Source organism: Leuconostoc holzapfelii, from assembly GCF_012396485.1.
GTDB lineage: Bacteria > Bacillota > Bacilli > Lactobacillales > Lactobacillaceae > Leuconostoc > Leuconostoc holzapfelii.
Map to the genome: position 1 here is coordinate 1 of NZ_JAAXPO010000002.1, position 57,457 is coordinate 57,457.

Annotated in this window: 60 protein-coding genes, 1 tRNA gene, 1 pseudogene and 1 riboswitch; of the genes and pseudogenes, 22 read left to right on the top strand and 40 right to left on the bottom strand. The window is 44.7% G+C overall.

The features are described from left to right. The 5 genes and pseudogenes from HF966_RS01425 to HF966_RS08935 all read left to right on the top strand — a co-directional run. A pseudogene (locus HF966_RS01425) lies at window positions 1–112 on the top strand (IS30 family transposase); the annotation flags it as partial. 453 nt (window positions 113–565) lie between these two features. Continuing rightward, window positions 566–1,303 (top strand): hypothetical protein, encoded by a 738-nt coding sequence (locus HF966_RS01430; RefSeq protein WP_168675894.1) that lies wholly within the window; start codon window positions 566–568, stop codon window positions 1,301–1,303. A 181-nt stretch (window positions 1,304–1,484) separates the two neighbouring features. Beyond that, window positions 1,485–1,670, top strand: coding sequence for an Arm DNA-binding domain-containing protein (locus HF966_RS08845; protein WP_246586630.1), 186 nt, complete (start codon window positions 1,485–1,487; stop codon window positions 1,668–1,670). A gap of 177 nt (window positions 1,671–1,847) precedes the next feature. Continuing rightward, window positions 1,848–2,222, top strand: a complete 375-nt coding sequence (locus HF966_RS08850; protein ID WP_246586625.1) for a tyrosine-type recombinase/integrase — start codon at window positions 1,848–1,850, stop codon at window positions 2,220–2,222. A gap of 16 nt (window positions 2,223–2,238) precedes the next feature. Further along, window positions 2,239–2,436: a tyrosine-type recombinase/integrase gene (locus tag HF966_RS08935; RefSeq protein WP_281418505.1), complete on the top strand. Its 198-nt coding sequence runs from the start codon at window positions 2,239–2,241 to the stop codon at window positions 2,434–2,436. A gap of 145 nt (window positions 2,437–2,581) precedes the next feature. On the opposite strand, the gene HF966_RS01440 is transcribed toward HF966_RS08935, so the two are convergent. After that, window positions 2,582–2,653 (bottom strand) — tRNA-Glu (locus tag HF966_RS01440). An 86-nt stretch (window positions 2,654–2,739) separates the two neighbouring features. Beyond that, complete coding sequence (locus HF966_RS01445) at window positions 2,740–2,949, bottom strand: P8 family protein (RefSeq protein WP_168675895.1); 210 nt, start codon at window positions 2,947–2,949, stop codon at window positions 2,740–2,742. Between the two features lie 408 nt (window positions 2,950–3,357). Here HF966_RS01445 and HF966_RS01450 point away from each other — a divergent pair, with 408 nt between their 5' ends. Genes HF966_RS01450 through HF966_RS01460 form a run of 3 tightly spaced genes read left to right on the top strand, consistent with a single transcriptional unit; the run spans window position 3,358 to window position 5,935 of the window. Next, complete coding sequence (locus HF966_RS01450) at window positions 3,358–4,251, top strand: ABC transporter ATP-binding protein (RefSeq protein WP_168675896.1); 894 nt, start codon at window positions 3,358–3,360, stop codon at window positions 4,249–4,251. Beyond that, window positions 4,244–5,458, top strand: a complete 1,215-nt coding sequence (locus HF966_RS01455) for an ABC transporter permease (RefSeq protein ID WP_168675897.1) — start codon at window positions 4,244–4,246, stop codon at window positions 5,456–5,458. Before HF966_RS01450 ends, HF966_RS01455 begins: the two co-directional genes overlap by 8 nt. Window positions 5,459–5,470: 12 nt before the next feature. Then, entirely contained in the window at window positions 5,471–5,935 is a 465-nt protein-coding gene (locus HF966_RS01460) for a substrate-binding protein (protein ID WP_168675898.1), read from the top strand. 32 nt (window positions 5,936–5,967) lie between these two features. Here the strand turns inward: HF966_RS01460 and HF966_RS01465 are convergent, their stop codons facing one another. Next, complete coding sequence (locus HF966_RS01465) at window positions 5,968–7,674, bottom strand: ABC transporter permease/substrate binding protein (protein ID WP_168675899.1); 1,707 nt, start codon at window positions 7,672–7,674, stop codon at window positions 5,968–5,970. Continuing rightward, window positions 7,667–8,863 (bottom strand): quaternary amine ABC transporter ATP-binding protein, encoded by a 1,197-nt coding sequence (locus HF966_RS01470; RefSeq protein WP_168675900.1) that lies wholly within the window; start codon window positions 8,861–8,863, stop codon window positions 7,667–7,669. The genes HF966_RS01465 and HF966_RS01470 overlap by 8 nt, the downstream gene beginning before the upstream one ends. Before the next feature lie 181 nt (window positions 8,864–9,044). Here HF966_RS01470 and HF966_RS01475 point away from each other — a divergent pair, with 181 nt between their 5' ends. The 4 genes from HF966_RS01475 to HF966_RS01490 all read left to right on the top strand — a co-directional run bounded on the left by HF966_RS01475 (window position 9,045) and on the right by HF966_RS01490 (window position 11,559). Continuing rightward, window positions 9,045–9,671 (top strand): GntR family transcriptional regulator, encoded by a 627-nt coding sequence (locus tag HF966_RS01475; RefSeq protein WP_168675901.1) that lies wholly within the window; start codon window positions 9,045–9,047, stop codon window positions 9,669–9,671. Window positions 9,672–9,770: 99 nt separating this feature from the next. Beyond that, window positions 9,771–10,316, top strand: a complete 546-nt coding sequence (locus HF966_RS01480; RefSeq protein ID WP_168675902.1) for a biotin transporter BioY — start codon at window positions 9,771–9,773, stop codon at window positions 10,314–10,316. A gap of 64 nt (window positions 10,317–10,380) precedes the next feature. Continuing rightward, window positions 10,381–10,611 carry a CHY zinc finger protein gene (locus tag HF966_RS01485; protein ID WP_345719089.1) on the top strand — a complete coding sequence of 77 codons (231 nt, stop codon included), beginning with the start codon at window positions 10,381–10,383 and terminating at the stop codon, window positions 10,609–10,611. A gap of 9 nt (window positions 10,612–10,620) precedes the next feature. Further along, window positions 10,621–11,559, top strand: coding sequence for a biotin--[acetyl-CoA-carboxylase] ligase (locus HF966_RS01490; protein ID WP_168675904.1), 939 nt, complete (start codon window positions 10,621–10,623; stop codon window positions 11,557–11,559). A 34-nt stretch (window positions 11,560–11,593) separates the two neighbouring features. Here the strand turns inward: HF966_RS01490 and HF966_RS01495 are convergent, their stop codons facing one another. After that, a complete protein-coding gene (locus tag HF966_RS01495) occupies window positions 11,594–12,445 on the bottom strand; it encodes a bifunctional 5,10-methylenetetrahydrofolate dehydrogenase/5,10-methenyltetrahydrofolate cyclohydrolase (protein WP_168675905.1) in 852 nt (283 codons plus the stop codon). Between the two features lie 72 nt (window positions 12,446–12,517). On the opposite strand from HF966_RS01495, the gene HF966_RS01500 reads away from it, so the two are divergent. Both HF966_RS01500 and HF966_RS01505 read left to right on the top strand, forming a co-directional pair. Further along, window positions 12,518–13,000: a deoxycytidylate deaminase gene (locus HF966_RS01500; protein ID WP_168675906.1), complete on the top strand. Its 483-nt coding sequence runs from the start codon at window positions 12,518–12,520 to the stop codon at window positions 12,998–13,000. 297 nt (window positions 13,001–13,297) lie between these two features. Next, entirely contained in the window at window positions 13,298–14,266 is a 969-nt protein-coding gene (locus HF966_RS01505; RefSeq protein WP_168675907.1) for a thymidylate synthase, read from the top strand. Window positions 14,267–14,314: 48 nt separating this feature from the next. Here HF966_RS01505 and nrdG read toward each other — a convergent pair whose 3' ends face one another. The 11 genes from nrdG to gatC form a co-directional block, all read right to left on the bottom strand. Further along, the gene (gene nrdG, locus HF966_RS01510) at window positions 14,315–14,902 is read right to left on the bottom strand and encodes an anaerobic ribonucleoside-triphosphate reductase activating protein (protein ID WP_168675908.1); all 588 of its coding nucleotides are present in this window, start codon (window positions 14,900–14,902) and stop codon (window positions 14,315–14,317) included. Then, window positions 14,883–17,030 carry an anaerobic ribonucleoside-triphosphate reductase gene (gene nrdD, locus HF966_RS01515; protein WP_168675909.1) on the bottom strand — a complete coding sequence of 716 codons (2,148 nt, stop codon included), beginning with the start codon at window positions 17,028–17,030 and terminating at the stop codon, window positions 14,883–14,885. Before nrdD ends, nrdG begins: the two co-directional genes overlap by 20 nt. Before the next feature lie 465 nt (window positions 17,031–17,495). Further along, entirely contained in the window at window positions 17,496–19,181 is a 1,686-nt protein-coding gene (gene alsS / locus HF966_RS01520) for an acetolactate synthase AlsS (RefSeq protein ID WP_168675910.1), read from the bottom strand. A gap of 227 nt (window positions 19,182–19,408) precedes the next feature. Beyond that, entirely contained in the window at window positions 19,409–20,728 is a 1,320-nt protein-coding gene (gene obgE / locus HF966_RS01525; RefSeq protein WP_168675911.1) for a GTPase ObgE, read from the bottom strand. Window positions 20,729–20,900: 172 nt separating this feature from the next. Beyond that, window positions 20,901–22,694, bottom strand: coding sequence for an excinuclease ABC subunit UvrC (gene uvrC / locus HF966_RS01530; protein WP_168675912.1), 1,794 nt, complete (start codon window positions 22,692–22,694; stop codon window positions 20,901–20,903). 73 nt (window positions 22,695–22,767) lie between these two features. Beyond that, complete coding sequence (gene pyrG, locus HF966_RS01535; protein WP_168675913.1) at window positions 22,768–24,384, bottom strand: CTP synthase; 1,617 nt, start codon at window positions 24,382–24,384, stop codon at window positions 22,768–22,770. Window positions 24,385–24,570: 186 nt separating this feature from the next. After that, window positions 24,571–25,965, bottom strand: coding sequence for a 23S rRNA (uracil(1939)-C(5))-methyltransferase RlmD (gene rlmD / locus HF966_RS01540; protein WP_168675914.1), 1,395 nt, complete (start codon window positions 25,963–25,965; stop codon window positions 24,571–24,573). Window positions 25,966–26,018: 53 nt separating this feature from the next. After that, the gene (locus tag HF966_RS01545) at window positions 26,019–27,008 is read right to left on the bottom strand and encodes a diacylglycerol kinase family lipid kinase (protein ID WP_168675915.1); all 990 of its coding nucleotides are present in this window, start codon (window positions 27,006–27,008) and stop codon (window positions 26,019–26,021) included. Between the two features lie 132 nt (window positions 27,009–27,140). Continuing rightward, a complete protein-coding gene (gene gatB / locus HF966_RS01550; RefSeq protein ID WP_168675916.1) occupies window positions 27,141–28,580 on the bottom strand; it encodes an Asp-tRNA(Asn)/Glu-tRNA(Gln) amidotransferase subunit GatB in 1,440 nt (479 codons plus the stop codon). Window positions 28,581–28,625: 45 nt separating this feature from the next. Then, window positions 28,626–30,098, bottom strand: coding sequence for an Asp-tRNA(Asn)/Glu-tRNA(Gln) amidotransferase subunit GatA (gene gatA, locus HF966_RS01555; protein ID WP_168675917.1), 1,473 nt, complete (start codon window positions 30,096–30,098; stop codon window positions 28,626–28,628). A 2-nt stretch (window positions 30,099–30,100) separates the two neighbouring features. Next, window positions 30,101–30,409 carry an Asp-tRNA(Asn)/Glu-tRNA(Gln) amidotransferase subunit GatC gene (gene gatC / locus HF966_RS01560; RefSeq protein WP_168675918.1) on the bottom strand — a complete coding sequence of 103 codons (309 nt, stop codon included), beginning with the start codon at window positions 30,407–30,409 and terminating at the stop codon, window positions 30,101–30,103. Window positions 30,410–30,638: 229 nt separating this feature from the next. Between gatC and rpsO the strand changes: the two genes are divergently transcribed. Together rpsO and rpsT are read left to right on the top strand one after the other, a co-directional pair. Then, window positions 30,639–30,908: a 30S ribosomal protein S15 gene (rpsO, locus tag HF966_RS01565; RefSeq protein WP_004902545.1), complete on the top strand. Its 270-nt coding sequence runs from the start codon at window positions 30,639–30,641 to the stop codon at window positions 30,906–30,908. Window positions 30,909–30,960: 52 nt separating this feature from the next. After that, window positions 30,961–31,212, top strand: coding sequence for a 30S ribosomal protein S20 (gene rpsT, locus HF966_RS01570; protein WP_168675919.1), 252 nt, complete (start codon window positions 30,961–30,963; stop codon window positions 31,210–31,212). 37 nt (window positions 31,213–31,249) lie between these two features. Here rpsT and holA read toward each other — a convergent pair whose 3' ends face one another. The 3 genes from holA to HF966_RS01585 form a co-directional block, all read right to left on the bottom strand. Then, entirely contained in the window at window positions 31,250–32,248 is a 999-nt protein-coding gene (gene holA / locus HF966_RS01575) for a DNA polymerase III subunit delta (RefSeq protein WP_168675920.1), read from the bottom strand. Then, the gene (locus HF966_RS01580; protein ID WP_247594538.1) at window positions 32,211–34,430 is read right to left on the bottom strand and encodes a DNA internalization-related competence protein ComEC/Rec2; all 2,220 of its coding nucleotides are present in this window, start codon (window positions 34,428–34,430) and stop codon (window positions 32,211–32,213) included. Before HF966_RS01580 ends, holA begins: the two co-directional genes overlap by 38 nt. Window positions 34,431–34,504: 74 nt before the next feature. Continuing rightward, window positions 34,505–35,131 (bottom strand): helix-hairpin-helix domain-containing protein, encoded by a 627-nt coding sequence (locus HF966_RS01585; RefSeq protein ID WP_168675922.1) that lies wholly within the window; start codon window positions 35,129–35,131, stop codon window positions 34,505–34,507. A gap of 373 nt (window positions 35,132–35,504) precedes the next feature. Here HF966_RS01585 and HF966_RS01590 point away from each other — a divergent pair, with 373 nt between their 5' ends. Beyond that, window positions 35,505–35,762, top strand: coding sequence for a hypothetical protein (locus tag HF966_RS01590; RefSeq protein ID WP_168675923.1), 258 nt, complete (start codon window positions 35,505–35,507; stop codon window positions 35,760–35,762). On the opposite strand, the gene HF966_RS01595 is transcribed toward HF966_RS01590, so the two are convergent. The 15 genes from HF966_RS01595 to HF966_RS01665 form a co-directional block, all read right to left on the bottom strand. Beyond that, window positions 35,759–36,232: a hypothetical protein gene (locus HF966_RS01595; RefSeq protein ID WP_168676138.1), complete on the bottom strand. Its 474-nt coding sequence runs from the start codon at window positions 36,230–36,232 to the stop codon at window positions 35,759–35,761. The two genes, HF966_RS01590 and HF966_RS01595, sit on opposite strands and share 4 nt — an antisense overlap. 97 nt (window positions 36,233–36,329) lie before the next feature. Continuing rightward, entirely contained in the window at window positions 36,330–37,703 is a 1,374-nt protein-coding gene (gene glmU, locus HF966_RS01600; protein WP_168675924.1) for a bifunctional UDP-N-acetylglucosamine diphosphorylase/glucosamine-1-phosphate N-acetyltransferase GlmU, read from the bottom strand. Window positions 37,704–37,710: 7 nt separating this feature from the next. Then, a complete protein-coding gene (gene purR / locus HF966_RS01605) occupies window positions 37,711–38,544 on the bottom strand; it encodes a pur operon repressor (RefSeq protein ID WP_168675925.1) in 834 nt (277 codons plus the stop codon). A gap of 95 nt (window positions 38,545–38,639) precedes the next feature. Then, entirely contained in the window at window positions 38,640–39,431 is a 792-nt protein-coding gene (locus tag HF966_RS01610) for a metal ABC transporter permease (protein WP_168676139.1), read from the bottom strand. Continuing rightward, complete coding sequence (locus HF966_RS01615; protein ID WP_168675926.1) at window positions 39,424–40,125, bottom strand: ATP-binding cassette domain-containing protein; 702 nt, start codon at window positions 40,123–40,125, stop codon at window positions 39,424–39,426. The genes HF966_RS01610 and HF966_RS01615 overlap by 8 nt, the downstream gene beginning before the upstream one ends. Next, complete coding sequence (locus HF966_RS01620; protein WP_168675927.1) at window positions 40,125–40,982, bottom strand: metal ABC transporter solute-binding protein, Zn/Mn family; 858 nt, start codon at window positions 40,980–40,982, stop codon at window positions 40,125–40,127. The genes HF966_RS01615 and HF966_RS01620 overlap by 1 nt, the downstream gene beginning before the upstream one ends. Window positions 40,983–41,029: 47 nt before the next feature. After that, on the bottom strand, window positions 41,030–41,263 hold the full coding sequence (locus HF966_RS01625; protein WP_168675928.1) for a Veg family protein: 234 nt from the start codon (window positions 41,261–41,263) through the stop codon (window positions 41,030–41,032). 104 nt (window positions 41,264–41,367) lie between these two features. Further along, complete coding sequence (rsmA, locus tag HF966_RS01630) at window positions 41,368–42,255, bottom strand: 16S rRNA (adenine(1518)-N(6)/adenine(1519)-N(6))-dimethyltransferase RsmA (protein WP_168675929.1); 888 nt, start codon at window positions 42,253–42,255, stop codon at window positions 41,368–41,370. After that, the gene (rnmV, locus tag HF966_RS01635) at window positions 42,239–42,820 is read right to left on the bottom strand and encodes a ribonuclease M5 (protein WP_168675930.1); all 582 of its coding nucleotides are present in this window, start codon (window positions 42,818–42,820) and stop codon (window positions 42,239–42,241) included. The genes rsmA and rnmV overlap by 17 nt, the downstream gene beginning before the upstream one ends. Beyond that, entirely contained in the window at window positions 42,813–43,610 is a 798-nt protein-coding gene (locus HF966_RS01640) for a TatD family hydrolase (RefSeq protein ID WP_168675931.1), read from the bottom strand. The genes rnmV and HF966_RS01640 overlap by 8 nt, the downstream gene beginning before the upstream one ends. Window positions 43,611–43,723: 113 nt before the next feature. Then, on the bottom strand, window positions 43,724–44,140 hold the full coding sequence (nusB, locus tag HF966_RS01645; RefSeq protein WP_168675932.1) for a transcription antitermination factor NusB: 417 nt from the start codon (window positions 44,138–44,140) through the stop codon (window positions 43,724–43,726). Next, complete coding sequence (locus HF966_RS01650; RefSeq protein WP_168675933.1) at window positions 44,140–44,601, bottom strand: Asp23/Gls24 family envelope stress response protein; 462 nt, start codon at window positions 44,599–44,601, stop codon at window positions 44,140–44,142. The genes nusB and HF966_RS01650 overlap by 1 nt, the downstream gene beginning before the upstream one ends. 148 nt (window positions 44,602–44,749) lie before the next feature. Continuing rightward, a complete protein-coding gene (gene efp / locus HF966_RS01655; protein WP_168675934.1) occupies window positions 44,750–45,310 on the bottom strand; it encodes an elongation factor P in 561 nt (186 codons plus the stop codon). 94 nt (window positions 45,311–45,404) lie between these two features. Further along, window positions 45,405–45,872 carry a MarR family winged helix-turn-helix transcriptional regulator gene (locus HF966_RS01660; protein WP_168675935.1) on the bottom strand — a complete coding sequence of 156 codons (468 nt, stop codon included), beginning with the start codon at window positions 45,870–45,872 and terminating at the stop codon, window positions 45,405–45,407. 28 nt (window positions 45,873–45,900) lie between these two features. After that, window positions 45,901–46,446, bottom strand: a complete 546-nt coding sequence (locus tag HF966_RS01665) for an LOG family protein (protein ID WP_168675936.1) — start codon at window positions 46,444–46,446, stop codon at window positions 45,901–45,903. A gap of 153 nt (window positions 46,447–46,599) precedes the next feature. Here HF966_RS01665 and HF966_RS01670 point away from each other — a divergent pair, with 153 nt between their 5' ends. The 4 genes from HF966_RS01670 to HF966_RS01685 all read left to right on the top strand — a co-directional run bounded on the left by HF966_RS01670 (window position 46,600) and on the right by HF966_RS01685 (window position 51,174). Continuing rightward, window positions 46,600–46,812 carry a DNA-dependent RNA polymerase subunit epsilon gene (locus tag HF966_RS01670; protein ID WP_168675937.1) on the top strand — a complete coding sequence of 71 codons (213 nt, stop codon included), beginning with the start codon at window positions 46,600–46,602 and terminating at the stop codon, window positions 46,810–46,812. Window positions 46,813–46,814: 2 nt separating this feature from the next. Next, window positions 46,815–48,497, top strand: coding sequence for a ribonuclease J1 (rnjA, locus tag HF966_RS01675; RefSeq protein ID WP_168675938.1), 1,683 nt, complete (start codon window positions 46,815–46,817; stop codon window positions 48,495–48,497). Between the two features lie 164 nt (window positions 48,498–48,661). Then, window positions 48,662–50,179 (top strand): phosphoenolpyruvate carboxylase, encoded by a 1,518-nt coding sequence (gene ppcA / locus HF966_RS01680; RefSeq protein WP_168675939.1) that lies wholly within the window; start codon window positions 48,662–48,664, stop codon window positions 50,177–50,179. Window positions 50,180–50,244: 65 nt separating this feature from the next. Next, window positions 50,245–51,174, top strand: a complete 930-nt coding sequence (locus tag HF966_RS01685; RefSeq protein ID WP_168675940.1) for a diacylglycerol/lipid kinase family protein — start codon at window positions 50,245–50,247, stop codon at window positions 51,172–51,174. Window positions 51,175–51,213: 39 nt separating this feature from the next. On the opposite strand, the gene HF966_RS01690 is transcribed toward HF966_RS01685, so the two are convergent. Continuing rightward, window positions 51,214–52,152 carry an ADP-ribosylglycohydrolase family protein gene (locus HF966_RS01690; protein ID WP_168675941.1) on the bottom strand — a complete coding sequence of 313 codons (939 nt, stop codon included), beginning with the start codon at window positions 52,150–52,152 and terminating at the stop codon, window positions 51,214–51,216. 33 nt (window positions 52,153–52,185) lie between these two features. Next, window positions 52,186–53,343 carry a methionine adenosyltransferase gene (metK, locus tag HF966_RS01695; protein ID WP_168675942.1) on the bottom strand — a complete coding sequence of 386 codons (1,158 nt, stop codon included), beginning with the start codon at window positions 53,341–53,343 and terminating at the stop codon, window positions 52,186–52,188. 96 nt (window positions 53,344–53,439) lie between these two features. Continuing rightward, window positions 53,440–53,542, bottom strand: a riboswitch (SAM riboswitch). Between the two features lie 99 nt (window positions 53,543–53,641). Between metK and HF966_RS01700 the strand changes: the two genes are divergently transcribed. Then, window positions 53,642–54,463, top strand: coding sequence for a hypothetical protein (locus HF966_RS01700; RefSeq protein ID WP_168675943.1), 822 nt, complete (start codon window positions 53,642–53,644; stop codon window positions 54,461–54,463). A gap of 32 nt (window positions 54,464–54,495) precedes the next feature. Here HF966_RS01700 and HF966_RS01705 read toward each other — a convergent pair whose 3' ends face one another. From HF966_RS01705 to HF966_RS01720, 4 genes are read right to left on the bottom strand one after another with little or no spacing between them, the layout of a single operon-like run. Beyond that, window positions 54,496–55,092, bottom strand: coding sequence for a DUF1054 family protein (locus tag HF966_RS01705; RefSeq protein ID WP_168675944.1), 597 nt, complete (start codon window positions 55,090–55,092; stop codon window positions 54,496–54,498). Beyond that, a complete protein-coding gene (locus HF966_RS01710; RefSeq protein WP_168675945.1) occupies window positions 55,085–55,954 on the bottom strand; it encodes a YihY/virulence factor BrkB family protein in 870 nt (289 codons plus the stop codon). Before HF966_RS01710 ends, HF966_RS01705 begins: the two co-directional genes overlap by 8 nt. A 46-nt stretch (window positions 55,955–56,000) precedes the next feature. Further along, the gene (locus HF966_RS01715) at window positions 56,001–56,705 is read right to left on the bottom strand and encodes a VIT1/CCC1 transporter family protein (protein ID WP_168676140.1); all 705 of its coding nucleotides are present in this window, start codon (window positions 56,703–56,705) and stop codon (window positions 56,001–56,003) included. A gap of 26 nt (window positions 56,706–56,731) precedes the next feature. Next, a complete protein-coding gene (locus HF966_RS01720; RefSeq protein WP_168675946.1) occupies window positions 56,732–57,406 on the bottom strand; it encodes a VIT1/CCC1 transporter family protein in 675 nt (224 codons plus the stop codon). Window positions 57,407–57,457 lie beyond the last annotated feature (51 nt).

Here is a 57,457-nt window from a genome sequence, read left to right on the forward strand (position 1 = left end):
CAGTCAGAAAGAATTAGATCAAATTAATCATTGGATTAATGCCAGGCCAATGAAAACGCTCAACTGGCAATCACCACGAAAAGTCTTTCAGAAACATGCGGTGTTCGGATGATTCTTGCAATCTGCCGTATTTAATCCTTGATGTAAAAGAACAATCAGCCTATTTTCGAAAGTTCAGAACGAATTCTGATGTAAAATTAAAGGGTACTGCATTCTATAAAAGTAGTGTTGGATCAAGACTTTATTTGTACGTTAACGAAGATAAAAAAATTTAGTCGCACTTGATCGCGAACAAAGTTATGGCGGTTTGAGAGCAGTTGGTCAGCTACACAATGTTTTCATTTTGACAGCTGATAGAGGCACATTCTCAAATGTACCTCTTATGACAACCGTTGTTGCCACCGACTCTCTTGGTGTCGGCAATATATCAAAAAAACAAGATTCATGACCCGTTTGACATAAAAAACGCAAAGGTAATTCAATAGACATTGGATAAATACTAAACCCATCTGGGCGTACATATACGTGCTGAATAACCACGTTAAAAGATTAGGAGAGTTTTACAGTGTTTAATTACAATAATTTCATGGATAGATTTAAAACTTGGCGAAAAAAGCCAATATTTTGGGTAGCAATGCTGTTTTTATGGCCCTTACTTTTACTTGGGTTACTCGTGATATTAGGTTTATGGTCAATTCAAGATATTAAAAAAAATCGAGGCCAGCGCTCTTGGTACCAAATACGCGGTACATATGGGCTACTTTTTATCGGAATACTTTTATTATCAGGATTTACGCAAAAAAACGGATCTAACAATACTGAAATTAATAGTCAGGCATCATCAACAATGGTTTCTAGTCAATCTGATAAAAGCGACGACCAATCTAGTTCAGAAGCTAAAGCCAGCTCGAAAGCACAACAAGAAAGCATTGCAGCATCTGAAAAAGCTGCATCTGAAGCCTCTGAAAAGGCTGCTTATGATGCGTCTGTAAAAGCAAGCTCAGAAGCAGCAGTCTCCTCACAAAATGCTGCTTCTGAAAGTGCCGCACGTGCCTCAGCCGCTATAGCAGCTGAGGAGGCTTCTAAAGCGTATGAAGCTAAAAGCGTTGTTCAACAAACAACAGAACAACCAACGCCACAGAACGATACTGGCGGCACTGTATTTGTTACAGGAGGTGGCAGATCGGATGTTTATTGGTATAGTACATCTTCTATGCCTGCCAGAACAAATAAAAATAATATCATCACAATGACGGAAGCAGATGCCTTAGCTCAAGGTAAACGTCATTCAATGACAGAGTGACCCATGCCCTTTTTGGCATACATACTAGAAAATGAAGTCTCTAAAATAAGACAAAATAAAAAACACACCACGTCCGCCAACACAAAGAGATGTGCATAGAGCTAAAACAAACGCCCCCTCCTTTTTTAAGGAGGTTTTTTTATGGCATCAATTTACAAACGTGGTAAAACTTGGACGGCAAGTGTGTCTGTCCATATTAACGGCGTATACAAGAAAAAAAACCAAGTCAGGATTTATAACAAAAACAGAAGCGAATAGATGGGCTGTCGAAATCGAAAGCCAACGGAATAATAGTACTCTACCAACAAAAGATGGCATCATCTCTGAAATGTTTAAAGAATGGTATTTAGTGTTTAAAGAGCCTTGATTACAGACTCACAGTAAGGCTGGGTACAAAGCCATCATTAGGTTGTTAGACAAGAAATGGCCCAACCAATTGCTATCACGCATAACGACAGCTGACTTTCAGAAATTGATAAATGAATATGGAAAAACTCACGTTAAGTCTTCAGTTTTCCACATTAAAAACATAATCAGTGCGTTCGTGAAATACGCCGTTGATGAAGACTTTATTTATAAAAACTTTGCTAGAAACGTCAAAACATATTCCAATAAACCAAGCAAAGATAATGATGCCGTGTCTAGCTGTATTATTATAGTAGCGATCTACACAGGAGCTAGATTTTCTGAGATTGCTGGACTAACGAAAGATAATATTGACTTAGAAACAGGAATAATAGACGTCAATAAATCATGGGAAGCCAGTGAACTTGAATTCAAATCAACCAAAACAGTTGCATCAAATAAAGTTGTTGATCTCCCCCAATCTCTCATTGAAATCGCTAAAAACTGGACGTTTGGTAACCGTTTTGCATTTGAAGGTACAACAGCTACCACCATCAAACGACGCCGTAAATAAGCATTTAAGGCGCTTCTTGGAAAACAATTTATGCAAGCTCAATACATTCCACGGTCTACGCCATACTCATGCCAGTTACCTTCTCTCAAAAGACATAACTATTCAATATGTAAGCGAGAGACTGGGTCACGCTGATGTTAATATTACATCAAGCACCTACGCTCACCTACTAGAAAAGAAACGTAATATCGAATCAAAAAAAGACATTAAATGAGCTAGATAGGTTGTAGCAAATTATTCAGAAATGGGGCATTTTTGAGAACAAACAAGCACATGAGAGAACAGCTTAAAAATCGCGTCACATCGATGTTTTAACACAAAAAAACGCCCTACCAGTAAACCTGATAGAACGGCAAGCATAGCGCTAGAGGGAGTCGAACCCTCGATTTCGGCCTGAGAAGCCGACGTCTTGACCACTTGACCATAGCGCCATAACAAGATATAAGTATACAGAAAAAAAGGGACAACGTCAATAACCAATACAAAAGCCCGACGGCATTCGGCGGGCTTTTTTGATTTAACGCAAGATCTTTTCGGCTTCAACCTTCACATCTTTTGGTTGCATTGCTTCAAAAGTCTTAAGATGTGCTAGTGTAGCTACCGTGTCTTTATTATTTTCGACCATATAATGATGCCACAACGCATCGCGTAATGGGGTTTTGTCCTCACTCCAATCAAACACCTCATTCATCGGAAGATCTAACATTTGATACTGTTCATCAGCCATTTCATGGCCCCCTTTCTTACACCTCTGTTATAGTGCTTTTGCTACAAAAATGCAAATCATTCAGCTTTTTCTTTACAATCCATATACGGCTTGCTATACTTCACGTGTCACGCAAACTTTACGATTAAAGCTGTCGATTAAGCTGAGGTAGCCCTATGAAAATCTTACCCATTTTTTTGACCTGATCATCAGTCACCAACTTATCAGTCAATCGCCCACAACATCGTATAATATCATGTAGTGACTGACACGCAGCCCGCCGCTTGCAATCGGTTATTTGCCCGTGCCCCTGTCCTCGCACCACCTTTTGATACTTGATGATTTACTTCATCAGCCCTTTTTCCTGAAAAATGACCAACTAATCATTTTTCAGATCGTGTTTTAATCAACTGTTATAAGGAGCACAATATGATTCAATTGACAGAACTTACCAAAAAATTTGGCGATAAAATTGCCGTTGACCACATGAATATGAGCCTCAATCCCGGCCAAGTAATGGGACTTATTGGCCAAAATGGCGCTGGGAAAACAACTACTTTTCGAATGATTCTCAATTTCATTGCGCCAACTTCCGGCACAATTACTTGGAATAACCAACCCATTACGCAGCAAGACAAACAAAAGATTGGCTTTCTGCCAGAAGAGCGTGGCTTGTATCAAAAATTAACGATTGAAGAACAAGTCTTATATTTTGCTGAACTTCACGGCATGCGGCGCAGTGATGCGCGCACTGCGCTAGCAGATTGGCTCAAACGTCTTGATGTCGTTGGTAAAGCAACCGACAAAGTCCAATCGCTCTCAAAAGGGAATGCCCAAAAAGTGCAAATGATTGCGGCATTGATTTTCAACCCTGAATTGATTATCTTAGATGAACCATTCTCAGGTCTGGATCCGGTTAACACCAGCATTATGATGCATGAAATTATTCGTATGCGCGATCAAGGCGCCATGATCATTTTTTCCAGTCATGACATGGATAATGTCACTAAAATTTCTGATAATCTCACCATGCTCAAAAAAGGCCAAGTGATTTTGCAAGGTGGCGTGCAAGAAATCCGTGAACAGTTTGGTCGGACAAGAATCTATGTCGAAGGCCCATTCACACAAACGGAGTTGGCGCAGTTACCTGGTGTCGATCATATCACCCCACAAGGGGCTGGATTTGACCTTGTTGTGACTGACGAAGCGGTCGGCCATGATATTTTCAACTATGTGACCCGCAATGGCTATATTCCAGCCTTCTCACAACAACCCCCAACCTTAGATGATATTTTCCGACAGGAGGTCGCTCACAATGCCTAAAGGACTCATGATTGTCATCAAACAAACGTACCGGAATCATTTCAAATCTCGTGGCTATTGGCTGTTAGTGCTCTCACCACTTATTTTTACCGGCATCACCTTTGGTGTCACCAAGATGCAAGGCAACACCACGCCAAATGTGGCGGTTATCGGCAACCCTGCTGTACGCCAAGTCATGATGAAAAGCGAAAAAGGGCTTGATCTCAAGGTCTCAGCAATCACATCAGCTGCGGCTGCAACAAAAGCACTGGACAAACAAACACTTGACGGCATGTTGACTTTTGATACCCACGGTGCAACCCTCACAACACAGCCAAAAAGTAACAAAATTAATCAAGAAGCGATTAGTAGTATTTTAGGCAACCTGGCGCGCACGCAAAAAGCGGCGCAATACGGGCTCACACCAGAACAAACCCAAGCATTGGTTCAACCATACCAGTTAAAGGCCGTGGTCAAGCAAGCGGATAACCGCACCACTAATGGCGATAACTCATCAATGACCAATTATGGCATGGCTGTCGCCATAGGCGTGATCACGCTGGCCGTCGTGATGTGGTATACCTCAATGATTGCCACTGAAATTGCCAACGAAAAGTCGTCTCGGATTATGGAAACTTTATTGGCAGCGACCTCATCAAACATTCAATATTTTGGTAAAATCATTGGTATTTTTGCCTTAGCGCTGACGCATATGATTCTGTATTTAGCCGCTGGTACCCTTGCCTATATCATCTTTAAAAATAATGCCGTGGTCACTGGTATTGCCCATAATTTCTCGGGTATTACAGTCGGATTTACCGTTTACGCGGTTTGCTTCATTCTCGTGGCGGTAGCCTTGTATCTCGTTCTGACAGCAATTATTGCTTCCCTTGTGAATGATAATTCACAAGTCCAACAAGCTGTCGGCCCCGTTACCCTCCTGGCCATGATTGGTTACTTCTTTAGCTATTTCATGACCAATATGCCAAACAATATTGCGATTAAAATTTTAAGTTACGTCCCTTTTATTTCACAAAGCATGATGCCTGTCCGTCTGGTGACCAAAGTTGAAACTTGGCCTGCAGGCATTATCGCTTTGCTCATAGCCATTATCACGCTATTGATCTTAGCTTGGTTTGGCCGTCGAATCTATGCCAAGAACGTCCTATCCTATAGCGATGACAAAATCATGTCACAACTCATCAAAAATATTAAACGTCGCGATTAACTTGAGGTACTTATGACCACCCCTTTCTTTCTCAACAATAAAAAATGGTATACCCTGGAAAACCGCACCACAACGGATGGTGTCCCATTTCAGCGCTTTGAGCTCACGAATAAAGCCACCCCAGAAGCCATTGCTAGCTTCAAAGCAACTATGATTGCAATCGGATCAGAAGGTCAGATCGCACCAGATAACTTAAATCGCTTTCAACAAGCCTTGGGTTATGCTGCTCGTCGCCATTATCTGTCAGAATCACATGGTCTTTCTGATAACGATTTAGCTCAAACCCTTAACTTTATCAGTTACGCCATTCGTTCTTATCAATTACTAGATGATGCGCTCACGCCGCCAAACATGCTTATTTTTAGCAAGCGAATCGCCACACTTTATCGACAATTCTTGAAGCAGCACCCTACTCGCATTATTGACCCAGACCTCAATGCCTGGATTGTTGCACAAGACCAGCGATTACCGCAATGAAAAAGCTACGACATCTGTCGTAGCTTTTTTCATTACTTATACCAGCTATCAGCTAGTTTTTTATGAGATTTGAGCCATGCATCTGCGGCATCCTTTGGTGATTTACCGTTTTGGATGGCTAACATCACACCTTCCATATCATCTTTAGTCCAGTGGAAGTTATCCAAGACTTTTTCAAGTTTTGGGTTGTCCTTTTTCAGCCCTTTACGGGTAAAGGTTTGAATATTTTCACCCTTTCCCATCGTTTGCTTCGGATCTGCCAAATACTTCAAATGATACTTACTAAACATCCAATGTGGCGACCAACCAGTCACAACAATGTCTTTTTTAGCTTTATATGCTTTATCTAGCGCAATCGCCATGGCACCAGATGATGAACCCTGTAATTGCCATCCCTTCAAATTATCGTAACTTTTAAGGGTCTTTTGCGCACTCGCCATTTCACCGGCCCCTGGTTCAATTCCAGTAATGGTTTTGTCCGCTTGATTCGTTAAATCAGCAATAGAATTCGCTGCCATATAATCAGGGACAACAAGTCCTGTTTTAGCGCCACGTAAGTTTGGTCCGAGCATATCGACATCATTTTTAAATTTGTTATATAACACCTTATTCGTGTATGGCAACCAGGCACTGACAGAGGCGTCAACTTGCCCTTTCGCCACAGATTGCCATAAAACGGCACTATCTAACGGCGTCATCGTCACATTATAACCATGCTGGCGCAATGACTCAGCCAACACGTTAGTAGAAGCTACTTCTGAATCCCATTCCACGTAACCAAGGTTAACGCGTTGTCCTGTTTGCTTTTGCGCAGTCATCATATTAATGGCCCCACCACCAATCATGACAAGTACTGTTGCCAAAATTGTCCAACGCTTCCATGGTTGTGTGTCAACTTTTTGGCCAGGTTGAGTATTTAACTTCTGTGTAAATCGATCAATAATAATCGCCAAAATAACTAGACCAAGACCGTTAACGAAACCAGACCCAATATTAGCGTGTTGCACGGCTGACAAAACACCACGACCAAGGCCAGGTGCGCCAATCATAGAAGCCGTCACGACCATCGACAAGGCCAACATAATCGTTTGGTTGGCACCAGCCAAGATCGTATTGCGCGCGCTTGGTAATTCCAACTTAATGAGCTTTTGCCAGGTCGTTGACCCAAATGAATCGGCTGCTTCAACCAATGACTCTGGGACTTGTCGAATACCAAGATCAGTCATACGCACCATAGGTGGTAAAGCAAAGATAATCGATGCAAACACACCAGGGACCACACCAATACCAAAGAAGGCAACCGCTGGAATCAAATAGACAAATCCTGGCATGGTCTGCATAAAGTCCAAAATCGGCTTCACAATGGCTGCCGTCTTTGGTGACTTGGCTGTAAGAATCCCTAATGGAATCCCAATGATCAGAGAAATGACCGAGGCCATGATGACCAGCGTCAACGTACTCATCAGGTCATCCCACAAGTTTTGGTTAGCAACAATGGCTAATCCAAAAAAAGTGAAGGCGGGGAAACCATATTTTTTCGGTGTGGTTAAAATGGCAATGAGTGTGATCCCAGCAATCATTAACGGCATTGGAATCGCCGTCAACCCATTGGTCAACCCATCCATCACAGTCTGTCCAACATGTTGCATGAAACTAAACAAACCAGCTAAATGATTCGTTAACCAGTTAACGCCCGCCGTCACCCAATCTTCTAAGGGTAATTTAGGTATATTAAGCATCTTCATCCTCTCCTTGTGTATCAGCTAGTGCTTCCAAAATCGCACCACGAATCACGACGCCTTTCACCCGTTGATTCTCATCAACCACCGCAACAGGTGTCTGCGCATCGTAAATAATTGGCAAAATATCCGCAATTAACGTGTCTAACGTGACCGTTGGCATTTCTGCGACAACATCTGCCAATGGGGTCTTCTCTCGGCGAGCCTGTACGGCCGCATCAGATGACAGATACCCGAGTAGCTCGCGACTACGGTTGACCGCCACAAGCCCTGACACTTCTTCATCAGCCATTTTACGCAAAGCAACGGTTGGCCCATCGACATTCAAATTCGTCGTCAAGGCTGGAATCATAATACTTTCAGCCGTCAGCACCTTCGTACGATCCACGCCACCAATAAATGTCCGAACATAATCGTTGGCTGGTTCCGTTAAGATTTCTTCACCAGTCCCGACTTGTTGCAACTGACCATCTTTCATAATGGCAATATGGTCACCAATATGCAGCGCTTCATTCAAATCGTGCGTGATAAAAATAATTGTTTTGCGCACGTTGGCCTGCAAGTCCAACAATTCTTCTTGCATTTCCCCACGAACCAAAGGATCTAAGGCTGAAAAAGCTTCATCCATTAGTAAAATATCAGGATCGTTCGTCAGCGCCCGTGCCAAACCGACACGTTGCTGCATACCACCAGAAAGTTGGTTGGGATACTGATCTTTAAAACTGAGTAACTTGGCATTGTCCAGGGCTTTTTCGGCGCGGCGACGGCGCTCTGCTTTATCAACACCCTGTACTTCCAAACCATACTCCGTGTTCTCTAACAAGGTGCGGTGTGGAAATAACGCGAAGTTCTGGAAAACCATGCTCATCTTTTTCCGTCGAATTTCAAGCATTTGTTTCTTATTAAACTTAGTAATCTCTTGTCCATCAATAAATAGTTGGCCGTCAGTCGGCTCAATTAACCGATTCAGTAGTCGAATCAAGGTTGATTTTCCAGAGCCAGAAAGCCCCATAATGACGAAAATTTCGCCTGCTTCAATGCTCATATTAATGTCGTAAACCCCGACTGTGCTGCCGGTCTTTTCGACAATTTCATTCTTGCTCTTATTTTCCTTCACCATTCTCAGTGCTGCCTTGGGCCGCTTACCAAAAATCTTTGTGAGATGTTTAATCTCAACTTTATTCGTCATGAAATCCTCCACTTCGTTTTAAACAGATAATTTTACCTGTCTCCCATTGACTCTGTTTGCGATTTAACTTATACTGCAAAGTGACAACTTATTATTTGAAACAAATTGCCTCTAAGTGATGTCTTATATTTTGTCACAAGTTGTCACTTTTGTCAAATGGGGTAATTTTTTGGAGAGCCTTATGCAAACAATTCGAGAACCGCGCTATCGCAAAATTGCGTATCAAATCGCACAAAAAATTGCGGACAATGAGTACCCTGTCGGTAGTAAATTACACGCTCGTTCCACCCTATCCGTCGCTTTTGGGGTCTCCTCTGAAACCGCTCGCAAGGCCGTCAGTGTGCTAGCTGACTTAGAGATTGTGAAGCCGATTCATGGCAGCGGCGTGGAAGTTTTATCTCGGGAAAAAGCCCGGGTGTTTTTAAATCAATCGCAAGCGACTTTTGATATTCATACCACCCATGGTCAAATTAATGCTTTAATTGACCAACAGAAGCAAGACATCAAGTCTTTGGAACATCAATTGTCTTTGCTTTTTGATCAAACACAACGCGTGCAACGCCATCGCCATAGTCCACTAACCCCTTATGAACTTGAGTTACTTGAAGCCAGTCCCAAGTTAGGGCTGTCAGTGGGGAGTTTGAATCTTTGGCAAATTACTGGTGCAACCGTGGTCGCCATCTTACACGAGGATGATTTGGTCATTTCGCCCGGCCCTTATGCCGTGATTGAACAAGGGGATACACTCTATTTTGTCGGTAATGAAACCGCTGTGCAAACGGTGTACAACTTCTTTTATCAACAATAAGCAAAAAAGCCAGCAATGCTGGCTTTTTTCTTGTGCTTGACAAGTTTTTATCTTAATTGTAAACTTAATTATCCAAATAAGTTTACAAAAGGAAGCATTATGAAAACTCAAAAACTCACACTCACAGTGATGATGATCGCCATTTTGATTGTCATGGCTTACATCCCAGCGATTCCAGTCGGCATCGTCCCCATTGTTGTCCAAAACATGGGCATCATGCTGGCAGGCGCCCTCCTTGGTTGGCGCAATGGCGTCCTAGCAATTATCGTTTGGTTATTAATGGCCGCTGTTGGCCTGCCCGTACTTGTCGGTGGTGTTGGTGGGTTGGCGCCTTTCTTTGGCGCTACCGCCGGTTACATTTGGGCCTATCCTTTTGCAGCTGCACTGATTGGTTTCAGTGTGCAAACGCTAGATCGCTTCCATAAGACGAATTTCGTGACGTTACTCGCAGTCATCATCCTCTTTGGTGTGATATTAGTTGATGTCAGTGGTGCCGTTGGCCTTACCGTAGTGACACACATGCCATTGGCTAAAGCGCTCATCATGCAACTGACTTTTGTGCCTGGTGATCTAGCCAAAACCGTGTTGGCCACCATCGTTACACTAGCCTTACGTCGCCGGTTTAAGCTTTTGACGCATGCCTAATATTATTGGCCTAGCCGTCGACGAGGCTGGTCGTTGCACCCACTGGCACACTGACGTTGACATTGTGGCCAATAAATGTGCCCAGTGTCAAGCATATTATGCGTGCTATTTGTGTCATAACGCCTTAACTACGCACCCTTTTGCACCCGTTGCAATGGCTGATTTAGGCGTGCTTTGCGGGGCTTGTGGTTTTGAAATGACCGGTACCGTCTATGCGACATGCACGGCTTGTCCCAACTGCCAACATCCCTTTAATCCAAAATGCCATTTACATCATGAGATTTATTTCTGCTAAAATTAACTTATGAAAACAGCAGAAAAACTTCTTAATATCTTTGTTACCCATGCCGAAGAATGGGTTTCGGGCGAATCAATTGCCAACGATCTTGACATCTCGCGCGCAGCGGTATGGAAAGGTATTAATAAACTGACTTTGTCCGGTTTTACCATTGAGAGTCAGCGTGGCTTAGGTTACCGCTATATTCCCAGCGAAAAAATGACTGGCACAGAGATTCAACATCTTTTGCCTTTCCCAGTTGCAGTCCGCGTATTTGATTCACTAGACTCAACCAATCGCTATGCAAAATTAGCGCTGATTGCCGAAGATTTGACGGCCCCATTGGTGGTCATTTCAAATATTCAAACGCACGGTGTTGGCCACCTAGGCCAATCGTTTTTCTCGCCCAGTCAAACTGGGCTGTATTTGAGTATTGCCTTACCGCTCACCATCAAAGATACCGTACAACCGAATTTATTAGCGCTAAGCACGGCAGTGAGTGTCGCAAAGAGTGTCCAAACGCTTTTTGGCGAAACGCTTCAATTCCAATGGATCAACAATCTGTATCTCAATCAAAAAAAAGTGGGTGGTATCTTAACTGAAGCAATTTCAACTTTTGAAACCCAGACTTATTCCGGCTTAGTCGTGGGGATTGGACTCAACCTCACCCCATCACATGCTGAGCATCCCCAACATATGGGGGCGATCACACAGACTTTATCGCTTTCGCGCAATAAAATCGCTGCCCAAATCATTGCTGATTTTTTTGACATGTATCGTCATTATGCAACGGGCCAATATCTCCCAGATTATCGTCGCAAGTTGATCGGGGTGGGACAACCCATCACAATCAATACAAACAACGCCGCGTTGACGGGGACACTCGTTTCCGTTACGGATCAAGGCTATCTGCAATTACAGACCGATGACACGTGCGTTACGCTCACGCATGGCGACATGCGCTAAAAAAGCACCGGCAGCAGCCGGTGCTTTTCGTTTATTATGCCTTGGCTTGTTGTTCAGCCAACGTCACTGTGTTTTCCAATAATGTCGCAATTGTCATTGGGCCAACACCACCAGGTACTGGTGTAATGTAGCTCGCAATCCCTTGCACTGAGTCAAAGTTGACATCCCCAACTGCTTTGCCATCAACGTAGTTCATGCCAACATCAACCACAACAGCCCCTTCTTTCAAGTCAGCGCCTTGAATAAAGTCTGGGATACCAACACCAACAACCACAATATCAGCAGCCTTTAAGTGCGCTTTTAACATGGCTTCAGGTGTATAACGGTGCGCTAGGGTCACAGTCGCATCCGCATTGTTTAGCAACGCAAACATTGGGCGACCGAAGAGTTGTGAACGCCCAACGACGACCGCCTGCTTGCCAAAAGTTTCAATTTTATAGTGGTTTAATAAGGTCATCACCCCTTGTGGCGTGGCCGCAACCGTATAATCAGCCAACGCGTCGCCAAAGAGCATGCCCTGCACAGTTGCACCGAGCCCATCGGCGTCTTTATGTGGGGCAACGGCCGAGAAGATATCACGTTCCTTGACACCCTTGGCCAAAGGACTTTGCACTAAAATACCTGTAATTGAATCATCTGCATTCAACTCTGCGACCAACTTCAAGACACTTTCGGTGGTTGCATCGGCATCGGTTGGGATGTCTCTTGTTTGAATGCCTAGTGCTGCTGCTTTTTTAGATTTCATCCCCACATACAAACGGCTACCGTCGTTTTGGGGATCATAAATCACAGCCAAAGTGACTGGCTTGCCAAGTTTTGCCACACGTTCAGCAGTCTTTGCATTAGTGAGCTTCGCCACTGCCGCGCCATCAAGTATTTCAGTCATCAAATGCTCCTTCGTTTGTCCGCACTTTTGTGTTATATTTTTCTTAACAAATCTAATCCATTGGAGTTTCTTATGTCAGATCATCGGATCAGTTGGGATCAATACTTTATTGCCCAAGCCGCTATTTTATCAACACGTTCAACTTGTACTCGTCTCCACGTCGGCGCCGTGCTGGTTCAAAATAACCGCATCATTGCAAGTGGTTATAATGGCGCCGTTGCCGGCACACCACATTGTACCGATGTTGGTGACTTGATCGTTGATGGCCACTGCATTCGTGCAGTTCATGCGGAACAAAATGCCCTCATGCAAGCCGCCCAAATGGGCATTAGCGTGGCTGGTGCTACGGTCTATGTCACCGACGTGCCCTGTGTGCATTGTACAAAGCTCTTGTTGCAAGCTGGCGTATCAAAAATTAATTTCATGCGCAACTACCGCAACGATCCCTTTGCAGAGGAATTGTTAGCACAAAAACATGTGCCTTTGCAACAAGTCCCCTTTTCACAAGAAACGGCCAATCAAATTGACTTATCTCGCTTCGTGGCACATGAATAATCTAGCATAAAACTCTTAAATTGTTTGTTAATAACGAACTATTTTTATTTTATCATAATTTATCTGTTTAGAAAACGAATACTCGAAATCCTTATCATAATCTCACTTAATTCAGGGCATGCCTGTTATTGCAAGAAAACACGCTGTCGACCCGTTGCCAAAAGCCCATGATAGCAAGCAATTCGCCGGTTTTCAAAACACGGACAAACTTGCCAACCTGGTCAAAATTCGTTAATATTTAAGATAGATGATCACAAGAAAGGAACCGCGTAATTAACCGTTTGCGCGACTAACACGATGTCAAAAAATGAACAGCAATACCTTGATTTGGCGCAAAAAGTATTGGATGAAGGTAGCCTAAAAGGCGATCGAACAGGCACTGGGACACATTCCCTGTTCGGTACACAAATGCGTTTTGATTTACAAGAAGGGTTTCCCTTATTAACCACCAAGAAGGTTTTCTTTGGGTTAATTAAGTCAGAACTTCTTTGGTTCCTACGTGGCGACAATAATATTCGCTTCCTATTACAACACAATAACCATATCTGGGACGAATGGGCCTTTAAAAACTGGATTGAATCGGCAGATTACACCGGACCTGATATGACAAACTTCGGCCATCGCGCCGAAACTGATCCTGAGTTTGCGGCCGTTTACCAAACGCAAAAGGCGATTTTTGTCGACAAAATTTTAAACGATGATGACTTTATGGAAAAGTTTGGTTATGTCGGTGACGTCTATGGTAAACTGTGGCGTGGCTGGGAAACCACCAGTGTGACTGCAGACACTGAGACAATCGATCAAGTGGCGCGTCTGGTCGAAGAGATTAAAACTACTCCCGATTCACGCCGTCTCATTCTAACGGCCTGGAACGCTGAGAAAACACCACAAGCGCCCTTGCCTTCTTGCCATGTGCTGAGTCAATTCTATGTCGCCGATGGTAAATTAAGCCTGCAATTGTACCAACGTTCAGGCGATTTCTTCTTGGGCGTGCCTTTCAACATTGCCTCATATTCACTGTTGTTACATATGATGGCTGCTCAAACTGGCTATGAAGTTGGCGATTTTGTGCATACGATCGGTGATACGCATATTTATAATAACCACGTGGCCCAGATCACAGAACAACTTGCCCGTCCAATGCATGACTTACCAAAACTGTGGTTAAATCCCGACGTGACATCAATTTTTGATTACACCATGGATGACATCAAAGTGCTCGACTATGAAAGCGAAGCACCAATTAAAGCACCAGTCGCAGTCTAATATCACTGCTCTTGCGCACAAAAAACAGTCCCTTACCAGGGACTGTTTTTAATTGTCATAAGCATCTGACCACAATACAATCTCATGTGCTGCAAGTGAGGATGGAACATCAATCATCTTCTGATTCGATGAACCGCGAAAGCGAAGGCTCAAATCCATCAACGCTTGAACAAAACGGCCATCCACCAAAACGTCGAGTTCGTTCAGCAAGGCTTGTTTATCCGGCGTTTCTTCAGCTAATTCTTCCCAAGTATAACCCGTCCAAGACCAAATATCTTTGGTGGTCCCAAACTCTGCACGAACGCGTCGCGTCAACTTTAGCGCGACGGCCGTATTTAAAAACGGTTCTCCGCCAAGTAACGTTAAGCCTTGAACATATGGTTGGCGAAGATCTGCAATGATTTGATCTTCAAGTGTCTGGGTATAGGGTGAGCCATAATGGAAGTTTTGTGCCACCACATTGTAGCAACCTGGGCATAAAAACTTACAACCAGATAAATAAATGGCACAGCGAACGCCCGGCCCGTCCACCATCGTAAATGGTTTGTAATCCGCAACATAATTTTCTGACAAGTCATCGGATTGCCATTCTTGCCGATCAGGCACGGTAATGCCATTAGCGAGTTTCTTTGACATGTGACGTATTCACCTCCTGTTGCGACATGTTTTTCACGCGTGAGACAATTTCCACGTGGCGCCCATGAATCATGGGCCGCGCTTGCGGATTACCTAAGTAGCCACAAGTCCGTTTGACAACGTCACAAGTTGCCGGATCATGATTGCCACATTCAGGACAACAAAAGCCGCGTGCAGTTGGCTTAAAGTCACCCTCAAAACCGCATTTGAAGCACTTATCAATTGGTGTGTTCGTCCCCAGATAGCCGACACGGTCATACGCATAATCCCACACTGCTTCTAACGCTGCTGGGTTTTGTTTAAGGTTGGGATACTCACAATAATGGATAAACCCACCATTGGCGTATTGCGGATAATCTGCTTCAAAAGCCAGTTTTTCAAATGGGTTAGGATGTTTCCGCACATCATAATGAAATGAATTCGTATAGTAGTCTTTGTCAGTAATTTCTGGCACTTGACCAAAACGCGCTTGATCTAACTCACAGAACCGGTCGGTTAACGATTCGGCCGGTGTTGAGTACACCGAATAATGATAGCCATCTTCTTGCTCCCATTGCTGACACGCCTCGTGCAAACGCCGGACAATCTCAACAGTAAATTCATGAGCCGTGGCGTTGTTTTCCCAATCAGGACCATAAAAAACAGTCCCAGTTTCATATAAGCCAATGTAACCCAGTGATAAAGTCGCCCGCCCATTGGCAAAGAGTTGATCCACATTGGCGGTGATTTTCCGCCCAAAAGCCCCATGTTGATACAATAACGGTGCGTTAGCCGGATCAGCTTCTTTCGTTCGTGCGAGCTTAAACTTTAACGCTGCCTTAGCAATCACCAAACGGTCAGCTAAAATTGTCCAAAAAAGGGCCTGGTCTCCACCCGATTGCATGGCGATGCGCGGAATATTTAATGTCACAACCCCTAGATTCATCCGACCTTCATTCACTTCACGACCTTGATCATCACGCCAGCCTTGTAAAAATGACCGGCAGCCCATAGGGGCTTTAAATGACCCCGTGAGCGCGACAATTTTCTCGTAATTTAACACATCGGGATACATACGCTTGGCTGCACACACAATGGCCTGTTGCTTGATATCATAATTGGGGTCTTCGGGTGCCAAATTCACCCCACGCTTCAGTGAAAATACAAGTTTTGGAAAAATCGCTGTACGGTGTTCTGGGCCAAGCCCTTGAATCCGAATCGCAAAAATAGCCAGTTGAATCTCACGCGCGGCCCAACTCGTGCCCAGCCCAAACCCTAACGTGGTAAAAGGTGTCTGACCTTGCGCGGAAGCGAGCGTGTTAATCTCATATTCCAAGCCTTGCATGGCATCATAAATATCTTTTTTGGTTTGTGCTTTTGCATAGGCCACTTGCTGGTCAGCGGGGACAAATGCTTTGGCCACGGCTAAATGTTTTTCATAATTCATTTCAGCATATGGGGCCAGCACTTCATCAGCCCGATTGACCGATATGCCACCATATTGGGCAGAAGCAACATTCGCAATAATTTGGGCCATTTGGGCGGTTGCAGTGCCAATTGATTTGGGCGTGGTCACTTGCGCATTCCCCATCGTGTAACCCTGTGCGAACAAATATTTAAAATCAATTAAGCAACAATTCGTCATGGGACTCAGCGGTGTGTAGTCTAAATCATGCCAATGTATGTCACCCCGCACGTGCGCTTTGGCCACTGCTTCGGGTAACAACTGCAAACCACGTGATTTTCCAATCATCCCCGCGGTTAAATCGCGAAACGTGTTAAACACCTGTGCATCTTTATTCGCATTTTCATGCAAAGTTTTATCGTCTTGTGCCAACAACGCATCTAATTTTTTTTCGGTATTTAATGCCTGCTGCCATGTACGAGCTTGTTCGGCTTCCTTTTCTTGATAACATGCTGCCGCCTCAGGCGCCAATTGCGCCAACACCGAAACAATTGTCTCAGCAAGTCGTTGGGTAGTTAATCCTGACGTTTTTGCCACTAGGTCATCTACTGCTGCTAGCACCTGATCACGGGTTGTCTCATCCACTGCAAGCAGCGCTAAAATTAAGCCAATTTTGTATCGCCGAAACAACACCATTTCCCCTGATTGTTTTCTGATTGTTGTTTTTACACTTGTTTCTATCATCACATAATGTGCCCCTATTTCTCAACATTGGCCAGACACACACGACCGCAAACACGCGCGTCGCTGACCTTATTAAGCATTATGCGCGTCATTCGTTCCCCTTGTCAAACACCTGTTCTCTGTATATTTAATCTCATAAAGTCCCCGTGTTTCAAATAATTTGGCCGTTAGTTGGTACGCAATGTGAGCTGTGCAAACATGCCCGAACCATTATTTATTCATTATTTTTTGTAAGCCATTGTGAGAATCCTGACGTCAATTGCTTATCGTGGCATCGGTGATGTATAAGTTCATCATATAACAATCTCTTTACAAAACTTGAAACAAAAAAACTTGCTTCTAAAAAGAAACAAGTTTGAGATTCAGAACTTCTCGGCGAACTGAATAATTGCAAACACTGAAAGCGTTTACAGTAATATTATATCAATTTTTAACCATTGGTCAACCCTCTAAATAACTTGTTGCTTAGCCTTGGGCATCAATCATTTGAGACCCTAATTCAAAGTTATGTGAGTAGTCCACCGGTATATCCACCACAACTGGCCCTTCAGTGGCAAAGGCTTCATCTAGCACGGCATCCAATTCGTCTGGTGTGTTCACACGCAAGCCCTTGGCCCCAAAACTATCAGCATACTTCACCAAGTCAATGTTGCCAAAATCAACACCGGCTGAGCGACCATCATACTTCATTTCTTCTTGGAACTTCACCATGTCATAATGCGCGTTATCATTCCAAACAATATGCACGGTGTTCAACTTTAAACGAACCGCCGTTTCAAGTTCCATTGCTGAGAAGAAGAAACCACCGTCACCTGAGACAGAGACTGCTTTGGCATTTGGCCGTACCATTGCCGCTGTCATCGCCCATGGCAAACCAACACCAAGTGTTTGCATGCCATTTGAGATCAGGAAGTGGCGCGCAACATATGACTTAAAGTGACGCGCCATCCAAATGTAATGTGACCCAATGTCAGTGGCGACAGTCATGTCATCAGTGACATGTGCTTGAATGGCCTTAATCACGTTCAATGGGTGATTGAGGTGTCCTTGCGCTGGCGTATAAGTTGGTTCATCTGAGGCACGCAAGTCAGCCTTTAATGTCTTCAAAGTTGCTTGACTCGCTGCAGGTAATTCATAGCCAGCAACGCGGTCTGCTAATAAGTCCAAGCTTTGGGCCAAGTCACCAACGAGTTGACGTTGTGGCACAAAGTTGTTATCAATTTGAACGGGTGCTGTATCTAGCGCCACAATGTTCAAATCATTTTCCTTATTCCAGTTACGTGGCTCGTATTCGATGGCGTCATAACCCACTGTAATGACCAAGTCAGATTGCTTCAACAACTTGTCACCAGTTTGGTTACGGAAGAAGCCGATCCGGCCAAAGAACGTTTCTGGTTCAAGTTCACGAGAAATCACCCCTGAACCTTGGAATGTTTCAACCACAGGCAATGTTGTTTGCTTCAACAACTTGTGCAAGGCAGCGACTGTGGCATCATCAGAACCACGCGCACCAACCAACAACACTGGCAACTTGGCTTGCTTGACTTGTTCAGCTAGCCAATCCAGATCAGCTAATGACGCGGCACCCTGCTGTGCGTATGGGATTGCTGGCAAAGCTTCAAATGAAACCGGCGCATCATCCACATCTTGTGGCAATGACACAAACGCGGCACCCTTTTTGGCACCGTTAGCAGCCGCAAAAGCATTGGCCATGATTTCTGAAATGTTGTTTGGATCTTGAATTTCTGAACTAAAATTCGTGATTGGCGCAAACAACGCCACAGAATTGGTTGATTGATGTGTCAAACGATACAAGTCCTTACGTGGGACTTGGCCGCCAATGGCCACCACTGGATCGCTTTCAGCACTTGCTGTCATCAAGCCACTCACCAAATTACCCACACCAGGGCCAGATGTGACAACTGTCACGCCAGTCTTACCGGTAATACGGGCAAATGCCTGCGCCATGAAGACAGCATTTTGTTCGTGACGGGTAACAATCAACTTCGGTACTTTTTGACCTGGCGCTGGGTGTTCCAACGTTGTAAAGAGGCGGTCGATTTTGGCCCCGGGAATTCCGAAAACCAAATCAACCCCATGGTTCGTCAAACTATCTGCAACAATATCTGCACCGTACTTTTGATCTGACATGTTATATCAAGGGTATTGCACGCATTGTCATCACCCGCACCGGACATGTGAACTGGCAACCACGCAATATCCATTCCTCCATATTTTTTCAATAAGCTTATCATAGCACTTTTTGTACAATAATGGTCAAAAAAACTTTGTGAAATTCATCGTTATAACAGTGTTTTACCTTTCACAAAGTTGTTTTTGTCATGAAAAAAAAGTTATCCAACCGGATAACTTTTAATTTAATCACTAAATTCAAAGACGAAATCAGAATTATTGATGCGGACATCATCCCCATCTTTGGCCCCCGCAGCACGTAAGGCATCATCCACACCCATGTGGCGCAATTGACGCCCAAAACGCATAATGGTCGCATCTCGTTGAATATTCGTCATCAAGAACAACTTTTCAACTTCTGCACCGCCCACAATCCATTGCTCTGACTCATCAGACCATGCAATGGTGAAGTCATGCTTTTCTGGCTTAAAGTCATACGTCTTTTCAGTCGGTGCGGCCTCAACAACTGGACGATAACTTTCTGGTGCTGGCGCTGTTGCCAACGTATCGGCCGTTAAGCGCATCAGTTCTTGGACCCCATCGCGCGTCAACGCCGAAATCGGCACGATTTGTGGTGGTGTTGGCAAGCCTGATTCTTCAGCGACCGATTGCTTGAAGGCAATCAGATGCTCTGCTGAGTCTGGCATATCCATCTTGGTTGGCACAACAATTTGTGGGCGATCCAAAATCGTCTCATCATATTGTTGTAACTCATCCAAAATCTTACGGTATTGTGTGTATGGATCTGTGCCTTCAATACCTGACATGTCCACTAAGTGCAACACAACTTTTGTGCGTTCAACGTGGCGTAAGAATTGGAATCCCAAGCCAACACCTTGTGCCGCACCTTCAATTAGTCCTGGTAAATCGGCCATGACGAAATCACGTTCATCTGGTAAACGGACCATGCCGATGTTGGGCGCTAACGTTGTAAAATGATAAGCGGCTACTTTAGGCTTTGCATTGGAAACAACGGAAAGCAATGTTGATTTCCCAGCTGATGGGAAACCTACCAAACCAACATCAGCTAAGACTTTCAATTCAAGCTTCAAATTCCGAATTTCACCTGGCTCGCCGTTTTCCGACAATTCTGGTGCTGGGTTAGCTGGTGTGGCAAAATGAATGTTCCCGCGACCACCACGGCCACCCTTGGCCACAACAAGCTCTTGCCCATTTTCAAGTAGGTCCCCGAGTATTTCACCAGTATCGGCATCTCTCACCGTCGTGCCTTGGGGAACTTTAATATAGCGGTCATCAGATGATGCGCCCGTCATGCCTTTTGTGCCACCATTACCGCCGGGTTGAGCTTTAAAATGCCGGTTATACCGGAAATCCATCAACGTGCGTAACCCTTCATCGACTTTAAAAATAATTGAGCCACCGTGACCACCGTCACCACCAAAAGGGCCGCCCATGGCGACAAATTTTTCATGACGGAACGATACAATACCGTCGCCCCCTTTTCCGGCTTTTACTTCAATTTCTGCTTGATCTACAAATGCCATAGTCTTATTGCGCGCAACACGTTACCTCACCTTGAACCAACCAGCTTAAATTTCCTTGGTCTGTCAGATGCGTGGCGCCCTTTCTCCTTGTCTGCTTACAGCGTAAGCTTGCGATATTTTAATACTCTAGTTTACCATAAAAAGGGCTGACATGCGACTTTTACGCTGTGCATCACGCCCCCGATTGTAAACTTAAATGAATCACTCGGGCTAATTTTTCGTTAATGCCAATCGCTTGTAACTCAGCAATTGAGGCTGATGCGATTTTAGGCAGCGAACCAAATTCTCGCAGCAGTTTTTGGCGCGTTTTTGGGCCAACACCATCAATCGTATCCAGTCTTGAAGCCAAAGTGTTTTTGCTACGAAGTTGCCGATGAAAACTCACGGCAAAACGATGCACTTCTTCTTGCACGCGTTGAATCAAGAAGAAACCCTCTGATTGTTTACCAAAGGTCACAACCTCACCAGTATGTCCATCAATCAAATCCGCTGTTTTATGCTTATCATTTTTAACCATGGCCGCCAGCGGGACATGCGTTAAGCCTAATTCGTCGACCAATACTTCTTTGGCCGCATGAAGCTGAATTTCGCCGCCATCCATTAAAATCAAATCTGGCATGTCGCCACCTTCTTTTAACAGGCGTGAATAACGCCGACGAATAACCTCTTGCGTTTCCGCCCATTCATCCGCATGGTCCACGGACTTAATTTTATACTTGCGATACAGGTCTTTATTTGGGACACCATCTTCAAATACCACCATGGCACTGACAATTTCAACCCCTTGGGTGTGCGAATGATCAAAAGCCTCAATCCGGTGTCCCATGGGAATATGCAAGGCATCGGTAATTTCGCGCATGGCACCGGTGGTTTTCTTCTCATTGAGTTGCATCAGACGGAACTTTTCCTCTAGTGCAATCCGCGCATTTTTCTGCGCCAAATCTAGCAAATCACGCTTTTCGCCACGCACTGGTGTCCGCACCGGCACCCCCAATACTTCGGCCAGTGCCGTGGTATCAATCCCTTTGGGCACTAGGACTTCATTTGGTTTTTGGATGTTACGCTGGGCATAAAACTGTTGAATAAAATTCATCATTTCTTCATCAGCGGAACCCACCACCGAAAATGTCTGCTTATATTGCCTAATCAGCCGCGCTTGACGAAGGAAAAAGACTGCCACTGTCATCCAACCTTTATCCAAATGATAATTAAATAAGTCACGCGGTGTCGTATCTTTTGACAACACCCGCTGACTTTCGACTGTTTCATCAATATATTTCAACTGATCACGGAGGTCAGCTGCTTGTTCAAAAGCTAACGTCTCTGCCGCAGCCGCCATCTTTTTAGCGATTGTTTTCTTAACGGCTGCCGTATCACCGTCCAAAAAGCGCTTAATCCGGTCCACTTGCGCGGTATACTCAGCCTCTGGCACTTCATGCCAACAAGCGCCCAAACATTGTCCCATATTATAATACAGGCAAGGCCGACCTTGGAACCCATTGCAGCGACGCAAGGGATAGTTTTTCTCTAAAAAGCGCAACGTTTCTTGGGCGGCAAACACGTTCGGATAGGGGCCAAAATAAAAACCACCATCTTTTTTCACTTCGTTGACCATCGCCATTTTGGGATCACGTTCTTTGGTAATTTTAATGTATGGATAGCCCGTCCCATACTTCAGTCGAATGTTATAGTAAGGTTTGTATTTTTTGATCAGTTCGTTTTCTAACAAAAAGGCTTCTTTGTCAGAATTGGTCACGATATAATCAAAATCCACAATGTTTTGAACCAATTCCGCCGTTTTTCCCGTGTGATCTTGTTTAAAGTACGACCGGACGCGGTTTTTCAAATTTTTGGCCTTACCCACATAGATAATTTTGCCATTTTGGTCTTTCATTTGATATGACCCGGGTTCTGCTGGCAGTAACGCGAGTTTTTGTTCAATGTGTTGAGATGGATTTGCTAACATATTTTTATTATACCAAGCCAGGCCAATAATTTGGTCGAAAATAAAAACACGCGTTCGCGTGTTTTGTTTTTGATTAAGCTTCGTGTTGTAAGGCTGCCCCAACAAAGTCATGGTACAAACCTTCGGGACGATCAGGACGTGAGAGGAATTCTGGGTGGTATTGGGCCGCAACGAAGAAATCATTCTTTGGATATTCAATCACTTCCATCAAACGATTATCTGGAGAGGTTGCCGCAAAGACCATGCCCGCCTTTTCAAATTCGTCACGGAACTTTGTGTTAAATTCATAACGGTGACGGTGACGTTGTTCAACTTCTTCAACATCGCCGTAAGCCTTAGCTGTTAGTGTGCCTTGCTTTAACATGGCTGGGTAAAGGCCCAAACGCAATGTCCCACCAAGATTTTCCACGTTTTCTTGATCCTTCATCAAATCAATAATTGGTGCTTGCGTGTTTGGTGCTAATTCAGTTGAGTTGGCATCTGCATAACCCAAGACATGACGGGCAAATTCAACAGAAGCCAACTGCATCCCCAAGCAAACACCCAAGAATGGTGTGTTCGTTTCCCGAGCAAAACGAATCGCTTGAATTTTACCTTCGGTTCCACGAGCCCCAAAGCCACCAGGTACCATCACACCATCAGCATCGGCCAGCAATGCTTGCACGTTTTCAGCTGTGACTGTTTCGGACTTAATGTGGTTAATGTTGACTTCAGCATCTTGGGCATAACCGGCATGCTTTAAGGCTTCATTAACTGAAATATACGCATCTGGCAAATCTGTATACTTACCAACTAAAGCAATATTGACGGTCTTCTTTGGATGCTTGATGTGATCCACCATGGCAGTCCATGCTGTCATGTCAGCCTTTGGTGCATCAATCTGTAACTTTTCCAAAACGACATCATCCATGCCTTGCGCTTGCAAGTTCATTGGAATGTCATACAATGATTCTACGTCACGTGATTCAATTACCGCATTGGCATTGACATCCGTAAAGGTTGAAATCTTTTGCTTCAAACCATCTTCCAACGGTTCAGAAGTACGCAAGACGATCATATCTGGTTGAATACCTAATGAACGCAATTGTGCCACCGAATGTTGCGTTGGCTTAGTTTTAGCTTCACCAGCGGCTGTTAAGTAAACAATCAAGCTCGTGTGAATGTAGAAGACATTATCATTGCCAAGATCAGACTTCATTTGACGCAAAGCTTCGATAAATGGCAAACTTTCAATATCACCAACTGTCCCACCAACTTCGACGATCACAACATCGGCATCCGTTGATTCCGCTGCCTTTTTCATCTTGTCTTTAATCGCATCTGTGATGTGTGGAATCACTTGCACTGTGCCACCGTTATAGTCACCGCGACGTTCCTTGGCCAAGACTTCTGAATAAATCCGCCCCGTCGTCACGTTTGAATACATGTTGGTGTTAATATCCATGAAACGTTCATAATGACCCATGTCCAAATCAGTTTCAAGGCCATCCCCCGTCACAAAGGTTTCACCGTGTTGGTAAGGTGACATGGTGCCTGGATCAATGTTGATGTAAGGGTCCAACTTTTGAATCGCTAGTTTCAAGCCGCGATTCTTCAATAAGCGGCCAAGTGATGCCGCAACAATACCTTTTCCCAGAGATGATACCACACCACCTGTGACGAAAATGTACTTTACTTGTTTATCTGCCATGATGCCTCCTCATGATTTAGCGCTGGGCGCCTGCAACGATTCAGGGGTAGAAATAAAATAGAAAAACTCCCAAGCTAAACTTGGGAGCTTTTAACGTCTGTCCCAATAAATGGGAGCCCTAATATATAATACAGAGTTCGGGTATGTTTGTCAAACATTTGCCCCTTTTTTCAATTCGTGAACTATTTAGGCTTTCACTCGCTTGAAAACCGTGATGGTTTCAACGTGAGTTGTTTGCGGGAATTGATCTAATGGTTGCACCGCACCCTCAATTTCAAAGCCTTCTGCCAAAATTTGCACCGCATCACGCGCCAAAGTGGCTGGGTTGCAGCTGATGTAAACAAATGTTTCCGGTGCCATTGCAGCTACGGCTGAAATCAATTCCGCCGTCAACCCTTTACGGGGTGGATCCACAAAGACCACATTGGGCTGCAACCCCTCCGCTGCCCAAGCGACCATTTGTTCTGGCGCATCAGCCGTGACAAAAGTCACGTTGTCAATCTGGTTGTTACGGGCGTTTTGTTCGGCATCAGCCACCGCGTTTTCAACGACTTCAACGCCATAAACATGCTTCACCTTGTCTGCAATTGACAACGTAATCGTCCCGATACCTGAATAAGCATCAACCGCAATATCCGTTGGCTTCAAGCCAGCTTTTTCGGCCGCCAATGTGTAAAGTGTGGCCGTCGTTTGTGGGTTTACTTGGTAAAACGAGTTCGGCCCGATTACGAAATCTTTGCCCATCAATTGGTCGTGAATGTCATCAGCACCCCAAATGGTTTCGTTCCATTGTCCCATAATCACATTGGTATCATCATGATTAATATTGTGGATAAAACTCTTTAATTCAGGGAGTTTTGCCCGCAATCGCGTGGCAATTTCTTCTGCTTCCGGTAGGCGCTTGGTGTTGGTCACGATTACCACCATCAATTCGTGGGAGTAATAACCGCGACGGGCCATAATGTGGCGAACCACACCTTTTTTAGTCTTTTCATCATAGGCTGATAACCCAAGGTCTCGCAAAATATCACGCGTGACCGTCACGGCTTCATCAACCTTTGGATCTTGAATGTAAAAATCTTCCACAGGCACGAGGTTGTGCGACCCACGACGATAAAAACCAGTTTCTAACTGACCGTTGATGGTTTGCACTGGCACTTGGGCCTTGTTACGATACTTGGTTGGGTCAGCCATCCCAATGGTTGGGCTGACTTCGACGTCAAGGTTAACTTTTTTAAAGAGTTGGGCCACTTGACGTTGCTTGAATTCGAGTTGGGCGGCATATTTCAAATTTGCCAATGGGGCAATGCCTGTTGTAATGGCAATTTGATTGGCATTTTGCACACGGTTAGGTGATTCTTGCAGCCGCTTGATCACACGACCAAAGGCAAAATTCTTTTGCACTTTGGTAATACCAAGCCGGACAACTTCGCCAGGAATGGCATCCACCACAAAGATTGGGAAGTTATCAATTTTAACGACGCCCATCCCTTGATAAGTAATGTCGACAACTTCCCCTTCGACTTCTTGGTTCTTAGTTACAGGGGCTTTTTGGGGATAAACCCGATTGGCTTTGGCCATAGCATTTCGCTCACTTTCTTGTTGCGCCTTTTGATACGCACTGTCATGTCACATTATTTAACGTCGAGTTTTTCGACGTCCGCCATAAATTGTTGCTTTGTTTGGTCAGAAATCGTTGCCGCCTCTGGCATGTCGGAACGGTTGGCCACAAACTCAATGTGTTGCTGGAGATCCGTGAATAACATGGGGGCATCCCCGCCATATTCACCATCCAAATTAACCTTCAATTGATCGTCATCCAATGGCGTGATTTCAACTTTATTGGTCTTTTTATAAATCATTTGTGGGTTATCCACATGTTTGCCGCCATTTAACATTTGGGCCACCATTTGCAAAATTTGGCCCAAGTTGGATTCTTTGATAATCAGGAGCGTGAACTTACCATCATCTAATTTCGCATCTGGCACAATTGACTCAAAGCCGCCAACTGAATTGGTTAAGGCCAGAAAAATCATCGAAATTTTGCCAGAATATTCACCATCATCATAGGTGACCCGCGCATTAACTGGCTTAATCCGCGTGATGAGTTCTGTCCCTTTCACCAAATAGGCTAAATAACCATACAAGGATTTCATCAACGAAGGGACTGCATAAGTGACTTCACTAATCGTGCCCAAGGCCGCAATATTCATGAAATACTTTGCTTGCCCGGCTTGGTCGATTTCGCCAATATCCATCTTAATCGTTTCATGCTGCAAAATGACTTTGGCAGCTTCCAAAGGTTCATCCCGTGGCAACTTCAAAGCACGTGCATAATCATTGGTCGTCCCCGCTGGAATCACGGCCATCATTGGTCGCTTTTCCAAAGGCGCTAAGCCATTGACCACTTCATTAATCGTACCATCACCACCGGCTGCAACAATTAAGTCAAACCCCGCTTCCGCTGCACGCTTGGCTTCTTTAGCGGCTGACATCGGCTCTGGCGTCGTGGCAAAGGCGGAAGTTTCGTACCCTGCTGATTCATAAACTTGCAAAATATCCAACATTTCACGTTTAATGGCCTCCCGGCCAGATGTTGGGTTGTAAATAATTCTTGCTCTCATGTTCGCTTGTGCGTAACGGTGTTTAACACGTTACCTCACACGTTGCCGTGCTGACACGATCCTTTCTTAAAAACTTATGTACACAGGCCAACGCCTGTTATCACTGATAAACCAGTTTTTTGTGTTGCAAAATTAACGCTTTGCTAATTCTTCTAGTAACATTTTGTTCATGATGCCAGGGTTAGCTTGTCCCTTAGACATCTTCATCAATTGCCCAATTAAGAAGCCGGTTGCCCGATCTTTGCCACCCTTAAAGTCTTCAATTGATTGTGGGTTGGCATCCAACACCGTTGTAATCCATTCTAGCAAGACGGCTGGGTCACTAATTTGCACCAAGCCATGCTTTTTGGCAAAGGCTTCTGGCTCTTCGCCAGTCATAATTGCTTCAAATACTTGCTTGGCTTGTTTGGTTGAAATCGTGCCAGATTCAATCAAGCGAATCATGCCGGCCAAATGTTCTGGCGTCAATTGCGTCTCTGACAATTCGACTTGGTGCTTGTTCATGTAGGCATTCACATCACCAATTAAGTAGTTCGCTGCCCGTTTAGCATCCGCACCAGCTACCACTGTCGCATCATAGAAATTCGCCATCGCCAATGTCTGTGTCAACACTTCGGCGTCATAAGGTTCAATGCCCAAATTCGTGACGTAGTCGTGTTGTCGTTCAGCAGCAGATTTTGGCAATTCAGCCGCCACCTTGTCAATCCAAGCCTGATCAATGACGACCGGTGCCAAGTCAGGTTCTGGGAAATAACGGTAATCATCTGCCCCTTCTTTAACACGCATCAAAATAGTTGACTTGGTTGGCTCGTTATAACGTCGAGTTTCTTGTTGAATCACACCACCAGCGCGCAGCACTTCGGCTTGGCGCTTTTCTTCAAAGTACAGCGCGTTACGCACGTAGTTAAATGAGTTGATGTTCTTCATTTCAACCTTGGTTCCATATTGATCAGAACCATAAGGTCGCAATGAAATGTTAACGTCGGCACGCATCTGACCTTCTTGCATCTTGGCTTCAGAAATACCCGTAAACAAAATTGTCTGACGGAGTTGTTCCAGGTAAGCATAGGCTTCTTCAGGTGATGCAATATCAGCTTCTGACACAATTTCAATCAATGGTGTGCCCTGACGGTTCAAATCAACATAAGAATAGCCATCTGTCCCGTGGGTGTTTTTTCCGGCATCTTCTTCGACATGTAATTCTTTGATGCGCACACGCTTGACGCAACCATCTTCAAGTTGCACATCCAAGTACCCATTTGTGCCCAAGGGCGTCTGTGATTGGGTTGTCTGATAGGCCTTTGGATTATCAGGATAGAAGTAGTTCTTACGATCCCAACGAATAAATGGTGATACTGTCGCATGCAACGCCAATGCCGCCCGCATCCCGAATTCCAAAGCGCCTTTGTTCGCCACGGGCAAAACACCTGGGTACCCAAAGTCAATCACATTGGTATTTTCGTTGGGTTCGTCACCATAATGGACTGGGGATGGTGACATCAGCTTTGAGTTTGTTTGCATTTCAACGTGGACTTCAAGACCAATCGTTGTTTCAAAATTTCCTGTTCCCATAATTTTCATCCGTTCATCTTTTCAGGTGAACGTTGTTCCTCCCTCTTAGCTTAATGTGTGCTTTGCAATGGCTGGCTTTTGTTCAAACAAACGACTCGTTTGTTCAAAAGCATAACCTGTCTGATAAACGGTCGCTTCGTCAAATGGGCGGCCAATAATTTGCAACCCAACCGGCAACCCGTCAACAAATCCAGCATTAACAGACATACCAGGCAAACCAGCCAAATTCACTGGAATGGTCAAGACGTCAGCCAAATACATGGCTGTGGGATCATCCACTTCTTCACCCAAACCATAAGCTACCGTTGGCGCTGTTGGTCCCACAATCACATCATAATCAGCAAACACTTTGTTAAAGTCTTCAATCAACAACGTCCGGATTTTAGCGGCTTTCTTAAAGAACGCATCGTAAGCACCGGCTGACAATGAAAATGTGCCCAGCATAATCCGGCGCTTCACTTCATCACCGAACCCTTCTGAACGCGTCTTAATGTAGAGTTCTTCCAAGTTCTTCACATCGTCAGCGCGGAAGCCGTAACGCACACCGTCATAACGCTGCACGTTAGATGATGCTTCAGAAGACATGATGATATAATAAGCCGCCACACCATATTTTGTGTGGGGTAAGCTGACTTCATCCACTGTTGCACCAAGGGCTTCTAGTTGCGCAATCGCAGCTTTCACCGTGCTGGCAACCTTTGGATCAATCCCTTCACCAAAGTATTCCTTTGGTACGGCGATTTTCAAGCCTTTGACATCACCCGTTAATTTCGCTGTGAAATCGGGTACTTCACGTTCAGATGACGTTGAATCTTTGGCATCAAAACCTGAAATGGCATTTAAGACCAACGCATTATCTTTGACCGTGCGTGTAAACGGCCCAATTTGATCCAATGATGACGCCATGGCAAACAAGCCCCAACGTGACACACGACCATATGTTGGCTTAAGCCCAACAATGCCGTTAAAAGCAGCTGGTTGGCGAATTGAACCACCCGTATCTGATCCCAAAGTAAATGGTACTAAACCAGCTGCAACTGCTGCGGCTGACCCACCAGATGACCCACCAGGGACCTTTGTTTGATCCCACGCATTTGCTGTTGTCTTATAATATGACGTTTCTGTTGACCCACCCATGGCAAACTCATCCATGTTCGTCTTCCCAACAGAAATCGCGCCAGCCGCTTGCAACTTATCAACAACTGTTGCATTATATACAGGCTTAAACCCTTCTAAGATGTGTGATGCACCCGTGGTTTGAATCCCTTCAGTTGCCAAATTGTCTTTCAAAGCTAATGGGACACCGGCTAAGGTTTGGGTAAAGTCTTGTTTGTCATCCACTGCTTTGGCCTGTGCCAAAGCGGCTTCTGGATTAGTCATAATAAATGCCTCAAGTTGGGGATCAACTTGGGCCACGTTATCCAACGTTGCTTGTGTCAGTTCGACTGCCGTCATCTCTTTGGCAGCTAGCTTGTCATGCAAAGTTGTGAGGTCATTATCAAAAAAGTTAAACGTCATGATTACTCTCCTTCGCCATCCAAAATTGCTGGCACTTTAATCAATCCCGCTGCCGACTCAGGTGCATTGTCTAACAGTGCTTGTTTTTGGTGCCAATTTTCAGCGACATCTTGGCGCAAATGATTGACATTTTCAGTGACCGAATACGTCGGTTCAACCGCCGTTGTATCCACTTCGCCAAGCGTGTCAAAAATATTTAAGATGTCTCCCAATTGCGTTGTAAATTGTTCTAATTCGGCATCGTCAAATGCTAATTTAGCCAAATGAGCAACGTGCGCAACTTCTTCTTTTGAAATCGTTGTTTCAGACATTTACTTACTCCTTTAAACATGCGTCATGTCCCGCATTTTGCTGCACAATCAACACTTCATATATACTTATTTATTCTACCATAAGTCAAGCGCTCCCTTCGCTTGCATTTTAAAAACATTGGCGTATAATTGAATTTGTTGTATAAACAACGTGACCAACTACTTTGTTTAGCGTCTCACCGTCGCTTCACACAGTTCTTGGCGACATTTTAGAAAGGTGGATATGATTATGGCCCTTACACAAGAACGTAAGAACGAAATCATCAAGGAATATGCTCGCCACGAAGGCGATACAGGTTCAGCTGAAGTACAAATCGCAGTTTTGACTGCTGATATTAACGAGTTGAACGTACACATGGCAGCTCACAAGCATGATTTCCACTCACAACGTGGTTTGATGAAGAAGATCGGTAGCCGTCGTAACTTGTTACGTTACCTCCGCAACACTGATATTCAACGTTATCGTGAATTGATCCAACGCTTAGGTTTGCGTCGTTAATCTTTTTAAGATTACTTGAAAACCTCGTATCAAATTTAAGGAGAAAAGACATATGCCTGTTATTGAATCAGCAATTCAACGTGTTCGTCTTACGAAAAAGCAACACGATCGTAACGAACCTCAAATCAGTGCTTACCGTACAGCTGTTAAGCGTTTTGAAAAAGCTTCAGCTGCTGGTGAAGACAATTTGGCAGAATTATACAAGACTGCTTCTTCTGCAATTGATCGCGCCCACTCAAAGGGTTTGATCAAGAAGAACAAGGCTTCACGTGAAAAGTCACGTTTGGCAAAGTACGTCAAGTAATTTAAAAACACCTTGGAAATAGTTCCAAGGTGTTTTTTTATGCGCTTTTTAAGATAAACCGTTCAAAGAATAAGTCAGGTGCTTGCGTCGTCGACTTTAATTTAATCTCAATGTCTACCATGCCTAAATATCCAGCACGCAAAGTTGGCAAATGATACTGCCGCAGCATGTTCTTGGCTAACTTCACCCGATATGGATGGACACCGAGTGTTTGACCAATGACTTGATCCGTGCCAGTCATGCCAGCAATTTGTAAAAGTAACCGAAATTGCCCAGTTAATACTGCGTTAATTCGCAGCGCTGGCTCACCACTTTGCAGCAAATCGCGATAAATCGTGAGGGCTTTTTTAGCTTGTCGCGTCATCACAGCGTCAACAAGGTCAAACACCGTTGCCGTCAGTGTTTTAGGCACTAATGCAGACACGGCAATCAGGGTAATCTGTTTATCTTTGGCTGCATAAGCGATTAACTTCGGCAACTCATTGGTCATCGCTGAATACTGTGCATTCGTGCGTAAAAGTAATTCTTGCATCGCATCGGGCGTAATGTGGTAACTTCGTTGCGTCAATTGCTGAGTGATAGCTTGCTTGGCTTGTTGTTCATTTAAAGCTGGCAAGTCAATATGCTCGGCTGCTTGCAGCAAGGCCTTGGTGAGTTTTTTTCGCTTATCAACTTTTAAATCATTGATAAAGAAAACAACAATATTTTCACTGACTGGCTGGCTTAATAATTGCGTGAGCTGCTTTTGCTCCTGATCAGAAACTTTGCCTTTTGCAGTTAAAAATTCTGGATTGTCGACCAAAATCACCCGATGACCGCCAAAAAACGGCATCGACATCGCATCATTTAATAACACATCAACACCTTGCGTGGCCAAATCAAACTGGCTTAAATTCATGTCAACGTCTTCTAGTTGAATCAGGGTCTTAAAAGCCGTTCGTGCCCGTTGAATCAACGTTGGTTCATCACCAATCACGACATAGAAATTGGCTAAGGCATCATTTTGTATTTGTTGTTGTAATTGTTGCAGATTCATTTGGCACTTTAACCTCAAAACGTCCTTTTTCTCCAAAATAACTGTATCTAATCATACCATTTGTTTGCGTGTTAAAGCTGGCCAAATGATTTTCTTGCATGGTTTTTAAAGTTTCGGCATGGGGATGGTGATACCGGTTATCACGCCCCGCTGATATCAATACCACTTTTGGCTGCCAACGCGCGATAACGTCTGGATTGGTCGCCGTTTTTGAGCCATGATGACCAAGTTTCATAATATCCACGGCTAACTTTGGATATTGCGCAGCCACGCTAGCTTCCCCAGCTTGATCGAGATCACCAGCTGTGAAAATATTTTGGCCGCCGAGTCGACACCACAAGGCGAGACTATCTTCATTTTTAGCTTGACCAGACGTGGTTGGATGTAAAATTGCAAAAGGAAAATTGGGTACCTGCGCGCCGGCTGTGACTTCGATCACTTGTGCCTGTCTTAAAAAAGGTTGGATTTCCCGCTTAAAGGCAGCCTGTTGTTGCATCCCCGCTGGCACAATCACGCGCGTGACCACCAACTTTTCTAAAATCACTTTGGCATAACCAATATGATCCGTATCTTGATGCGTTAATACTAAATTATCCACACGGCTAATCCCAAGACTATGAAGATAATTCACAATGACAGTTTCTCCAGCTGTGCGGTTGCGTAGGGTCTGTTGCCAAGGTTTTTTCTTAGCAAACTGCGGTGCCCCACCAGTATCAATCAAAGTGACCGACCGATTCAGTGGCGTCCGCAAAAGCGCGGCATCCCCTTGCCCAATATCAAACGTCGTTAATTCACCCCGTAACGGATACTTCACACCAACCATGGCAATAAGTAACATCACGAACCACAACCACCGCACCCTCTGAGCCATGCTTTTGTATGGGACAAAACTCATAAGCGCCAATAACAATAACACCAGCGTGACCCACCATGGCAGTTTGCCAATAATGACTTGTCCTGGCAGTTGGGCAAGCCAATCAACCGCCTTGGCAAACGTCGCGATAATGACATTCATCAGCCTTGAGACAGCGACAACGTCCTGCCCCAACCAGCCAATCAAAACGCACGGGACAATGAGCACACTAAACAAAGGGATGGCTAAACAATTCGCTAACGTCTGTAAAAGGTGCCAAGTGAATTGTTGGGCTGTCAGCAGGACAAAACTCACTAGGCTAAGCCAAAGATTTGTTTGCCAAAACGTCAATTGCGCTGAAAATAACAGGCAAAATGTCAAAACAAAAGATAATTGCCCACCTAACGTCAATAAAATGGCAGGTTGATAAATTAAACTCCCGAGTAAACTAATGGCCCACACCGCTTCAGGCGGACACCGACGCCAACCCAAAGCGCCACCTAAGCGAAAAATCCCAGCGATGACGGCCCGCACCAATATACCGGGTGCGCCAGTAAAAATAAAATAAGCTAATAACGCAACTATTCCGACGGCCACAGTGACTTCTTGTGGACACCATAACCGCCTGAGAATCGCTATCAGTGCTAGTAACAAATAAGTCACTTGAAAGCCAGACACACTAAAGAGATGGACCAAGCCAAGTGTTTGCACCCCAGGATTTTGGTTATAAAATGCCTTTGGCGGGGCGCCCAAAATCAAAGCTTGCGCATACTCACCTAACGGTGCTGGTAATTTGGCCGCGTTCGCCATGGCTTGGGCATGCCAATTGTGTAGTTGATCGCCAACCTGTTGCCAAAACGGTTTTTTCGCTGGCTGGGTTAGGACTAAAGTTGAAAACTTAATCTGATGGGTGATGCTTTGCGTCGCAAAATAATCTTGCGGGTCAAACTGATTAAAATTCGTTGCTGGCATAAGCCGCGTTTTCACACCTTGGCCGCTAAACTGACTGACGCGGTCAAAACTCAGCCATTGCTTCTGTGCTTGCTCCGTGTGGATTTGAAAGATAAAACGGACTTTTTCACCACTGCCAGCCAGTTGGCATGTCCCGCGTAACCACTCACCATCAACAGTCAGATCATCTGGCAATAAACGACCGGAAATATAGGTGCTGGTACGCGTTGTATTGTGTGCCTGCTGCAACAATCGGTGGGCATCCCAGCTAAAATAACTAACCATTGGCAGACCCAGGAAAAGTAATAGCATCACGCGACGAAATGATACTTGCCTGAAATAAACAATCCCCATCAGCAAGCACAGTGTTACTGTCATTGGATTAAAGCGGTAAATACACCCGCTCACAGCGGCAATACACAGACTCACATGTAATAAATCACGGCTCGTCATTATACCGTCAGCTTATCTTTGAGGGTTTCAAATCGTTTTTCACCAATGCCTGAGACAGCCTTTAAGTCTGTTATTTGTTTAAACCCGCCATTGGTTTGTCGATACGCAATGATTTGCTCGGCTTTTTTCTCCCCAATGCCTTCCAGCATTTGGAGTTCATCGACCGTTGCCGTATTCAAATTGACCTTTGCTTGATTCGCCGATTGATTCTGACCTCCGGCACCTGTCACTGGCCCCGTTTCACCTTTTTCTGGGACATAAATCATTTGGCCGTCAGTTAATTTTTGTGCCAAGTTAATTTGTAAGCTGTCTGCCTGTTCAGTCAATCCGCCGGCTTGCGCAATCACAGCTTGCAGCCGTGGCTGCTGGCTGACTTCATAAACCCCTGGCCGTTTAACAGCACCTTTAATATCAATTAAGATCTTATCATTAGTTGCGCGCGTGTTTTGTGCTTGTTTTGGCTGACTTGCTTGGCTGGCACTTTGTTGTGGTTGTGGTATCGTTTTAGTAGGCTGCCTCGTCACGGCAAAAAATAGCAAGCACACACCAGCGACTAACAACCCCACGACAAGCCAGCGTCGATGTGCAAGCCATGTTGATTTAAACTGTTCAAATTGTTCGATCATGCCCACTCCTTTTCATGCATCATACGTCAATAGCATTAAAAGCACTAAAAAACACCTAACCGAAGTTAGGTGTTAGTTTGGCATGTAAGATGCGCTCTTACGGGCGGTCATTGGTTGTCACGCCAATAACAAAGTCGCGTCACCTCAGTGCAAGCACTGTTAGTCAAGGTGAGATAATGGGGTTCCACAACCACCATTAACACCTGCATCTATACGAGATGTGTGATTGAACACAGCAGGCCGCCTTCGGCGCTAATGTTTCAAGCGCTTCGACTCATCGCATAGAAATATCTTATCACATTTACCAACACACCGTCAAGCTTTTTTATTCAGCCAATAAGTGTCTTTCAGCATAACCTGCTATAATAAGACTATGATTAAATTAACACAACTTGAAAAACACGCGATTGGTCGCTTAGCCAATCCAACCCGACTAGCCCTTGAAGATCTCATGGTGCCAGATTTTTATGGCGACACACCCCACCAACTGGCCGCCTACGTCATTGAGACATATGACCTAGGCCAACTGGATGGCGTTAAAAGCACTACTGCGGCACATGTCTTAGATTTTACTTGTCAATTCGATGCGCAAACCCTGCGGGTCACCGGAAAAATTATCCGCCAAGTTTAGTCCTCAGCCGACGCGTCAGCTGCCTGCTGGGTTAAAATAGCTTGAAACTGCGTATCAAACCAAGTCGAAATCTTTTGTTTCACGCTTTCAGGGTCATCCACATATGCAGCAACTGAACTGGCCAGCGCAATTTTAAGTTGCGATTGGCTCACTTCAGGATTTTCAATGATCATGTAAAGATTGACTTCATAATCTGTTTTATCTGGCCAAATCAGCTTATTCAATTGGTTCGTATACCGTTGTGGCAAGTTGATGACATTGGTTTCTAATGTCAACGTGGTCCCGCCTTCAGTAACGCCACCATTAATCGTTAACGCAATATGCATCAAATTTGTGTCAGCAATATGATCATCTAAAGCAGCAAAGAGATCATCTAAAGCAATTTGTTCGTGATCTGTTTGCGTTAGATTTAACGTATCGCTATCCTGTGCTGTAAGATGTGCTAACGCTTGTTCACCAGTTATTTGCATCATTTGCCCTCAAAATTTTAATAGTTCTATCTTATCATAAAAAACGTCCAGCATTTCGGGGTAATCTCCCACTTCTCTGGACGTTTTTTCTTTGAAATTATTGATGTGGCATCCGATCCCAAAAATCCACCTTATTCACTTGGCGACTCCGAGCAATTCCCATGGCATGCTTGGGAATATCTGCAGTAATTGTTGATCCTGCAGCGGTGATGGCCTCGTCAGCAATCACCACCGGCGCTACAAGCTTTGTATTTGAGCCGATAAAGGCACGATCCCCAACGGTGGTATTGAACTTGTTCACACCATCATAGTTGACAAAAATTGTCCCGGCACCAATATTCACTGCTTCACCAACTGTCGCATTGCCAATATAAGTCAGATGACCAGCCTTAGTATTGGCAGCCAAAGTCGCTTGCTTAACTTCCACAAAGTTGCCCACATGAACCGCGTTACCCAAGTTGGCCTTCGGCCGCAAATGCGCATATGGCCCAACCGTCACATCATCCGCCAAAACGGCTGACTCAAGATGCGAGGCCGTAATGACATTGCGATCGCCAATTTGGCTATCTTGAATCCGTGAACCTTGGGTAATGACGTTATCCTGGCCAATGTGGGTGTGTCCTAAAATCGTCACGCCACCTTCAATGACTGTATCTGAACCAATCGTCACTTTAGCATCAATGTAGGTATTGGCAGGATCAATTAACTCCACACCGGCAACCATTAACCCATGATTGATGCGTTCGTGCATCACCCGATTTGCAACAGCCAAGGCAACACGATCATTCACGCCCAATGATTCTGTAAAATCTTGTAGGGTGTGCGCCCCAATTTGATGTCCTGATTGCCTCAAGATATCCAATGTATCAGGCAAATAATATTCCCCTTGGGCATTGTTATTTTTGACCTGTGATAGGGCTTCAAAAAGCAACTGATTATCAAAGACATAAACGCCAGTGTTAATTTCTTGAATCCGTCGTTCTGTCACACTGGCATCTTTTTGTTCGACAATTTTGAGTACCGTATCATCATCCGCACGTACAATTCGGCCATAACCTGTCGGATCATCTGCAATCGCTGTAAGTACCGTCACGGCATTTTTAGAATTTTGATGCGCTTGGATAAATTCAATTAGCGTTTCAGAACGAAACATTGGCGTATCGCCTGACATAATCAAGGTCACACCCAGACTATCTGCTAATTGGGGTTGTGCTTGTTGAACAGCATGACCAGTACCAAGCTGTTCTTGTTGCAACACAAAGTTACTCCGTTCGCCCACATGGGCTTGTACGCTTTCCGCACCCACACCAATGACGGTAATTGGCCGTTTATCTGTTAGTGGGGCAACCGCATCTAGTACCCAGTCAATCATCGTTTGCCCAGCAACACGATGTAACACCTTTGGGGTTGTCGAACGCATACGCGACCCATGCCCGGCCGCTAAAACCAATACATTTACTTCGTCATTCATAAAAAACTTACGCCTCGTGCTTGTATATCTCTTCTAAATAGTTCCCAGCAGTCACCAAAATTGGTGCCCCATTCTTCAAATTAGTATCCACATGTAACAACGATGTGAAACGATCTAGCAACCGCGTTGCTGAACGGCCTTCGGCAAAGACAGCAGTCCCAACAACCGTCCCGTCAAATTCACTAACCAAAGTTTGCATCCCTTGAATCGTGCCGCCAGCTTTCATAAAGTCATCCACAATTAAGACACGTGACCCTGTCCGTAATGAGCGTCGTGACAATTCCATTTTTTCAACACGTTTAGATGAACCTGTCAAATAATTCACCGAAACTGTTGGCCCTTCAGTCACTTTGGCATCGTCTCGGACAATCACAAATGGCACATTGAGTTGTTCAGCCACGGCTTGCGCCAAAGGCACTCCTTTTGTTGCCGCTGTCATGACCGCATCAATATTATCACGCAAGTATTGCGTGGCAATTAAACGACCAGCTTGTCGCAAAATATCAGGCCGGCCTAATAGATCAGATAAATAGACGTAGCCACCTGGCAAAACACGAGTTTCGTCGTCAACGTCCTGACGAATAGATTCGATAAATGTTTTAGCTTCATCTTCTGCCATATATGGCACAAAGCGTGCGCCACCTGCAGCACCTGGTACGGTTTCAAGTAACCCTGTCCCACGTTCTTGGAACGTCCGCTTTAAAATTGATAGATCCTCTGAAATAGATGATTTTGCTGAATCGTAGCGCTTGGCAAAGTAAGACAAAGAAATCAATGTCCGTGGACGTTCTAGCATATAACGAGCCATATCAACAAGTCGATCTGAACGGCGTGTTTTCATAATATATTTTCGTGCTAAAACGAACTTAGCACATATTCTCCTTTATCAGTATTTAACAATAATTATAACATCTATTTTTATTCAATGTTCGGTATTTAGGCGCTTTTTTTGAATTGCCAAACCGAGAACAAATAGATGACGACTTCTATCATCGCGATAAAGAAGCTCGTGGGTAAATTCGTTAAATAAGCAATTGTCAGCCCAACCCATGTGCCAAACAAGGCAAAAGCGATGGCCAGTCCCATCAATTTGACGGTTGTTGTCACATAATATTTGGCACTCGCTGCCGGTAAGGTCACTAAGACAAAAATTAACAATGACCCGACCAATTGTGACGAAATACTCACTGATAAAGCAATCATCACCAGAAAGATATACCGAACTGCCTTTTGTCGACGCGTTTGTAAGAACATGCCCGCTTCATCAAAAGCCAATTGGCGCAGTGCGCGAAAATTACTCAATAAGACCACGATCACTAAGATTGCCAACGCTAACAACAACCATAAATCCTGATGGCTAATGCCAAGAACTGAGCCAAATAAAATGCCAGTCGCAGCAGTCGTGCTCGTGTGACCCAAAGCTAAAAATAAGATGCCTAAGCCAATTGCCAAGGCCGATATGGCACTTGTGACATTATCACGCTTCGTATAGCCCGACTCTAAGGCACCGATGGCTAATGATGCGCCACTGGTTGCAACCATCATGCCAAGCAAGGCTGGCCAACCAGCAAATAAGCCAAAAGCTGCGCCAGCAAAGCCAATCTCGCTTAAACTATGCGTTAAAAACGCATAATTACGTGCCACGACAAACGTGCCAACAATGCCGGCGACGATACTCACAACCGTGCCTGCCATAAACGCATTTTGCATAAAATCATAACTAAACATCATGTACCTCGTCTTCTTCGTGACCGTGCGTCATTTGCATCGTCAAAGATTGCAATGCGATCTGATCGCCCTGATTTACGCCGCCATTCTCAAACAAAAGGTACCCATCTGCAAATTGTGAGATTAGCTTTAATTCATGCGTGATAAACAAAATGGTCAAGTCTTCTTCTTTTTGCAATTGTTTAACCGTTTGGAGTAATTGCACCTTGTGTTCATGGTCCAAGCTCGCCGTCGATTCATCAAGAATCAACAAATCTGGTTTTTGTACTAAGGCTTGTGCTACAAAGGCGCGCTGCTTTTGCCCACCAGAGGCTAGGCCGAGGCGTTGGTTGGCAATTCCCAACAAGTCCATCCGCGCTAGTGCTGCTTGGATGGCTTGTTTTTCATCAGCTTGCCACCACAAGCGCCAACCTTGATTATAGTTGAGTCCCACGAACTCAGAAATACGTAAAGGATAATCACGCGTGATATCACGAAATTGTGGCACAAAGCCAATACGTTTGGCTTGTCGTGATAAAGTCCCAACAGTTTGAACGTTTTGGCCAATGAGTGCCTTGACAAAACTCGTTTTCCCAGCGCCATTTTCGCCCAAAATCGCGAAAAATCGGCCTTTTGGAATAGCAATGTTAGCCGCTGATAAAATGACTTTTTCGCCGTAACGAATACCAAAATCTTTTGTTTCAATAATACCCATTAATTCTCACCTTCTGTTGGTTTCAATGCTGCTTGCAATTGCGTCACGAATGAGAGCTGCCAATCCCATACTTTTTGATCGGTTGGTAAAATTTGGTTAAACGTAATAATTGGAATATGATGATCATTGGCCAGTTGCAGTAGGCGTTGATCATTTGGTGAGGCATCTTGACTCGCATTTAAAATAAAGCGGATCGTATGGTCTTGCATCTTTTGCGCTAGCGCGTCAAAATCGGCATCTGTCGCTGACTCAATATCTGCTTGCGCCGTTTGGTACCCCAGTTGAGTCATAAACAAATCTTGTGCATGATTTGTCGCGAGATATTGTACATTTTTTTCCGCCTGTAAGTGCGCAATTCCCTCAGCTAACGGCTTCATTTTATCCAACAATGCCTGACTTTGTTTGATATAAAAATCACGGTTTTGTGGATCAAAATCACTTAACAAATCAGAGAGCCGCGTGACACTTTGTAACGTGACCTGGGGACTCAACCAATAATGCGTGGCGCTTTGAGGTTTGACCCCGTCACTAGCAATTAGCACTTTAGAGCGCAATTGGAATTTTTGCCGCTGCGTGAGAAGCGAACTATCGTGACTATCAGTGAGCACCACTTCAGCCTGTTTGAATTTCTGACGTTGCTGTCTTGTAGGCAGTTGACCTGATAACAGTTGCACATGCCCGTCTGACCCAACAATATCTTGTGCAATTTGTTGGTAAGCCACATAATCGGTCACAATTTTGACTGGTGCGTGTTTGGGTGTCGGTAATGGCACGGTTAGCTTCACGATAATCAGGCAAAGGCCAATAGGAATCAAAAGCAGCGTTAAAATGGCGTATAGTGCTTGTTTATTCTTCATGAAATGCTCTCAATTCATACAAAAAAAGCCCATGCGGGCATTTAAAATTAATCGGCAAACGTAATATTAATGTTGTTTGTTAAAATGTCGGTATAACTATATGACGCCCGTTCAAAATTCGCATCTTCGTCCAGTTCAACGACGAACAAGGAGGGGAAAGTTGAGCGGAGGACACCACTGCGTTCAGTGATTTTTTTGCGACCAGCTTGCGCTACTACGGTAACCTCTTCCCCAACATGGGCATCGAGCTTGGTCTTGATGTCTTGCAAACTACTTGGCATTTTTATACCACCTTTCGTGAAAAACTTAATTTATTTTATCACAAAATGGGAATAAATGCAAATTATACTGTATATTACCCGTCATAATCCAAAAAATATACGTTTTACTGGGTCAACCCTTCCGCACGTAGCGCGAGATATAGCGTGGTGAATTCAGCCAAATCAAGCCGTTCAGCACGTACAGATGGCGCAATGCCCGCGGCCGTTAACGCATTGGTGATTTTTTCTTTCACCGGCGCATCTTTCCCATAGGTTTGCAGCATATTATTCCACAAGCTCTTGCGACGATGAGAAAAGCTCCCCTTCACCACACCAAACAAACGCTCAGGCTGAGCCACAACTGTTGCCGGCGTCAAAGGCGTGAGTTTAACCACCGCGGAGTCAACATTAGGTGCTGGATTAAAAGCAGCAGCCGGCACCTGGATAGCTAATTTTGCTTGTGCAAAATAAGCCACCGTCAAGGTCAATACCCCATACGCTTTCGTACCCACCGCTGCGTTCAGACGATCCGCGACTTCACGTTGCATCATCACAACAATGTTATCCCAAGCAATATTAGCCCGCAACAATTGCATCAAAATCGGCGTGGTAATGTAATACGGCAAGTTGGCCACGACTTTCACGCGCGCACCTGTGCCAAATTCATCCGCAATCATCTGCGGTAAATCAACTTTTAAAATATCTTGTTCGACAACTTTGACATTGTCATACGGGTGCAACGTGTCAGCCAATACCTTGACCATCTGTGGGTCAATTTCAAAAGCCAATACCTGTTTTGCGGCACGGGCGAGCTGTTCAGTCAGTGCGCCGATACCCGGACCAATTTCAATCACATAGTCCTCTGCGGTAATCTCAGCGGCATCCACGATGCCATGAAGTACCGAGAGATCAGTTAAAAAGTTTTGCCCGAATTTTTTCTTGGCGCGTAACCCGTATTGATTTAAGATCGCTTGGGTACGGATTGGGTTTGCAATATCAATTATCTCTGCCATGTTCTGGAGTCCTTTGTAGTGCGGCACGTATTTGGTCTTGGGTAATGCCAAATTGGTGCAGGCGTTTCATGAGTTGTTTCCCGTTGGTATAGCCAATATGCAGTGTTTCACCAAGTATCTGGCGATTCACACGCGCGTGGGCGCCACCTAATAAGCCATTTTGTAAGAGAAAGTGTTGGTCAACATCACTGGTCTGTGCGACTTGCGGTGTCATCACTTGTGCCAATGCGGCGCGTAACACTGCTGGTTCGGCATGCTCAACACCCAGTGATTTATGCGGATTATCTTTGGCTGCACGGGCCGCATCTTGTGTGATATAAGCTTGCTTAGCTTCCGGGACATGTGCCGACATGATTTGTCGAATACGTTGGCCATTGAAATCTGGGTCGGTTAAAATAATCACCCCACGAGTTGCCGCAGCGCGTTTGGCGCGCATCACCGCATCCGGTGTGACGGCACTGCCGCCCGTTTCAATCGTATCAGCAATCACCGCGCGGGCCAAATTTTGAGTGTCTGAGCGTCCCTCGACCACAATCATTTCATTGATTTTTGGTTTATCAGTCATGATTCAAAAATAAACGATGGGCGTTAGTCCGTGTGATTTCCGTCAGTTCTTTGGGTGTCATCTCGAGTGTTTCTGCCAATGAATCCAACACGTATTTAACAAAGGCCGGTTCATTATCCTTGCCTCTAAATGGCGTTGGGGCCAAATAAGGGGCATCGGTTTCAACGAGCAACTGTTCAAGCGGGACGACTTTGGCTGCTTCGCGCACTTCTGCTGCTTTTTTAAACGTCACAACCCCACTAAATGAAATATGCATCCCTAAATCAACAAACGCCAGCGCTTGTTCAGGGGTGCCTGAAAAACTGTGCATAACGCCCTTTTTAACCCCGCTGGCCTTCAACATCGCATACACATCGTCAAACGCATCACGGTTGTGGATAATCACGGGTAAATCATATGCTTTTGCCAAGGCCAGGTGCGTTTCAAACGCCTGCTTTTGGACATCATGCGGCGCTGTTTCCCAATAATAATCAAGGCCAGTCTCTCCGACCCCAACCACTTTATCGGCTTGTAATTGTGCCGCCAAAGTTTGCGCTGCGGCGTCATCAAAATCTACCGTATCCTCTGGTTGAAACCCTAACACTGCATAGATGTTATCATGCGCCTGTGCAATCTCTAAGGCCCGCGCGTTCCCCACGGCGTCATAACCCACAATATTCATTTCCATGACCCGGAACTCATTAGCACGGCCAATGTAAGCCGGTACATCATGAAATAGTTTATCATCATTGAGATGTGTATGCGTATCATAGCTATCAGCTGGGGTCTTGGTTAAATCATAAATTGCCATTTTCTTTCTGTGTGTGGTCAACACACACATTCCTCCATTCTTTATTTGTTTAAAACAATCGCGCTGACATAATTGGTTTTAAGAAAAAAAGCCGCCAAGCGACTTTTACCGATTTAATCAACCTTTGGTGCAGCAGCTGGCGCAAAATTCTTTAACAAACCGTTAACGAACTTGCGATCGTCCTCGTCAGCAAACGTTTTTGCCAAAATCAAAGCTTCATCAATCGCCACCTTATATGGGACAAGTTGATGCGTTAATTCGTAAATTGCCAAACGCAAAATCACCAAATCAGCTTTATTGATCCGGTTAATTGCCCAGCCATCAGCTAAATGAGCTGTAATTTGCGCATCTAACTCTGATTTTGTGCCCAAGACACCATTCACCAAGCGCGGCAAATAATCATCATAATCTTTGCCTTCTAAGACAATGTCATAAAGGTTATCAATGCTATTACTTTTTGGGTCTTTTTCAAGGGCAAACAGCACTTGAAAAGCTGCTTGACGTGACTCATGTCGTGATAAATTCGCCATTAATCGGCCACCTCAGTTGTTTTAGTTTCACCAAATAAGTTATCAGGATCAAATTGACTAGATACTTTTTCTGGCACAATACCGCTAACATGCACATTTGTTTGGACAACATGCAAGTCAGTCATTGATGTAATTTGAGATTGAATCGCGTTTTGAATATCAAGCGCAACTTTCGGAACAGCCACGCCATATTGCAAAAAGACATAAGCATCAATCGTCAAGCCAGCCTCGGTCTGGGTCAATTCAACCCCTTTACCACGCGCATTTGAACCAAACGCATTGGTAAAGTGATCAGACAATTTACCACGCATTGAGTAAACACCCGTCACTTCTTGCGTTGCAATTTGTGCAATGACTTCAATGACTTCTGGTGTCACCTGCGTGGTCCCAGCAACGGCATCTTGTGTTGCTAAAATAATATTTTTTGTAGCTTGTTTGCTACGCTTAATTTCTCTGGCCATGATATCATCCTCGAAAATATTTTTAAAATAAAAAGTTCCCCTCGGGAACTTTTTGTCTGTGTTCCCTACAACACCCGCATCATGGGACAACATGACAGCAACTTGTGCCTGTTGGCACCATCAGCTTGTGTTCGTTCACACTTTGTTATTAGGCACGGCCCTTATATGAACCGTCTTCTGTATTAACGATGATTGTTTCACCTTCGTTAATGAAGTCAGGCACAGTAATTGTTGCCCCTGTTTCAACTGTCGCAGGCTTACCTGAACCAGTTGCTGTTGCACCCTTGATACCAGGTTGTGTTTCTGTCACTTTCAAAGACACTGTTGATGGCAATTCAGCACCCAAGATTTCGTTACCATACATGGTAATCTTAACTTCCATGCCTTCAAGCAAGAACTTCAAGGCTGCTTCAATCTTGTCATCTGGCAAGTTCACTTGTTCGTATGTTTCAACGTCCATGAAAACACGGCCGTTGTTTTCAGCAAACAAATATGACATTGGACGTGTTGTGATGTCGGCTTGTTCAAACTTATCACCAGGACGGAAAGTCACTTCATTGACAGCACCAGTGCGCAAGTTCTTCAACTTTGAGCGAACAAATGCGCCACCCTTTCCTGGCTTAACGTGTTGGAAGTCCAAAACGCGCCAAATTGAGTTTGAATATTCAATCGTCAAACCATTCTTCAAATCATTCATGCCAATTGCCATGATCAATATCCTCTTTTATAAATAATTTAGTTTATTATACCAGAAAACCGTCATTCATGCAGTCTTCATACAAAATAAGAGTTTACCACAAATCTCACAACTTCTCAATGTTTTCCCCGTTTAGGGCTGGTTGCATAATGAGATCATCAAAACGGTGAACCCCACGGAGTAATTCGCGGGCTTCTTCTAATCCAAACGCATCAATCCATTGTTTTGATCGCGCCTTCACACGCTTAGAAATTTCCGCTTCAACACGTTGTCCCTCAGTTGTGAGTGTCAAAAAGATGCGGCGGCGATCCTTTTCGTCTGGTGTTTGCGTGATAAATTTCAATTCTAATAACGGCTTGAGTTGCCGGCCAACCGCCCCTTTGGTGACATCCCGTTCTGCCGCAATCTCTGTGAGCGTCAACGGTTGTTCACTGTGTGAAATTGATGCCATGATGAGCCATTGCTCAAAAGAAATGCCAAACTGGCGCATTGGTTGTGACAACATTGTCTCCATATGCTTCAGCGATGACATATATACCCCAATAAAATCTGATAATGTTGAATATTCCGTCATATTCTCCCCCTTTGTGATCTATCACAATTTAATATTGCTTGATATGCGCTAAGGCTGCATCCACCGAATGACACAAGGTAACATGCTGCATGTCAGCCACGTCAACAAACCCATTAGTCACACTATCGTTCATCCAAGCCCACAAATGATCATAAAACCCGTTCACATCTAACAATACCAATGGCTTATGGTGCAACCCAATGCGCGCCCAACTAATGACTTGAGATAACTCTTCTAACGTGCCAAAACCACCTGGCAACACGATAAACGCATCAGCATGCGATATTAACAATTGCTTGCGTTCTGACATTGTATCAACGGCAATTAACTGCGTAATTTCAGCAGGCGAAATGGCATCTTCTGCAAGATTTTTTGGTGACACACCAATGACTTGGCCGCCATGCGCCATGGCCGTTCGAGCCGTGACGCCCATTAAGCCATCCCGGCCACCGCCGTATACCAGCGTAATTTTTTGGTCAGCCAAGGCTGCCCCAAGGGTTGTCGCCACCGTTTTAAATTCTGACTGCACGCCGAATTGCGAACCCATAAATACTGCGATAGATCTAATAGACATTTGCTTGTTCCTTTCTATAAATTTAACAATATTAAAGTCAATAATCAAGTAATAAGCCGACAAAGTTCCCGTTTTTACACGCTATGTGGTACACTATGATATAGGTTTTCGTTCGTGACAAATTAAAAAAATTAAAGATATTTTGGAGGCATTATGATTTACAAAGTTTATTACCAAGCACATCCTGAACGCAATCCCAAGCGTGAAACCACCGTTTCACTTTACTTGTCAGCAGAAAGCTTGCCACAAGCACGGGAAATTATTGAAGACAACACCACTTACAACATCGAATTTATCGAAGAACTTTCAGATAAGGCATTGACTTACGAAAAGGCCAACCCGAACTTCGAAATTACAACATTCTAACTATGACATATTCTGTAGATATCAAACCTAACGAAGTCGCAGTTTATGCGCTAGGTGGTTTAGGCGAGATCGGTAAGAATACGTATGGTATTGAGTATCAAGATGAAATCATCGTCATTGACGCGGGTATTAAGTTCCCGGAAGATGAACTACTTGGTATCGATTACGTTATTCCCGACTATACTTATTTAGTCGATAACATCGATCGCGTAAAAGCACTGGTCATTACCCACGGACACGAAGACCATATCGGTGCAATTGCCTACTTTTTACAAGCCGTTAACGTACCAGTATACGCTGGCCCACTAGCAATGGCTTTAATTAAGAACAAGTTAGAAGAAAAGCAACTCTTAAACCGCGTTGAATTACACGAAATTACTGATGGGACTGTCCTTGAATTTGACAAATTAAATGTCGAATTTTTCCGGACAACCCACTCAATTCCTGATGTATTCGGTGTCGCTGTGCATACGCCAGTCGGTACCATTGTTGAAACGGGTGATTTCAAATTTGATCTCACGCCAACAACAAAGCAGCCACCTAACCTCTGGTCAATGGCCCGGCTAGGTGAGCAAGGTGTCTTACTCATGATGAGTGATTCAACCAACGCTGAACGCCCAGAGTGGACCAAGTCAGAAGCTTGGGTTGCCAAGTCTGTCAATCGGATTTTTGACAAAATTACGCATGGCCGGATTATTTTTGCAACCTTTGCTTCAAACATGAACCGTGTCCGGATGGCGACTGATGCCGCCATCGCACATGGACGCAAGATCGCCGTCTTTGGCCGATCAATGGAATCTGCCGTGACTAATGGTCGTGCGCTAGGTTACTTAAACATCCCGGACGACATGCTGGTTGAACAATCTGAAATTAAGCATATTCCAGATGATGAATTGTTGATTCTCTCAACCGGTTCACAAGGTGAACCGATGGCTGCCTTAGCCCGTATTGCCGAAGGCACCCATAAGCAAATTCGTTTGAAGCCCAATGATAATGTGATTTTCTCCTCATCCCCTATTCCAGGTAACACCGCTTCAGTTAATGAAGTGATTAATAAGTTGGAAGAAGGCGGCGCAAATGTGATTTATGGTAAAGTCAACAACATTCACACTTCTGGTCACGGTGGCCAAGAAGAAGAAAAGTTGATGTTAGCCCTTATGAAGCCAAAGTACTTCATGCCCGTTCACGGTGAATATCGCATGTTGAAAGTGCATGCCTCATTGGCACACGAATTAGATATTCCAGAAGACCATACCTTTATTTTGGAAAATGGTGATGTCTTAGCCCTGGATGGTGAAAATGCCCGCGTAGCAGGTCATTTCCCTGGCGATGATACTTACATTGATGGTTCAGGTATCGGTGATATTGGTTCTGTTGTGCTTCACGATCGTCAAAAATTGTCGCAAGACGGTTTGGTTGTGGTCACTGCAACAATTGATTTGAAGAAAAAAGAAATTCTTTCTGGACCAGACATTTTGTCACGTGGCTTCGTTTACATGCGTGAGTCTGGTGACTTGATTAACGAAGGCCGTCGGATTATTTTTGGCACGATGCGTCGTGTGATGAATAACGCCAATGCAAGTGAAGCAGATATTCGACAAGCCGTCATTGACGACTTGTCCCGCTTCCTTTATCGTGAGACAGCACGCAAACCAATGGTTTTGCCAATGCTGATTATGATTTAAATGTGAAAACACCCCTAAGCGGGTGTTTTTTTGCGGCAGGCATACACGAAATACCGAACATTTTTTTATTTTATTCATAGCTCATCGTATAAAACTTGACATTAACATTTTTAAACGGTGGGCAATATGCTAGAATAATAGAAGTACAATATGAAGGAGCTATCATGACACAACGAAAAATCCCCACGATTATGGGTACGCAACACCCCGATAATGCCAACGCACCTTTCTGGGATGCATCCCAACAACCCTTTATCAGCGCTTATCGCGAAACGAACGAAGCTTTTGAAAATTTCAGCGAATTAAATGTTGATGAATACATGTGGGATTGGGAAGGCAAGCACGCCGATGCCGCCGTCATTGATCGCTTATTTAGCACCGAATACGATTACTTTAAAGACCAACAAATTGGTCGTGATAAATTTCTAACTTTCCGCTTTCCAAACATCTGGGAAGAAAAAGGCTATAACTTAATGCAGGCGATGACTGCCATTTTAAGTTCAGAAGACTTTGCCCATGATTTAGGCTTTGCACAACGCCCCTTATTTGAAGCCATTTTGCCAATGGCACAACGTGCGGATCAATTACTTAAAATGCAGGTTTTGTTTGAAAAGTTAGCCAACTTTAAGTCGGTTGAATTCACCCGTTCAGATAAAAACACCCCTTATATTGAAATTATTCCATTATTTGAAGATTTCGACACTCAGCTCCATGCCCCAGAAATCTTAAAAGAGTATCTTAAATTACACGAAGAACATTTTGGTTTCCGACCAAAGTACATGCGTGTCTTCTTGGCCGGTTCTGATTCGGCCCTAACAGCTGGATTCATGAGTTCAATTACGGGCAACAAGCTTGCCATCGCCCGCTTACATGAATTTGCCCGTGAAGAAAACATTGAAATCTACCCAATTTCTGGGACGGGTTCAGCTATCTTCCGTGGTGGCTTGTCACCACATCGCATTGACCGCTATGTCAAGGAATTCCCAGGCGTACGCACAGCCACTGTTCAATCTGCTTTCCGCTATGATTTCCCGATTGCTGATGTGCAAAAAGCCATTGCGGAATTAAAAGAAAAGTTGCCAAATGCTGAACCTTTAAAAATTTCTGCTGCTGACCAACAAATTTTGGCTGAAGTCGCCGAAGAATCAGCTGAATTTTATGCCCACACATTAGACCAATTGGTGCCTGATATGCAACCCATTTTCAAGGCCTTTCCAAAGCGGCGTGACCGTCGCCAACACGTTGGGGTCTTGGGTTATTCACGTTCTGTTGACGGCATCGAATTACCACGGGCCATCAACTTTACCGGGGCCTTTTATTCAATCGGTGTGCCACCAGAATTCATCGGCTTCGGTCGGGCGCTTGAAAACTTAAACGCCGACCATCTATCAGCTTTCGTCCGCAATTATCCAAGTATGAAAGAAGATTTCCGCGAACTCGCCCGCTTTGTCAACCTCGATGCGCTTGAAATTTTGAAGACCCAAAGCGCCGCTTGGGCAGATGTTGAACGCGACATTATGATCGTAAAAGATATTTTCAACCTTGAAATTGGTCCCGAAACACGCGAACAACAACAGCATGCAGAAATTGCTTTGCAAGTTGTCCAAATTAAAGAAGGTGCCCCAATTGCCATTACCGCTTTGATCAATCGGATGGCACAACTCCGACACTTCTTAGGTTAATGCCACACATAGCCCTACGGGGCTTTTTTTGTTACAATTAAATTAGCTTATGAAAGAATAACATCATGCCAAAATTTTATGTCATTCACAATCCTCAGGCTGGTAACCAAGCACATGGCGATATTATCAGTCAAACCAAACAATTAAACACCATTAGTCGCTGGACCGACACTGCCTATCCTGGACACGCCGCACACTTGGCTAAAAATTTAGCAAAAACTATCACTGATCCAGAAGCTGTGGTCCTAGCAATTGGTGGTGACGGCACGCTCAATGAAGTCTTAAACGGGCTGATTCAAGGCCAAAAACAGCGCCCACTACCACTGGCTTACATTCCGACTGGTTCTGGCAATGACTTTGCCCGCGCCGCACACTTGGGACAAGCCAGTGAGGCCTTAGCGCACCTCAAAGCCACTACACATACCCAACTGCTCAACGTTGGTCAAATGACGGACGATGGTCTCTACCAATCGACCCGTTATTTTATCAATAATCTTGGGATTGGTTTTGATGCGGCGGTCGTTGAACGCGCCAATCAATCACCATGGAAAAAGCGGCTCAATCGCTGGGGACTAGGCCACCTCAGTTATCTGGCCACCACACTGGGCGCCTTTTTTAGACAAAATGACTTTCAAATGACCTTAATGAACGGTGACACCTATCGCCAAATTCCCAGCGCATTTTTAGTTACCATTACCAACCAACCTTTCTTTGGCGGTGGGATTGCCTTGCTCCCCGAAGCCGATCTCTCGCATGAGGGGCTTGACTTGATTGTGACCGATAAGCTGTCTTTTTTCCAATTTTTAAAACTCTTTATTGCTTTAAAAAAGGACGGCCAACACCTCGCAAGTCCACATATCACGAGAATACCACTCCAACGTGGGGCCCAAATTCATGTTCGTGATATGCAACCCGGGCAAATTGATGGCGAAACATTATGTAAAAGTACTTTTAGCCTCACGATTGATTTTCACACTTATCCATTTTGGCTCTAAAAAAGCATGTACCTTGTCAGTGACAAGACACATGCTTTTTTAATTGAATCGACCAAGCCGTTCAGCTTGGTTTGTCACGCTGACGATGAGTTTTCGTGACGTCAGCTGTTCACTGGCTTGAATAATTAAGTCTTCTTGGTAAATAATGGCCGCAAGCGCACTAACAACCGTTGGTACGATGCTATTGGCGTGCCCATGCATGAACGCGTTCATCATGGCTTCAGTGTAATTTTGACTGTTGAGTAATGACCAAATGACTGCTTCTAACGTGCTGGCACTGCGCCCATCTAGCACAATATTAGCCACCGGAATGTTGGCAAAGTCAGGTAAATTCAATTCTTCAAAAGCTGCCAATTCGGATTCAAACACTTTATGGCGCGAATAATACTCAAACCCAAAAGCCAACCCATTTTCTACGGCATCACGAATCGGCTGTTTTTCAAGAATTTGGCTCACAATCAAGCTCAACATCCCGACACTGACCAGCGCGCCTTCCGCATTGTGGGTTAGCCCAGCGATGCGATGTAGCGTCAACATGGCAGACTCATCGTTAATAAATGAGACGCCATATTCATGGTGTAAATATAAAGCGACTGGCAACATCCGAACCAAAATATCTTCACTATCTGCAGTCTCTTCAAGGATACCAGAAGCCAATGTATCACGATTTTTAGTGTAATTGTCCATCGCCTTTTTGGTAATGGCATCGACGCTTTGGCGGGTTTTTTCAGGCGCAAATTGTCTTTTTCGATACCAGTTTTGGAAATGGTTCATAACATCTGTTAACTGATACCCACGTGACAAACTCGCAATTGTCGTCAACGATAAACTGGTATGGGAACCCCAATGCAATGGTTGGTCAAAATGTGTGGGATCGGACAAAAGCGCCGTTTGTTGACTATTAGATAACAGCGTCATACTTTCACCAATAGCGATGCCAAACATTAAAAATTGAATTGTTGCTTGCTTTTTAGCCATACCCTATTTTAACATATTCAATATTTTTAAAATTTAAAGTAGGGCCTTAATTTGTGCCACTTGATCCAATGCTTCCCATGGCAACTCAATATCCGTACGGCCAAAGTGGCCAAAGGCCGCCGTTTGCTTATAAATTGGTCGGCGCAGATTTAAGTGGTTGATGATGGCTAAAGGCCGGAAATCAAAGAGTTGCGCGGTAATATCGCGAATTTTATCTTCGGACACTTTCGCAGTCCCAAATGTATCAATATTCAATGAGACTGGTTGTGCCACTCCGATAGCATAAGCGACTTGTAATTCTAATTTGTCAGCGACACCTGCAGCAACCAAATTTTTGGCGACATAGCGCGCAAAGTAAGCTGCTGAACGGTCAACCTTTGTGGCATCTTTACCAGAAAAGGCCCCACCACCATGATGTGCAGCCCCACCATACGTATCCACAATAATTTTACGTCCTGTCAAACCCGAATCCGCTTGTGGGCCACCAAGGACAAAACGGCCAGATGGGTTAATATAGTACACCGTGTCCTCATCGACCAAATCTTGTGGCAAAACAGCATCAATCACCAAACGGCGCATATCTGCGCGTAGCTGGTCCAAAGTCACGTTCTCATCATGTTGTGTCGACAACACAACCGCTGCAATCCGTGTCACTTGATTAGCATCGTTGAGCTCGACACTGACTTCCGCTTTCGCATCAGGACGCAAGTAATTCACCGTCCCAGCCTCACGAACATCACGAATTTGACGCATCAGACGATGTGATAAGGCTAAAGTTAAGGGCAAATAGCTCGTTGTTTCGTTGGTTGCATAGCCAAAGACCATACCTTGATCCCCGGCACCCAATTGTTCAGGATCGTCATCGGCATTATCGACCGCTTGCGCAATGTCGCCTGATTGTTCCACGATACGGTTGGAAACGTTCACAGAATCTGCAGTAAAGCCAAGCTCGGCTTGGTTATAACCAATCTCACGAATCGTATCCATGGCGATTTGGCGCACATTGACGTAAGCTGAGGTTGATAATTCCCCAAAGATTGAGACATCACCGGTTGAGGTTGTGACTTCAACCGCTGAGCGCGCATAGGGATCTTGGGCTAGTACAGCATCTAAAATGGCATCAGCAATTTGATCGGCAATCTTGTCGGGATGCCCAGCTGAAACAGATTCTGAAGTAAAATACTTTGTCATGGTAAACATGACCTCCTTTAGATTTCAAAATAAAAAGCTACATGGTCGCAAATTAAAAGCGCCTCCCAACGGATAAGTCGGAACGCGCTAACGTGACGACTATCTGTACAGATGGACCACCGTGACAAAATATGTTGCCATATTTTGCCGGTTGGTGCAGGGTCAAAGTGCTGTATCACTCGCCTGCTCTTGATAGCTGTTTAAATTGTACCTTTAGCATAACAAAGCCCACGCCAAATTGCAAATACCACCACCAAAAACGCTACGCAGAAGGGTTAAATTAAGGTACAATAGGACTATGACTTATCCACATCACCCACAATCACATCAACTGCCCGATGGGCGCCCCATGCCGCGGCGCATCACTGCAGACCCGCGTGAACGTCGCGCCTATGAAAACTTTCATCCCGTTGATTTTTTTGATTGGCGTCAATGGGTGCCACTCGTTGTCATTGTTGTCAGTTTAAATTTAGTCTGGTGGCGCCAACCGCTCTTGCATACAAAATCCTTGGCAGGGGCTGCACTCACTTGGCAAATTGTGCCGCTTTTCGGCTACACACTGGCGGTTGCGGTTGCGGTCACGCTTTTAATGACACAAAATTTGCGTAGCTTACTCAGTTATGCCTTTCTTGGTCTCAGTATTTTACTGACGTTCAGTGCCTTGATCCAAACCCGCCATGAAATTTTTCTGCTATTACTCCTCTTGAGCGGGTTTTTTATCGCCATTCAACAACAATGGCTGGGCTTGCAAAATTGGTTAGGCCTCGTCTTACTAAGCGTATTAGCAACTTATACCGTCCCAGTCGCGATCTTTTACACGACGAACGGTTTCGTGACCCATCGCTATCTGGCTCAACTCCTTCCCATGTTGTTTGGCTTCGGCTTTTTCTTTACTCCAGTGATCATGCCCAATCCCGATGGCCGCAAACTTAGCATTCTCACATTAGGCCTCTTTTGGGTGACAGTGTTTAGTCACGCTGTGAGTTTTGGCACGATTTTTGTCATTATTTTTAGCCTATTGGCCTTTGTGTTACAATTTGTCAAAGCAAAAATTGGCAACTGGCAACACATGGGTTATGTCTTAATGCTTGCCTTGTCCATGCTAATCATCTACCATTAAAAAAACGTGCTGGCGTCATGCCGGCACGTTTTTTATTTGAGTAACTGATAGATTGGCAGCAGTGTCTTCACTGCAGTCACCAACGGTTCTGCTGATTGGCCGTTAAGGCGCTGATCGCCCCGTGCGATCTTCAGCCCAACAAGGACTTCACTATGACGCACCGTACCAAAACGGGTCACCAACGCTTCATAACCCGCTCGGGTTAAGGGTTGGGTCGCATTAACCATGTGATCTGCGCTCAGCACATAACTTGTCGGTAGCTGCGCCACTTGATCACTGGCTTGTTGCATTTTAGCCATAATAGCTTCTGTCGCTTGCGGCTTCATATTTTCTTCAACCGCCAAGTAGAGATAAACAGCGTCAGCCCAAATACCGAGTTCAAAGTGTGGCATCATTTTATACCCACGCTTATTTGGCGCAAAAGCCACCCAAGTATTATCCGGCGCATTGGTTGTGCGCCGTAAGTGCTTGGCAATATGGGCCGTCCATGTCTGCCCATCCGTTGAAAGCACTGGCAAAATGGCTTGCGCAAGTTGCTCAAATTTTGGATCAATGACCTCACGAATTGCCGTCATACGGGCATCCAGTGTCGCTTCTTCAAAAATATCGAAATCGCTGTCATCAAACATGCGCCGTCTCCTTTTCTTCAGGTTGTTTATCAAACAACACGGTTAACCACTGAATCAAAATATACCCTGTGACTAAAATCGTGGCAATCAAATTCAGCCAAATCAATAACACAATAATGGAACTCATCGACTGATAAAAATCATAGCGTTTGAGTCCAAATTTAACATACCAAGTGAACGCGACATTCAAAAGTCCCAGTAAGCCTAATTCAATCAAACTGCCTAAAAGCACATATTTAAGTGGTGCCCGTCCAGGCTTTGTTGGCAAAAAGTAATTCAACATGACTAAGGCCAACCACATCCCAAACCAGATGAGCCAACGTGTTTGATGTAACAAGAATAACGGTAATTGATGACTTGGTAACTGCTGGATAACCAGTGTTAAAATATTGCCACCAATCAGTAACACACCAAAAGCTGCTAGAATCAGTAATAACCACAAAAACGACCAAAAACGCGTTAAAATCGTACTAATCCGTTCTTCGGTATCGGCAATGCGGTTAAAGGATAATCGGAACACCGCAATCACCCGTGATACCGTCCATAACGTAAAGGGCACAGAAAAAGATAAAATTGACAGATGCTTGGAGGCGATAACCGATTGAAGAATCGGCAACACCACCGTCTCAATATCTCTGGGTAAGAGACTACTTAAAGTCGCCATTAACGTTGCCGGACTCACATTGGCCACCGAAACAATCATCGCAACAGACATCAACATCGGAAATACTGTCAGCAGCGCATAGTACGCAAAGGTCGGGCCCACGTAGTTCACTTGCGCACGCGTAAATAGCTCTCCGAGTGTGGCCAATTGCCACCGTTCATCCAGTTTTTGCCAGTAGGTCTTCATTTCATTTAACATACCTCTATTATGCCAAAAATTAAATCATATTGTCTAAGAAATTATGCTAAAAGAAGCGGCCAATGCCATAATGAATCGCGATGGTGATCAAACCAATGACGACGTTTCTGATAATAGCACGTCGCACTAACCCATGAGATATTTTGGCACTTAATAGGCCAGTCAACGCAACCGCAACAACTGTTGCGCCGATGGTCGCCAAAAATTGATAGCGCACCGGTGCCCAAATCAAGGCGATGAGCGGAAGTGCCCCACCCAACGCCGCACTAAACATAGAGGCCCAAGCAGCAGACCATGGGTTCATATAATGGCCGAGTGTCAAATCATACTTGACGCTTAACATGGTGGCTAATGGTTTTTTCGCCAGTAATTCATCGGCAATGGCCGTTGCCGTTTCTGGCGACACCCCACGACCGACATAAAATGAGACCACTGTCTGGCGTTGTTGCTCAAAATCAGTTGCTAAAAGCTGGCGTTCTTGTGCCACGACAACTTTTTCACTGTCGGATTGTGCACTCACTGATGCATACTCACCTGACGCCATCGACAAGGCACACGCTAATAAATCGGCTAAACCAGCAATAAAAATGGCAAAATGATTCGTCGTCGCTGCGGCCACTGAAAAAAGTACCCCGACAACGGTTAAAACACCATCATTTGACCCTAAAACGCCCGCACGAATGGCATTCAAGCGTTCATCCATGGTCGCTTGGTCTTGTTGTGCTGCGTGTTTTGTTTGATTTTTAAACATCATTCCTGCCTACCATCCTTGTTGTCTTATCGGAAAAGTGACCCAATCGCAAACGTTACCGCCATGGTAAAAATGCCGGCCATCACATTGCGAACCATCGATCGATTTTTATCCGCACCGTTGAGGGCTGCAGCGGCATAACCGGTCAAGAGTAATGCGAGAATAACTGCAAAAAACGTCACCCATTCGCGTATGACTAGTGGTGTTAAGCCGATGGCAAGCATCGGCAACAAAGCCCCAATAGGAAAGCTGATCATCGAAGCTATGGCCGCTCCGCCGGCACTAAGCTCATGGGTGGGTGTGAACCCATAGCGCTCCCGAACCGTGGTCGTTAGGGCATCTTTGGCCATCATTTCTTGGGTTGCTTGTTGGGCTAAGGTGGGGGAAATCCCTGAAGCCACATACTTCTCTTTAACAAAAGCAAATTCTGTCGCATAATCTGTGGCGAGTGCTTGTTCTTGATCTTGTTGGACCTTTTCTTGGGCATCGTGTTGCGAACTTACTGACACATATTCCCCCATCGCCATGGACACGGTACCGGCCAACATGCCAGCAAATCCCGCCAGGAGAATGGTGCCAGTGTTACTGGTGGCGCCAGCCACGCCTAAAATGATCCCTGAAACGGAGACAATCCCATCGTTGGCCCCCATCACACCGGCACGAATCAGGTTATTGCGTTGCTGCAAATCTTTATTAGCCATGATTTCCCTCTTTTAGAATTATTCTAATCTAGTTATATCAAAACCCGCCCC

Bases quoted from the DNA above. Each gene is read 5' to 3' on its own strand.
- HF966_RS01580 (WP_247594538.1), bottom strand. From the start codon at position 34,430: ATGACAGTAACACTGTGCTTGCTGATGGGGATTGTTTATTTCAGGCAA.
- HF966_RS01720 (WP_168675946.1), bottom strand. From the start codon at position 57,406: ATGGCTAATAAAGATTTGCAGCAACGCAATAACCTGATTCGTGCCGGT.
- HF966_RS01595 (WP_168676138.1), bottom strand. From the start codon at position 36,232: ATGCAAATAACTGGTGAACAAGCGTTAGCACATCTTACAGCACAGGAT.
- ppcA (WP_168675939.1), top strand. From the start codon at position 48,662: ATGACACAACGAAAAATCCCCACGATTATGGGTACGCAACACCCCGAT.
- HF966_RS01585 (WP_168675922.1), bottom strand. From the start codon at position 35,131: ATGATCGAACAATTTGAACAGTTTAAATCAACATGGCTTGCACATCGA.
- nrdD (WP_168675909.1), bottom strand. From the start codon at position 17,030: ATGATAGAAACAAGTGTAAAAACAACAATCAGAAAACAATCAGGGGAA.
- glmU (WP_168675924.1), bottom strand. From the start codon at position 37,703: ATGAATGACGAAGTAAATGTATTGGTTTTAGCGGCCGGGCATGGGTCG.
- HF966_RS01665 (WP_168675936.1), bottom strand. From the start codon at position 46,446: ATGTCTATTAGATCTATCGCAGTATTTATGGGTTCGCAATTCGGCGTG.
- metK (WP_168675942.1), bottom strand. From the start codon at position 53,343: ATGACAAAGTATTTTACTTCAGAATCTGTTTCAGCTGGGCATCCCGAC.
- rpsO (WP_004902545.1), top strand. From the start codon at position 30,639: ATGGCCCTTACACAAGAACGTAAGAACGAAATCATCAAGGAATATGCT.
- HF966_RS01505 (WP_168675907.1), top strand. From the start codon at position 13,298: ATGTCAAAAAATGAACAGCAATACCTTGATTTGGCGCAAAAAGTATTG.
- HF966_RS01650 (WP_168675933.1), bottom strand. From the start codon at position 44,601: ATGGCCAGAGAAATTAAGCGTAGCAAACAAGCTACAAAAAATATTATT.
- HF966_RS01715 (WP_168676140.1), bottom strand. From the start codon at position 56,705: ATGTTTAAAAATCAAACAAAACACGCAGCACAACAAGACCAAGCGACC.
- uvrC (WP_168675912.1), bottom strand. From the start codon at position 22,694: ATGTTAGCAAATCCATCTCAACACATTGAACAAAAACTCGCGTTACTG.
- nrdG (WP_168675908.1), bottom strand. From the start codon at position 14,902: ATGTCAAAGAAACTCGCTAATGGCATTACCGTGCCTGATCGGCAAGAA.
- nusB (WP_168675932.1), bottom strand. From the start codon at position 44,140: ATGGCGAATTTATCACGACATGAGTCACGTCAAGCAGCTTTTCAAGTG.
- HF966_RS01685 (WP_168675940.1), top strand. From the start codon at position 50,245: ATGCCAAAATTTTATGTCATTCACAATCCTCAGGCTGGTAACCAAGCA.
- HF966_RS01495 (WP_168675905.1), bottom strand. From the start codon at position 12,445: ATGACTGAAATACTTGATGGCGCGGCAGTGGCGAAGCTCACTAATGCA.
- HF966_RS01455 (WP_168675897.1), top strand. From the start codon at position 4,244: ATGCCTAAAGGACTCATGATTGTCATCAAACAAACGTACCGGAATCAT.
- rnmV (WP_168675930.1), bottom strand. From the start codon at position 42,820: ATGACTGATAAACCAAAAATCAATGAAATGATTGTGGTCGAGGGACGC.
- HF966_RS01710 (WP_168675945.1), bottom strand. From the start codon at position 55,954: ATGTTAAATGAAATGAAGACCTACTGGCAAAAACTGGATGAACGGTGG.
- HF966_RS01500 (WP_168675906.1), top strand. From the start codon at position 12,518: ATGTCAGATCATCGGATCAGTTGGGATCAATACTTTATTGCCCAAGCC.
- HF966_RS01460 (WP_168675898.1), top strand. From the start codon at position 5,471: ATGACCACCCCTTTCTTTCTCAACAATAAAAAATGGTATACCCTGGAA.
- gatB (WP_168675916.1), bottom strand. From the start codon at position 28,580: ATGGGAACAGGAAATTTTGAAACAACGATTGGTCTTGAAGTCCACGTT.
- HF966_RS01465 (WP_168675899.1), bottom strand. From the start codon at position 7,674: ATGCTTAATATACCTAAATTACCCTTAGAAGATTGGGTGACGGCGGGC.
- pyrG (WP_168675913.1), bottom strand. From the start codon at position 24,384: ATGGCAGATAAACAAGTAAAGTACATTTTCGTCACAGGTGGTGTGGTA.
- HF966_RS01610 (WP_168676139.1), bottom strand. From the start codon at position 39,431: ATGTTTAGTTATGATTTTATGCAAAATGCGTTTATGGCAGGCACGGTT.
- HF966_RS01660 (WP_168675935.1), bottom strand. From the start codon at position 45,872: ATGACGGAATATTCAACATTATCAGATTTTATTGGGGTATATATGTCA.
- HF966_RS01620 (WP_168675927.1), bottom strand. From the start codon at position 40,982: ATGAAGAATAAACAAGCACTATACGCCATTTTAACGCTGCTTTTGATT.
- rsmA (WP_168675929.1), bottom strand. From the start codon at position 42,255: ATGGCAGAGATAATTGATATTGCAAACCCAATCCGTACCCAAGCGATC.
- HF966_RS01450 (WP_168675896.1), top strand. From the start codon at position 3,358: ATGATTCAATTGACAGAACTTACCAAAAAATTTGGCGATAAAATTGCC.
- HF966_RS01625 (WP_168675928.1), bottom strand. From the start codon at position 41,263: ATGCCAAGTAGTTTGCAAGACATCAAGACCAAGCTCGATGCCCATGTT.
- rlmD (WP_168675914.1), bottom strand. From the start codon at position 25,965: ATGGCCAAAGCCAATCGGGTTTATCCCCAAAAAGCCCCTGTAACTAAG.
- rnjA (WP_168675938.1), top strand. From the start codon at position 46,815: ATGACATATTCTGTAGATATCAAACCTAACGAAGTCGCAGTTTATGCG.
- HF966_RS01690 (WP_168675941.1), bottom strand. From the start codon at position 52,152: ATGGCTAAAAAGCAAGCAACAATTCAATTTTTAATGTTTGGCATCGCT.
- HF966_RS01480 (WP_168675902.1), top strand. From the start codon at position 9,771: ATGAAAACTCAAAAACTCACACTCACAGTGATGATGATCGCCATTTTG.
- HF966_RS01490 (WP_168675904.1), top strand. From the start codon at position 10,621: ATGAAAACAGCAGAAAAACTTCTTAATATCTTTGTTACCCATGCCGAA.
- obgE (WP_168675911.1), bottom strand. From the start codon at position 20,728: ATGGCATTTGTAGATCAAGCAGAAATTGAAGTAAAAGCCGGAAAAGGG.
- rpsT (WP_168675919.1), top strand. From the start codon at position 30,961: ATGCCTGTTATTGAATCAGCAATTCAACGTGTTCGTCTTACGAAAAAG.
- HF966_RS01705 (WP_168675944.1), bottom strand. From the start codon at position 55,092: ATGTTTGATGACAGCGATTTCGATATTTTTGAAGAAGCGACACTGGAT.
- purR (WP_168675925.1), bottom strand. From the start codon at position 38,544: ATGAAAACACGCCGTTCAGATCGACTTGTTGATATGGCTCGTTATATG.
- HF966_RS01670 (WP_168675937.1), top strand. From the start codon at position 46,600: ATGATTTACAAAGTTTATTACCAAGCACATCCTGAACGCAATCCCAAG.
- HF966_RS01615 (WP_168675926.1), bottom strand. From the start codon at position 40,125: ATGGGTATTATTGAAACAAAAGATTTTGGTATTCGTTACGGCGAAAAA.
- HF966_RS01475 (WP_168675901.1), top strand. From the start codon at position 9,045: ATGCAAACAATTCGAGAACCGCGCTATCGCAAAATTGCGTATCAAATC.
- HF966_RS01700 (WP_168675943.1), top strand. From the start codon at position 53,642: ATGACTTATCCACATCACCCACAATCACATCAACTGCCCGATGGGCGC.
- holA (WP_168675920.1), bottom strand. From the start codon at position 32,248: ATGAATCTGCAACAATTACAACAACAAATACAAAATGATGCCTTAGCC.
- alsS (WP_168675910.1), bottom strand. From the start codon at position 19,181: ATGTCAGATCAAAAGTACGGTGCAGATATTGTTGCAGATAGTTTGACG.
- gatA (WP_168675917.1), bottom strand. From the start codon at position 30,098: ATGACGTTTAACTTTTTTGATAATGACCTCACAACTTTGCATGACAAG.
- HF966_RS01545 (WP_168675915.1), bottom strand. From the start codon at position 27,008: ATGAGAGCAAGAATTATTTACAACCCAACATCTGGCCGGGAGGCCATT.
- efp (WP_168675934.1), bottom strand. From the start codon at position 45,310: ATGGCAATTGGCATGAATGATTTGAAGAATGGTTTGACGATTGAATAT.
- gatC (WP_168675918.1), bottom strand. From the start codon at position 30,409: ATGTCTGAAACAACGATTTCAAAAGAAGAAGTTGCGCACGTTGCTCAT.
- HF966_RS01470 (WP_168675900.1), bottom strand. From the start codon at position 8,863: ATGACGAATAAAGTTGAGATTAAACATCTCACAAAGATTTTTGGTAAG.
- HF966_RS01445 (WP_168675895.1), bottom strand. From the start codon at position 2,949: ATGGCTGATGAACAGTATCAAATGTTAGATCTTCCGATGAATGAGGTG.
- HF966_RS01590 (WP_168675923.1), top strand. From the start codon at position 35,505: ATGATTAAATTAACACAACTTGAAAAACACGCGATTGGTCGCTTAGCC.
- HF966_RS01640 (WP_168675931.1), bottom strand. From the start codon at position 43,610: ATGGCAATTTATGATTTAACCAAGACCCCAGCTGATAGCTATGATACG.